This window comes from Pseudomonas reidholzensis (genome assembly GCF_900536025.1).
Taxonomy (GTDB): domain Bacteria; phylum Pseudomonadota; class Gammaproteobacteria; order Pseudomonadales; family Pseudomonadaceae; genus Aquipseudomonas; species Aquipseudomonas reidholzensis.
Map to the genome: position 1 here is coordinate 339688 of NZ_UNOZ01000030.1, position 55416 is coordinate 395103.

56 protein-coding genes (2 of these 56 cut by a window edge) are annotated in these 55416 nt (G+C 63.7%); 24 read left to right on the forward strand and 32 right to left on the reverse strand.

What is annotated here, in order from left to right:
- The 10 genes from ku to CCOS865_RS21170 form a co-directional block, all read right to left on the reverse strand.
- Positions 1-749: the 5' portion of a non-homologous end joining protein Ku gene (gene ku, locus CCOS865_RS21130; protein ID WP_119144453.1), read on the reverse strand. 121 nt of this gene lie to the left of the window's left edge; 749 of the gene's 870 nt are visible here — the first part of the coding sequence; the start codon lies at positions 747-749; its stop codon lies beyond the left edge, outside the window.
- 6 nt (positions 750-755) lie between these two features.
- The gene (locus CCOS865_RS28235; RefSeq protein WP_167469087.1) at positions 756-896 is read right to left on the reverse strand and encodes a PSPA7_2676 family Cys-rich small protein; all 141 of its coding nucleotides are present in this window, start codon (positions 894-896) and stop codon (positions 756-758) included.
- Positions 897-1007: 111 nt separating this feature from the next.
- Positions 1008-2129: a carboxylate-amine ligase gene (locus CCOS865_RS21135; protein WP_119144455.1), complete on the reverse strand. Its 1122-nt coding sequence runs from the start codon at positions 2127-2129 to the stop codon at positions 1008-1010.
- Between the two features lie 6 nt (positions 2130-2135).
- Positions 2136-3089 (reverse strand): methyltransferase, encoded by a 954-nt coding sequence (locus CCOS865_RS21140; RefSeq protein WP_119144457.1) that lies wholly within the window; start codon positions 3087-3089, stop codon positions 2136-2138.
- On the reverse strand, positions 3089-4426 hold the full coding sequence (locus CCOS865_RS21145; RefSeq protein WP_119144459.1) for an iron-containing redox enzyme family protein: 1338 nt from the start codon (positions 4424-4426) through the stop codon (positions 3089-3091). Before CCOS865_RS21145 ends, CCOS865_RS21140 begins: the two co-directional genes overlap by 1 nt.
- Before the next feature lie 18 nt (positions 4427-4444).
- Positions 4445-4630 carry a hypothetical protein gene (locus CCOS865_RS21150; protein WP_119144461.1) on the reverse strand — a complete coding sequence of 62 codons (186 nt, stop codon included), beginning with the start codon at positions 4628-4630 and terminating at the stop codon, positions 4445-4447.
- Between the two features lie 57 nt (positions 4631-4687).
- The gene (locus CCOS865_RS21155; RefSeq protein WP_119144463.1) at positions 4688-4855 is read right to left on the reverse strand and encodes a KGG domain-containing protein; all 168 of its coding nucleotides are present in this window, start codon (positions 4853-4855) and stop codon (positions 4688-4690) included.
- 151 nt (positions 4856-5006) lie between these two features.
- Entirely contained in the window at positions 5007-6287 is a 1281-nt protein-coding gene (locus CCOS865_RS21160) for an NTP/NDP exchange transporter (RefSeq protein WP_119144465.1), read from the reverse strand.
- Between the two features lie 4 nt (positions 6288-6291).
- Positions 6292-7200: an aldo/keto reductase gene (locus tag CCOS865_RS21165; protein ID WP_119144467.1), complete on the reverse strand. Its 909-nt coding sequence runs from the start codon at positions 7198-7200 to the stop codon at positions 6292-6294.
- An 88-nt stretch (positions 7201-7288) separates the two neighbouring features.
- Positions 7289-8167: a Dyp-type peroxidase gene (locus CCOS865_RS21170; RefSeq protein ID WP_119144469.1), complete on the reverse strand. Its 879-nt coding sequence runs from the start codon at positions 8165-8167 to the stop codon at positions 7289-7291.
- Between the two features lie 194 nt (positions 8168-8361).
- Here CCOS865_RS21170 and CCOS865_RS21175 point away from each other — a divergent pair, with 194 nt between their 5' ends.
- Entirely contained in the window at positions 8362-9270 is a 909-nt protein-coding gene (locus CCOS865_RS21175) for a bile acid:sodium symporter family protein (protein ID WP_119144471.1), read from the forward strand.
- Positions 9271-9357: 87 nt separating this feature from the next.
- Here the strand turns inward: CCOS865_RS21175 and CCOS865_RS21180 are convergent, their stop codons facing one another.
- Positions 9358-9822 (reverse strand): sterol desaturase family protein, encoded by a 465-nt coding sequence (locus CCOS865_RS21180; protein WP_119144473.1) that lies wholly within the window; start codon positions 9820-9822, stop codon positions 9358-9360.
- A gap of 432 nt (positions 9823-10254) precedes the next feature.
- Between CCOS865_RS21180 and CCOS865_RS21185 the strand changes: the two genes are divergently transcribed.
- On the forward strand, positions 10255-10962 hold the full coding sequence (locus CCOS865_RS21185; RefSeq protein WP_119144475.1) for an MgtC/SapB family protein: 708 nt from the start codon (positions 10255-10257) through the stop codon (positions 10960-10962).
- Between the two features lie 11 nt (positions 10963-10973).
- On the opposite strand, the gene CCOS865_RS21190 is transcribed toward CCOS865_RS21185, so the two are convergent.
- Genes CCOS865_RS21190 through CCOS865_RS21200 form a run of 3 tightly spaced genes read right to left on the reverse strand, consistent with a single transcriptional unit; the run spans position 10974 to position 13611 of the window.
- On the reverse strand, positions 10974-12536 hold the full coding sequence (locus CCOS865_RS21190) for a sensor domain-containing diguanylate cyclase (RefSeq protein WP_119144477.1): 1563 nt from the start codon (positions 12534-12536) through the stop codon (positions 10974-10976).
- A 41-nt stretch (positions 12537-12577) separates the two neighbouring features.
- Positions 12578-13372, reverse strand: a complete 795-nt coding sequence (gene xth, locus CCOS865_RS21195) for an exodeoxyribonuclease III (protein WP_119144479.1) — start codon at positions 13370-13372, stop codon at positions 12578-12580.
- Complete coding sequence (locus CCOS865_RS21200) at positions 13369-13611, reverse strand: hypothetical protein (protein ID WP_119144481.1); 243 nt, start codon at positions 13609-13611, stop codon at positions 13369-13371. Before CCOS865_RS21200 ends, xth begins: the two co-directional genes overlap by 4 nt.
- Positions 13612-13779: 168 nt before the next feature.
- On the opposite strand from CCOS865_RS21200, the gene CCOS865_RS21205 reads away from it, so the two are divergent.
- On the forward strand, positions 13780-14277 hold the full coding sequence (locus tag CCOS865_RS21205) for a DUF4142 domain-containing protein (protein ID WP_119144483.1): 498 nt from the start codon (positions 13780-13782) through the stop codon (positions 14275-14277).
- 24 nt (positions 14278-14301) lie between these two features.
- The gene (locus CCOS865_RS21210; protein WP_119144485.1) at positions 14302-14553 is read left to right on the forward strand and encodes a hypothetical protein; all 252 of its coding nucleotides are present in this window, start codon (positions 14302-14304) and stop codon (positions 14551-14553) included.
- Between the two features lie 63 nt (positions 14554-14616).
- On the opposite strand, the gene CCOS865_RS21215 is transcribed toward CCOS865_RS21210, so the two are convergent.
- The 3 genes from CCOS865_RS21215 to CCOS865_RS21225 all read right to left on the reverse strand — a co-directional run bounded on the left by CCOS865_RS21215 (position 14617) and on the right by CCOS865_RS21225 (position 17011).
- Positions 14617-14793, reverse strand: a complete 177-nt coding sequence (locus CCOS865_RS21215) for a DUF6021 family protein (RefSeq protein WP_244216165.1) — start codon at positions 14791-14793, stop codon at positions 14617-14619.
- A 56-nt stretch (positions 14794-14849) separates the two neighbouring features.
- Entirely contained in the window at positions 14850-15854 is a 1005-nt protein-coding gene (locus CCOS865_RS21220; RefSeq protein WP_119144489.1) for a DNA-binding protein, read from the reverse strand.
- A 260-nt stretch (positions 15855-16114) separates the two neighbouring features.
- On the reverse strand, positions 16115-17011 hold the full coding sequence (locus CCOS865_RS21225; RefSeq protein WP_119144491.1) for a LysR family transcriptional regulator: 897 nt from the start codon (positions 17009-17011) through the stop codon (positions 16115-16117).
- 105 nt (positions 17012-17116) lie between these two features.
- Between CCOS865_RS21225 and CCOS865_RS21230 the strand changes: the two genes are divergently transcribed.
- Positions 17117-17788: an RraA family protein gene (locus CCOS865_RS21230; protein WP_119144493.1), complete on the forward strand. Its 672-nt coding sequence runs from the start codon at positions 17117-17119 to the stop codon at positions 17786-17788.
- Positions 17785-18999, forward strand: a complete 1215-nt coding sequence (locus tag CCOS865_RS21235) for a pyridoxal phosphate-dependent aminotransferase (RefSeq protein WP_119144495.1) — start codon at positions 17785-17787, stop codon at positions 18997-18999. The genes CCOS865_RS21230 and CCOS865_RS21235 overlap by 4 nt, the downstream gene beginning before the upstream one ends.
- Before the next feature lie 39 nt (positions 19000-19038).
- Here CCOS865_RS21235 and CCOS865_RS21240 read toward each other — a convergent pair whose 3' ends face one another.
- Together CCOS865_RS21240 and CCOS865_RS21245 are read right to left on the reverse strand one after the other, a co-directional pair.
- Positions 19039-19962: a LysR family transcriptional regulator gene (locus CCOS865_RS21240; RefSeq protein WP_119144497.1), complete on the reverse strand. Its 924-nt coding sequence runs from the start codon at positions 19960-19962 to the stop codon at positions 19039-19041.
- Positions 19963-20134: 172 nt separating this feature from the next.
- A complete protein-coding gene (locus CCOS865_RS21245) occupies positions 20135-21424 on the reverse strand; it encodes a dicarboxylate/amino acid:cation symporter (RefSeq protein WP_119144499.1) in 1290 nt (429 codons plus the stop codon).
- A 419-nt stretch (positions 21425-21843) separates the two neighbouring features.
- Between CCOS865_RS21245 and CCOS865_RS21250 the strand changes: the two genes are divergently transcribed.
- The 9 genes from CCOS865_RS21250 to CCOS865_RS21290 all read left to right on the forward strand — a co-directional run bounded on the left by CCOS865_RS21250 (position 21844) and on the right by CCOS865_RS21290 (position 29658).
- The gene (locus CCOS865_RS21250) at positions 21844-22374 is read left to right on the forward strand and encodes a thiamine pyrophosphate-binding protein (protein ID WP_027593331.1); all 531 of its coding nucleotides are present in this window, start codon (positions 21844-21846) and stop codon (positions 22372-22374) included.
- Positions 22362-22958: a thiamine pyrophosphate-dependent enzyme gene (locus CCOS865_RS21255; protein ID WP_119144501.1), complete on the forward strand. Its 597-nt coding sequence runs from the start codon at positions 22362-22364 to the stop codon at positions 22956-22958. Before CCOS865_RS21250 ends, CCOS865_RS21255 begins: the two co-directional genes overlap by 13 nt.
- Positions 22959-23027: 69 nt before the next feature.
- Positions 23028-24191, forward strand: coding sequence for an acyl-CoA dehydrogenase family protein (locus CCOS865_RS21260; protein ID WP_415842653.1), 1164 nt, complete (start codon positions 23028-23030; stop codon positions 24189-24191).
- Between the two features lie 61 nt (positions 24192-24252).
- The gene (locus CCOS865_RS21265) at positions 24253-25455 is read left to right on the forward strand and encodes a CaiB/BaiF CoA transferase family protein (protein WP_167469088.1); all 1203 of its coding nucleotides are present in this window, start codon (positions 24253-24255) and stop codon (positions 25453-25455) included.
- A 50-nt stretch (positions 25456-25505) separates the two neighbouring features.
- A complete protein-coding gene (locus CCOS865_RS21270; protein ID WP_119144507.1) occupies positions 25506-26255 on the forward strand; it encodes an electron transfer flavoprotein subunit beta/FixA family protein in 750 nt (249 codons plus the stop codon).
- Positions 26256-27212, forward strand: coding sequence for an electron transfer flavoprotein subunit alpha/FixB family protein (locus CCOS865_RS21275; RefSeq protein ID WP_119144508.1), 957 nt, complete (start codon positions 26256-26258; stop codon positions 27210-27212). It begins immediately after the preceding gene.
- Between the two features lie 19 nt (positions 27213-27231).
- Positions 27232-28074, forward strand: a complete 843-nt coding sequence (locus tag CCOS865_RS21280; RefSeq protein ID WP_119144510.1) for an HTD2 family dehydratase — start codon at positions 27232-27234, stop codon at positions 28072-28074.
- Positions 28071-28895: an HpcH/HpaI aldolase/citrate lyase family protein gene (locus CCOS865_RS21285; RefSeq protein WP_119144512.1), complete on the forward strand. Its 825-nt coding sequence runs from the start codon at positions 28071-28073 to the stop codon at positions 28893-28895. Before CCOS865_RS21280 ends, CCOS865_RS21285 begins: the two co-directional genes overlap by 4 nt.
- A 169-nt stretch (positions 28896-29064) precedes the next feature.
- Positions 29065-29658, forward strand: coding sequence for a TetR/AcrR family transcriptional regulator (locus CCOS865_RS21290; RefSeq protein ID WP_119144514.1), 594 nt, complete (start codon positions 29065-29067; stop codon positions 29656-29658).
- Positions 29659-29731: 73 nt separating this feature from the next.
- Here the strand turns inward: CCOS865_RS21290 and CCOS865_RS21295 are convergent, their stop codons facing one another.
- The 5 genes from CCOS865_RS21295 to CCOS865_RS21315 form a co-directional block, all read right to left on the reverse strand.
- Complete coding sequence (locus CCOS865_RS21295; protein ID WP_167469089.1) at positions 29732-30775, reverse strand: hydroxyacid dehydrogenase; 1044 nt, start codon at positions 30773-30775, stop codon at positions 29732-29734.
- Positions 30775-32151, reverse strand: coding sequence for an MFS family transporter (locus CCOS865_RS21300; RefSeq protein ID WP_119144516.1), 1377 nt, complete (start codon positions 32149-32151; stop codon positions 30775-30777). Before CCOS865_RS21300 ends, CCOS865_RS21295 begins: the two co-directional genes overlap by 1 nt.
- Before the next feature lie 104 nt (positions 32152-32255).
- Positions 32256-33386: an MFS transporter gene (locus tag CCOS865_RS21305; protein WP_119144518.1), complete on the reverse strand. Its 1131-nt coding sequence runs from the start codon at positions 33384-33386 to the stop codon at positions 32256-32258.
- A 349-nt stretch (positions 33387-33735) separates the two neighbouring features.
- The gene (locus CCOS865_RS21310; RefSeq protein WP_119144520.1) at positions 33736-34398 is read right to left on the reverse strand and encodes an RraA family protein; all 663 of its coding nucleotides are present in this window, start codon (positions 34396-34398) and stop codon (positions 33736-33738) included.
- Positions 34399-34457: 59 nt separating this feature from the next.
- Positions 34458-35807, reverse strand: a complete 1350-nt coding sequence (locus CCOS865_RS21315; RefSeq protein ID WP_119144522.1) for an MFS transporter — start codon at positions 35805-35807, stop codon at positions 34458-34460.
- A 176-nt stretch (positions 35808-35983) separates the two neighbouring features.
- Between CCOS865_RS21315 and CCOS865_RS21320 the strand changes: the two genes are divergently transcribed.
- Together CCOS865_RS21320 and CCOS865_RS21325 are read left to right on the forward strand one after the other, a co-directional pair.
- Positions 35984-36883, forward strand: coding sequence for a LysR family transcriptional regulator (locus CCOS865_RS21320; protein WP_119144523.1), 900 nt, complete (start codon positions 35984-35986; stop codon positions 36881-36883).
- Between the two features lie 99 nt (positions 36884-36982).
- Complete coding sequence (locus CCOS865_RS21325; RefSeq protein ID WP_119144525.1) at positions 36983-37648, forward strand: RraA family protein; 666 nt, start codon at positions 36983-36985, stop codon at positions 37646-37648.
- A 32-nt stretch (positions 37649-37680) separates the two neighbouring features.
- Here CCOS865_RS21325 and CCOS865_RS21330 read toward each other — a convergent pair whose 3' ends face one another.
- The gene (locus CCOS865_RS21330; protein WP_119144527.1) at positions 37681-38676 is read right to left on the reverse strand and encodes a zinc-dependent alcohol dehydrogenase family protein; all 996 of its coding nucleotides are present in this window, start codon (positions 38674-38676) and stop codon (positions 37681-37683) included.
- A gap of 121 nt (positions 38677-38797) precedes the next feature.
- On the opposite strand from CCOS865_RS21330, the gene CCOS865_RS21335 reads away from it, so the two are divergent.
- Together CCOS865_RS21335 and CCOS865_RS21340 are read left to right on the forward strand one after the other, a co-directional pair.
- A complete protein-coding gene (locus tag CCOS865_RS21335; RefSeq protein ID WP_167469090.1) occupies positions 38798-39709 on the forward strand; it encodes a LysR family transcriptional regulator in 912 nt (303 codons plus the stop codon).
- Positions 39710-39877: 168 nt separating this feature from the next.
- Complete coding sequence (locus CCOS865_RS21340) at positions 39878-40576, forward strand: pentapeptide repeat-containing protein (RefSeq protein ID WP_119144531.1); 699 nt, start codon at positions 39878-39880, stop codon at positions 40574-40576.
- Here the strand turns inward: CCOS865_RS21340 and CCOS865_RS21345 are convergent, their stop codons facing one another.
- Positions 40577-41836, reverse strand: a complete 1260-nt coding sequence (locus CCOS865_RS21345) for a HAMP domain-containing sensor histidine kinase (RefSeq protein ID WP_119144533.1) — start codon at positions 41834-41836, stop codon at positions 40577-40579.
- Positions 41833-42525, reverse strand: coding sequence for a response regulator transcription factor (locus tag CCOS865_RS21350; RefSeq protein WP_119144535.1), 693 nt, complete (start codon positions 42523-42525; stop codon positions 41833-41835). The genes CCOS865_RS21345 and CCOS865_RS21350 overlap by 4 nt, the downstream gene beginning before the upstream one ends.
- A 215-nt stretch (positions 42526-42740) precedes the next feature.
- Here CCOS865_RS21350 and bamA point away from each other — a divergent pair, with 215 nt between their 5' ends.
- The 5 genes from bamA to CCOS865_RS21375 all read left to right on the forward strand — a co-directional run bounded on the left by bamA (position 42741) and on the right by CCOS865_RS21375 (position 51144).
- The gene (gene bamA, locus CCOS865_RS21355) at positions 42741-45104 is read left to right on the forward strand and encodes an outer membrane protein assembly factor BamA (protein WP_119144537.1); all 2364 of its coding nucleotides are present in this window, start codon (positions 42741-42743) and stop codon (positions 45102-45104) included.
- A gap of 93 nt (positions 45105-45197) precedes the next feature.
- The gene (locus tag CCOS865_RS21360) at positions 45198-45542 is read left to right on the forward strand and encodes a hypothetical protein (protein WP_119144539.1); all 345 of its coding nucleotides are present in this window, start codon (positions 45198-45200) and stop codon (positions 45540-45542) included.
- A 228-nt stretch (positions 45543-45770) separates the two neighbouring features.
- Positions 45771-49184, forward strand: coding sequence for an Ig-like domain-containing protein (locus tag CCOS865_RS21365; protein WP_119144542.1), 3414 nt, complete (start codon positions 45771-45773; stop codon positions 49182-49184).
- A 16-nt stretch (positions 49185-49200) separates the two neighbouring features.
- Positions 49201-50184 (forward strand): SCO family protein, encoded by a 984-nt coding sequence (locus tag CCOS865_RS21370; RefSeq protein ID WP_119144544.1) that lies wholly within the window; start codon positions 49201-49203, stop codon positions 50182-50184.
- A 129-nt stretch (positions 50185-50313) separates the two neighbouring features.
- Positions 50314-51144, forward strand: a complete 831-nt coding sequence (locus CCOS865_RS21375) for an alpha/beta fold hydrolase (protein ID WP_119144546.1) — start codon at positions 50314-50316, stop codon at positions 51142-51144.
- 47 nt (positions 51145-51191) lie between these two features.
- Here the strand turns inward: CCOS865_RS21375 and CCOS865_RS21380 are convergent, their stop codons facing one another.
- The 5 genes in view from CCOS865_RS21380 to tssF are tightly spaced (at most 21 nt apart) and all read right to left on the reverse strand, a layout consistent with a single transcriptional unit that may run on beyond the window.
- Complete coding sequence (locus CCOS865_RS21380) at positions 51192-52316, reverse strand: type VI secretion system ImpA family N-terminal domain-containing protein (protein WP_119144547.1); 1125 nt, start codon at positions 52314-52316, stop codon at positions 51192-51194.
- Positions 52317-52337: 21 nt separating this feature from the next.
- On the reverse strand, positions 52338-52778 hold the full coding sequence (gene tssE, locus CCOS865_RS21385; RefSeq protein ID WP_119144858.1) for a type VI secretion system baseplate subunit TssE: 441 nt from the start codon (positions 52776-52778) through the stop codon (positions 52338-52340).
- A gap of 6 nt (positions 52779-52784) precedes the next feature.
- A complete protein-coding gene (tssJ, locus tag CCOS865_RS21390) occupies positions 52785-53321 on the reverse strand; it encodes a type VI secretion system lipoprotein TssJ (RefSeq protein WP_119144549.1) in 537 nt (178 codons plus the stop codon).
- Positions 53302-54399: a type VI secretion system baseplate subunit TssG gene (gene tssG, locus CCOS865_RS21395; protein ID WP_119144551.1), complete on the reverse strand. Its 1098-nt coding sequence runs from the start codon at positions 54397-54399 to the stop codon at positions 53302-53304. The genes tssJ and tssG overlap by 20 nt, the downstream gene beginning before the upstream one ends.
- Positions 54363-55416, reverse strand: partial view of a type VI secretion system baseplate subunit TssF gene (tssF, locus tag CCOS865_RS21400; protein WP_119144553.1) — the 3' portion only. 716 nt of this gene lie beyond the right edge of the window; 1054 of the gene's 1770 nt are visible here — the last part of the coding sequence; its start codon lies off the right edge, out of view; the stop codon is at positions 54363-54365. Before tssF ends, tssG begins: the two co-directional genes overlap by 37 nt.

A 55416-nucleotide genomic window follows, 5' to 3' on the forward strand; every position in this document is an offset into this window, starting at 1 on the left:
ATAATGTCTGCGCCCTTCTTCCCGCCCTCGCCTGCAGCCTTGTCGACCACGCTGATCTTGCCCTTGCTGGCCTTCTCTTCGACCAGGTCCATGATCGTCTGGCGAAACGCGTCATGGTACTCGTCAGGGTTCCACGGCCCGCTCATGTCCTGCACCAGCCGCTTGGCCATGTCCAGTTCACGCTTGTCGACCTTGGTGTCGGTCACGCTCTTGTCCAGCTCGAGCGTCTCGATACCCCGCACCTCCTCAGGCCAGCGCAGGGTGATCATCACCAGCGCGTCGTCCAGCGGCCGCAACAGGGCCAGGTGCTGGCGGGTATGCAGCACCACGGTGGCCAGGGCCACCTTGCCGGTGCTTTCCAGGGTCTCGCGCAGCAGCGCATAGACCTTGCCACCGCGCCGATCAGGGCTCAGGTAGTAAGGCGTATCGAAGTGCTGCAGCGGAATGTCGGTCGCCTCGACGAACGAAAAGATGTCGATCGTCTGAGTCGCCTCGGGGCGCGCGGTGCGGATCTCCTCTTCGCTGATGATCACGTAGCGGCCTTTCTCATACTCGACGCCCTTGACGACGTTGTCCTTGTCGATGTCCTTGCCGGTGACCTTGTTCACCCGCTTGTAGCCCACCGGGTCCATGCTGCGCTTGTCCAGCCAGTCGAAGTCGACCCGCTCGGTGCGCACCGCGGTGTTGAGGGAGACGGGGATGTGCACGAGGCCGAAGCTGATCGCGCCTTTCCAGATTGCTCGGGCCATGGTCGCTCAGCTCCTCACGTTGGCAGGGTGGCTGTAGCGCAAGGCGCCACACCGTTCGCAGCACTGGCATTGCAGCCCGGTCACTTCCACTTCACGCATCAACATGGTCCGCCACAGGCAGCCACGCAGCAGGCAGACAATTGTCATCAGCCACCTCCTTCCCCGACGATTCGCGGGCTCTTACTTGAGCTGACTGCGCGGCGCCGGGAAGGTTTACTCGCGCTGCCCTGCGGCAACCGCCCAGCGCGGTCACGCCGATCAAGGCAGCCTGCATGCTTCGCCGAGCACCTGCTCGACCACCGCGCGCAGCGCTTGCTGCGCGCTCAGCCCCGCCGCGCTGGCCGCCGCGTGGCAGGCCAGTTGCCGATCGGCACTGGTACCCTCCAGCACAATGCGGCGCGCCTGGACGAACGCGTGCAGGGCATCGACACTGTCGGGTGGGTATCGATGGCTCAGTTGGGCCAGCCAGCCCTCGGCGGTGACTGGCTGTTGCTGGTGCACCCCGATGAACTCGGCGTGGCGACCGTGGCGCAAGGCGCGCCAATAATTCTCCTGGGTAATCCAGTGTATTTCACGGTTCACCGGCGTCGCCGGGTTAGACGCGGCCACGCAGGCCTCCACCAGGTGGCGGAACAATCCGGCGATACACAGGGCATCCTCCAACTGCGGGCAGCCGTCACAGATGCGCAGCTCCACCGTGGGGTAGCGGTGGGAGGGGCGCAACGCCCACCAGAACGCGCCGTCCGCGGCCAGCGACCCGCTGCGCTGCAACAGCGCCCGGTAGCGCTGGTACGCCGGCCAGTCGGGCAAAGGCTCCGGCAGGCCCATGTGCGGCCACTCGCCACACAGCACCCGCCGGTAGCTCATGTAGCCCGTGACCTGGCCGCCCCACAGCGGTGACGAGGTGCTCAGCACCAGCAGCAACGGTAGCCAATACACCAGGCTGTTGATCAACCGGATGCGGTCACAAGCGGCCGGCACGCCCACATGTACATGCAGCCCCGAGGCCACGCTGCGGCGGGCGACATACTGATAGTCGGTGAACAGCTGACGGTGATGCGGGGCGGCGCCGGGGCGCTGGCGCAGCCACTCGGCGTTGGGATGACTGCCTGCGCAGTAGAGGCCGACGCCGTGCTCGGCCAGTGCCTGCTCGAGGCAGTAGCGGCGCTCGCTGAAAAAACACTGTGCCTGCTGCAGGCTGTCGAACACCGGCGACGCCAGCTCGATCTGGCAGCGGAACAGTTCATCGGCGTAATACTCACCGAGCACTTCACGGCAGCACAGGCTCACCGCCGGCGAGGGTTTGGCCAGCAATCGTCCGCTGCCCAGGTCCACCAGCAGGTATTCCTCCTCGATGCCGAATGTACAAGGGCGGTACATGGCGGCTCAGCCAATACGGGTGACGGTCAATGCCACGGCAGCAATGCGCTCGACCTGCGCGTAACCGGGTTCGAGCAGCTGTTCGGCAAACACGTCCGGGTCCAGCTCGCGATAGCGCCAGCACCACGCGCTGCCGGCCAGTCGCGCGCGGGCCGCTTCAAGCAAGGCGTCGCGGCCTTCGACGATGGCCACGCCGGTGTACAGCAACAGCGTGCCGCCGATGTTCAGGCGCTGACAGGCCTGGTCGATGATGCGCACCGACAAGGCCGCCCCCAGCGTGCCGCCGCCGTGGCGATACTGACGTTGCTGGGTATCGAGCATGTAGGGCGGGTTGGCGACGATCAGGTCGAAGCTGGCGGTCAGCCCGGCGAGCAGGTCGCTGGCCTCGACCGAGACGTTGTCGAGCCCGGCCAGCGCGGCATTGATCTCGGTGAAGCGCAGCGCCTTGGGGTTGATGTCCACCGCGCTGACCTGGGCCTGCGGCGCGGCGCGGGCAATCAACAGCGCGCCGATGCCACTGCCGCTGCCGATGTCCACGGCGTGCTGCAGGGGCCTGGGGCAATGCTGCAGATGGTCGTCGATGACCTGAGCGAAGCGGTAGCTGTCGGGGCCGAAGAACACCGCGTCACTGGCCTCGGTAGGGTAGGCAGAGTGCACCACTAGCAGTTCGTCGAGGCTCGACCAACGGACCTTGCTGCGCAACAGGCCGCCCTGCTCCTCCAGCACCTGCGCGGCCCACCACTGTTGCAACTGCTCAGGGGGGATCAGGTCGGGCGAAAACGGCCGGCTCCAGCCAAACACATCGCGCAGGTTACGTGCGCGCGCGTTACCGGTGCGGGCATTGACCAATGCATGGGTGGCCGGTGTGACACAGGTGAATCGGTAGCCGTCGGCGTGCAGACGCCGGCCCAGCTGCAGCAGGGCCTGGTCGGCCTGGCGTTGCTCTGGGGTCGAGCGCATCAGTGCACGCCGGCCTGTAGCAAGCCGGTAGCCTGGGCATAGGCACGGGTTGCCAACAGCCCCTCGGGCAAGGCGTGACGGTTGCCGGCCATGCGCTCGATCAAGGCTTCGACAGCCGTCTGCGGGGCGACCTGGAGCGCTTGGGCAGCCTCGGCCAGATTCGCGTCCCAACTGCCGGGGAACACCCGGCGAGGTTTCGGCGCTTGCCACTCGCCGGCGATCCAGTCGTGCCACAGTTGTTTTTCATAGGCGCTGAACACCCCGAACATGGCGGCCGACGGGCCGTCGATCAAGGTCCAGAAGCGGCTCTTGGCGGGGTCCTCATGGCGGCGCAGCCAGCCCTGCGTTTGCAGCGCCTGGATAAACCCGGAGGCCCCCATCGGCTCGGCCAGCCATTGGTTGATCGTCCGCCCTTGCAGCTTGCAGTGGTCAGAATGCATGAACTGGCCGAAACCACGCTTGCGCTCCAGCGCAGCCAGCAGCTCTGCTTCCAGGCCGAAGCTGGCAATCAGCTGGGCGGCCGGTGTACCCAGGTCATTGAGCCGATAACCGCGACGCACCCGGGCATAAAAGGCCTCCTGTTCGCGCTCAGGGCATAACTGCACGATGGCCTGGATCGAGCGGTGGGCATGGCCGCTAGCCGCATTGTCGATCGTGACGTGGAGCTGGAAGTAATGACCGTCGATGCCCAGCTCGGCCAGCTCATACGTGGTGATCAGCAAATGCAACGGTGGCTGCTCGTAGCCGAGGTTGTAGCCCAGGACTTCGCCCAGGAAACTGTCGCTGTTCAGGCCCAGGGCCAGTTGCACGGAGCCCTGCAGGTAGCGCTCGGGGTCCAGCGGGATCGACTCCAGGCACCCCACGCGGCTCAACAACCGTTGGTAGATCAATACATGGTTGCAGCGCGCATCACCGTCGCCAAGCTCTTCCAGGTAGGTGCGGATGAGCCCGTGGTAACGGGGGTCACGCCACTGGCGCAGGGTGCCGTGCAACCAGACCCCGTCTACGGCCTTGGTTGGCGCGACCTGCTGCAGGTACCATAAGGCCTGGGCGCGGTTGGCGAAATACTGCCTTGGCCCGCCCTCGCGGCGTTGGCGCAGGTAATCGGCATAGGCTTGCGCCACCTCGCCGGCCCGCTGGGCGCTCCAGGCGAAGAGTTGCCCAGGATGATCAGGCAGGTCGTCAGGCAGACGCTCGGCCGCCTGCAGTTGCTCTGCCAACCAAGCGGCAGATTGGCCGTCGTCGCCGTCCAGCCACGTCCGGTAACGCTGCTCAAGGCTCGGGCTGTGCAGCGGGGGTCGCAACGCGTGAGCGCTGGCTTGAGTCATTACCATCATGCCGGACTCCTTACGCGATTACGGTCTTTGAGGCTCCTGCGGCACCGGCTCGGGACCAGGCGTAGGCTGCGGGGCAGGTTGCTGCATCTGTAGCGAAGGCTTGCTCGGGTCGGCGTCCTTGGCCGGGTGATCGCTGTCGCGGTCAAAACACCCACCCAGCAGGGTCAGGCTGCCAATCAGGCAAAGCAGGGGCGGCAAACGCATGGGCTTTCCTCCAGTTTGAAAAAACGCAGTGCCGCTGGACGGCACTGCGTACCTCATTTAGGAACGGCCACCTTTGCGGCCAGACTCGCTCTTGTCGGTCGTGGAGCCGGATTGCTGCCCGCCTTTGCGGCCTGCTTCCGAGGCTTTCGCCTTATCGTTGGCAAAATCGCCGGGATTCTTCGAGCCGCCCTGACTGCCAGTCTTGTTGCTTTCTTTGTTGGCCATGGTCGTGAACCTCAATGTGGCTTGGGATACGCACAGCTAGGTGCCGTACATAGTGTGGGAGTACGGCGATAAGCGTGGATTCGCTTTATTCCGATGGCATCGGACCGGTGGCGTTAAATATGCGCCTGGGGAGTATTTGGGGCGCAAAGGGTTACGTGTCGGGGGTTTCCATTGTGCGTTGGCGTCTGCCCAGCCAGGCCCCGGTCAGGCCCCAGCCCACCGCCAACACAGCGCCCAGCAGCATGGCCAGCTGCGGATGCTCAGCCATCACATCCAGCGCGCGCTTGACCCAACCGCTCAAGGCGTCACCGCCGCGGTAGACCACGGTGTCGATGAAGTTCTTGGCCTTGTACTTGTCTTCAGCGGGCAGCACGGTGAAGAGCATTTCGCGCCCAGGCCGCACCAGTGCGTATTCGCCCGCGCGGCGCACCACCATCACCAGCACGAACACGGCAAACACCGGCGCCAGCGCCAGCCACAGAAAACCCACCGCCATCAGCAACGGTACTGCCACCAACAGCACGCCAACGCCCAACCGCCGTGCCAGCCGGCCGGTGATGAACACCTGGGTGAGAATGGCCAGGGCCTGCACCACGGTGTCGATCAGGCCGAACACCTGGGTCTGCCGGGTGCGGTCGCTGAAGGTCTCGCTGACGATACGCGCCTGCTCGAAGTACAAAAAGGTGCTGACGCTGGCCAGCAACACCACGAACAACGCGATGCCGAGCAGGTAAGGCGAGCGCAGGACCGCCGTAGCCCCCGCGAACGGGTTGCCGCCCAGCGGTTTCGACGCGGGATGCTCGCTGGTCGCCGGCAGTGGGTGGCGCTCGCGCCAGCGCTGCAGGTAGAACGTGGCGCCCATGCTGCCGAGCAGGAACAGGCACGCCAGCACCAGCAACCCGGCGTGCCCCAGCGGCGCCACCAGCAGCGTGCCCAGCAGCGGCCCGCTGAGCCCGCCAAGGCTGGCACCGGCTGCGAGCAGGCCGAACAGGCGTTTGCCCTGCTCGCTGGAAAACAGGTCGGCGAGCACGCTCCAGGCCAGCGAAATCGCCAGCAGGTTGAACACCGACAACCAGATGTAAAACGCCCGGGCCTGCCAGATGTCGTCCGGGTCACGGGCAAACAGCACGGCGAACAGCAACAGGTTGCTGGCGAACACCCCATAGGTCCAGGGCAGGATGCGCCGGCGCTCGACCCGCGACGCCAGCCAGCCGAACAGCGGCAGGCACACCAGGGTGGCGATGAAGGTGCCGGTGAACAGCCATTGCAGGTTGTCGACCCCGCCGGCGATACCCATGGTCTCGCGCACCGGCCGCAGCATGAAGTAGCCGGTGAACAGCAGGTAGAACAACGCAAAACCCGCGAGCACCGCGGGGCCTTCGCCGGGCTGCAGGTTGACCCCGTGCGCCAGGCGTCGCCGCCAGTTGCTCATGGCCTCAGGCAAACTGTTTGATCAGCGCTTGCTGCTGCGCCTCGCTCAACAGCGGCGCCAGGCCCGCCTTGAGCTGATCGAGCTGGCGGTCGGGGCGGCCGGTGGCCGGGATCACCGTGGTGACAGCCGGGTGGCTGATGGCGAACTTGAGAAACAGCTGCGCCCAGCTGCTGATCCCGGCTTCACCGGCCCAGCCCGGCAGCGGCTGGTCCTTGACCCGGGCGAACAGGCGGCCGTCGTCGAACGCGCGGTTGATCAGCACGGCCACGCCTTTGTCGCGGCACAGCGGCAACAAGGTCTTGGCGGCCTCGGCTGAATTGACCGCATAGTTGATCTGGATGAAGTCGAGCGGCTCCTTGCGGACAATCTCGGCTACCTCGTCCTGGCCGCTGGCCAGGTAGTGGGTGATGCCGATGTAACGGGTCTTGCCCTGGGCCTTGAGCTCACGGGCGTAAGGCAGCTGGCGTTGCCAGTCGCGCAGGTTGTGGATCTGCAGCAGGTCGACCTTGTCGGTACGCAGGCTCTTCAGCGTGCCGGCCCACTGCGCCTGGGCGGCCGCTGCGCTGTCGGCGGCGATCTTGGTGGCAATGAAGCACTGCCGGTGCCAGCCACCCTCCTCCAGCAACTGGCCGAGGATGGCGTCGGCGCCGCCGTAGTTGGGCGAGGTGTCGATGACCCTGCCGCCGCCCTCGAAGAACACCTTGAGCACCTGCTTGAGCTGCTGGTACTGCGCCGAGCCTGGCTCGACCTCGAAGCTGCCCGAGGTGCCCGCGCCGATGACCGGCAAGGCCTCGCCGCTGGAAGGGATCTTGCGCGTCAGCAGGCCGCCAGCGGTTTCGGCGTGCAGCCAGGGGCTGGCGGCCAACAGGCCCAAGGCTGCACCGGTGCGTAGGACATCACGACGACCGTACATAGGAAAGCTCCCGTCATGAATCGGAAACTTTCAAGGCTAGCCGCCCTACCCTGCACCTGCCCGTGATTCTGTATCTGGATGTTTAGGCTTAGCCGAGCAGCAGGCTCAGGTCGAGGAAACCTTCGGTCTGTGGCGGGCACCAGTAGAAGCCACCGGTCAATGGCCGGCTGAACCGGTACAGGCCATCGATCACGCCATCTTCAAGGCCGCTCATGCGCCGCAGCTGCACTTCAAAGGCATCGAAACTGTGCCCCAGGGCAACAAACGCCAGGCCGGCGCCACGTTGATCGGCCCAGGCCACCGAGCGGCGCACCATGAAGGCCTCGGGATCGAAGCTTTCCTGTGCGGTGCGCTTGACGTGCGCCGACTCGGGCGCGTCTTCCAGCTCCTCGTTGTCGCTGAGGCGACGGCCAATGATGTTGTCCTGCTCGCCCTGCGGCAGCGATTTGAAGTACTGCAGGTCGTGCTTCCACAGCTGGAAGGCAGCAAAGCTCGAGCCGCTCAGGCCTGGCTGCTCACCGGCGACGATGGCCGCCTCGACGGCGTCGTCGTCCACCGGGTTCTCGGTGCCGTCCTCGTAACCGGTCAGGTCGTGACCACCGCGGTGCAGGAAGCCATCGACGCTGTCCACCAGGCTCAGTGCAGGCGCCAGCAACTGCTCCAGGGCCTGGCCGCGCAACAGCAACTCGCCGCGCTCTTCGCCGCGCAGCCACAGCCACAGCGCGTGTTGCGTGCTGGGGTTCTCGACTGCGGCGTCCAGCTGCGGGAACGCCCGCAGCCCAGGCACTTGCCGGCCCAGCGCCTTGACCAGCGGCGCGCCGACGCCAACGATCAGTTGCTGGCCAACCGCCTGCGACAGCAAGGCGTCGAGCACTGCGGGCAACGCTTCGGTGCAATGCAGGGAGAAGAACAGGTGACGGGCATGGGCCGGCACGGGGGTGGCAAGCAGACCTTGCTGGAACGGCATGGCAGGCGAATCCTCGGCAAAAGCGCGAATCCTACTGCGCTCGCCGCCCAACCGCAACGCGACTTGGCGCCGCTAACGCGCAGGTTTGCGCGCTACCTCGGTAACAAAACGTTACCAAGACATGGCCAAGTGCAATTAGCTATCGTTCGATCGCCACCTACACTGCTCGGAATCCTTCGTGCGAGACCGTGCCCATGACCGCTTCACCGTTGCTTACCGCTGTCTTGCCGATTGCCCTGGGCATCATCATGCTCGGGCTGGGCCTGTCGCTGACGCTGGCCGATTTCGCCCGGGTGGTGAAGTACCCCAAGCCGGTGGTGATCGGCCTGGCGTGCCAACTGCTGCTGTTGCCGCTGGTGTGCTTCCTGATTGCCAACGGCTTTGGCCTGGAGTCGGCGCTGGCGGTCGGCCTGATGCTACTGGCGGCCTCGCCGGGCGGCACCACGGCCAACCTGTTCAGTCACCTGGCGCATGGCGACGTGGCGCTGAACATCACATTGACTGCAGTCAACTCGTTGATCGCGATCCTCACCATGCCGCTGCTGGTGAACCTGTCGCTGAGCTATTTCATGGCGTCGGACCAGGTGATCCCGCTGCAGTTCGCCAAGGTCATGCAGGTGTTCGCCATCGTCCTGCTGCCGGTGGCGCTGGGCATGATGATTCGCCGCTGGGCGCCGCAGTTTGCCGGGCGCATGGAAAAACCGATGAAGCTGGTGGCGGCGTTGTTCCTGGCGTTCACCATTGTCCTGGCGCTGGCCAAGGACTGGGCGACGGTGGTCGAGTATGCGCCGCTGGTGGGCGGTGCCGCGCTGCTGTTCAACCTGCTCAGCCTGACGCTGGGCTATTGGGTACCGCGGCTGTTGAAGATCCCCAAGCGCCAGGCGATTGCGATCGGCATGGAGATCGGTATTCACAACGGCACCCTGGCGATCGCCCTGGCCTTGAGCCCGTCGCTGCTGAACAACCCGACCATGGCGGTGCCGGCAGCGATCTACAGCTTGATCATGTTCTTTACCGCGGCGGGGTTTGGCTGGTGGGTGAGCCGTGGGCACAAGGCTGAGGAAGCTACTGCGGCAGCTTCGGGGCAGGTTGCCGGGGATTGATGGCGTTGTTGCGCCTTCATCGCGGGCAAGCCCGCTCCTACAGGTCGCGCGGTGTCTGTAGGAGCGGGCTTGCCCGCGATGTGGGCCTCAGGGCCCGCGCCGCTTGCGCAACTGGCGCTTGAGCACGCGCAACGGCGGCGCATAGAAGAAGCCGAACGAGACACTGCCTTCGCGCCCTTTCACGGCATGGTGCAGCCGATGCGCCCGGTGCAGGCGCTTGAGGTAGCGGTTCAGTGGCCGCGGCTTGTTGGGCCAGTGCCGATGAAAAAAACCGTCATGCGCCAGCACATACAGCACCCCATACCCCGCAACCCCGCCGCCCACCCATTGCAACGGCGCATAACCGGCCTTGCCCACGGCCACCAACCCCGCCGCAATCAGCGCCAGCGCCAGCAGGTAGACGTCGTTGGTCTCCAGCACGCCAAGGTGCGGCTCATGGTGCGAGCGATGCAGCCACCAGCCCCAGCCATGCATGATGTACTTGTGAGCCAGCGTGCCGACGCCCTCCATGGCCACCAGGGTGCCGAGCAGGATGGCGAGATTGAACAACATGAGCAGGTCCGCGATGGTAACGAAAGGCGCAAGATTACCATTGCCGGCAGCTGGGATCAGCTCAGTTGGCTGTAGGACGCTTCTCTATTAACCCATTGTCATCTGTTTGCCATTGACCCGCTGCGCAGCGAGGCGTAACGTCCGCCCCGCAATTCTGCCCCCCATCACAGGAGTCCTGCATTGGACAGTAGCCCCAGTCGATTGCGACAGGTCCACACGGCGAGCTAGTCCGGCAGTCCTTCTGCCACTGTCTCGCCGCACCCGGTAGACGGTGGTACAGCACGGCCCTGCGGGTCGATGCGTTCCCTCCTTTGCTGCTGCACCTCGCCCTTCGGCGATCGGTGACGTGGTCCTGCGCACTCTGTTTTTCGCACGCGCCGTCAGCCAATGGCGCTTACGCGGGCAATCGTTGCCCGCGGCAAGAGGTTTGCTATGGATTGGAAAGTATTTCTGCTGCGCGTCAGCGTAGCCCTCGTGCTCGGTGCCCTGATCGGCGCCGAGCGTCAACTGCGCCAGCGCCTGACCGGCCTGCGCACCAACGCCCTGGTCAGCACCGGGGCCTGCCTGTTCGTGCTGATGACCCAGGCGGTACCGGGCATGGCCCCGACCGATGCCTCGCGGATCGCCGCCTACGTGGTCTCGGGCATCGGTTTTCTGGGTGGCGGGGTGATCATGCGCGACGGCTTCAACGTGCGCGGCCTGAACACCGCCGCGACGCTCTGGTGCACGGCCGCGGTTGGCGTGCTGTCGAGCATGGGCCTGCTGCTCGAGGCCACCCTTGGCAGCCTGGTGGTGCTCTGCGCCAATATCCTCCTGCGTGACCTCGCCCAGCGTCTGGACCACCAGGAGGTGGTGCCGGCCAGCGAAGTCGAGCAGCGCTACGAGGTGCGCATCGTTTGCCGTAGCGAAGACGAGATCCAGGTGCGCAGCCTGATGCTGCACACCCTCAGCGACCCCGGCCTGCGCTTGCAGTCATTGCACAGCGAAGACCTGCCCGACTCGCTGCGCCTGGAAGTGCGTGCCGAACTGCTCGGCAACCCCCAGGCCACCGCCCAGCTGGAGCGCCTGGTCGGCCGCGTGAGCCTGGAGAAAGGCGTCAGCGCCGTGCGCTGGCAAGTGCGCGAAGTGCCTGGAGATTGATTCCTGCCCGGCTACACCCGCTCTGTCGCGTTGGTTGCCAGGCAGCAGCGGTCTCGGCCCTGCCGCTTGGCGTCATACAATGCACCGTCGGCAGCGGCCATCAGGGCCTCGGGGGTGATCGGTTGTTCAGCCGGGTAGCCCACGGCGATCCCGGCACTGACCGAAACAAGACCCAGCGGGCTGCCCGCATGCTCGATGGCCAGCCGCCGCAACAGCTGCAATGCCTCTTGCACGATCAACCCGGCGCCTTGCGCATCGGTGTCGGGCAGCAGCAAGGTGAATTCTTCACCGCCATAACGCACGGCCAGGTCGCCGGGGCGCTTCACCGCCTGGCGTAGCACTTCGCCGAAGCGCCGCAGGCATTGGTCGCCCGCCAGGTGGCCGTAGCGATCGTTGTAAGCCTTGAAGTAGTCCAGGTCGAGCATCACCAAGGCCAACGGGTAGCCTTGCCGGCGTGCGCGACCGACCTCGGCTTCGAACAGCGCATCCAGCCGCCGGCGATTGCCCAGCCCGGTGAGGCTGTCGGTCAGGGCCAGGTCCTTGAGGGTCTGGTGCGCCTGGTGCAGCGCGCGTTCGATGGCGATGCGCTCGCGCAGCTGGCGCAACACCACCCAGCCGAACACGGCCAGGCCCAGCAGCAGGACCAGCAGCACCACCACCGACTTGATCATGTCGTGGCGCCACGGGGCGAGGATCGACTCGCGCGACAAACCCGCCTCCACCACCAGCGGATAGCGGGTGAGCGCCCTGTAGGCATACAGGCGCGGCGTGCCGTCAATCACCGCTACGGCTTCGGCGATGCCTTCACGGGCATACGGCAAGTGGTTGCGAAACACCTCGCTGTTGGCCAGGCTGCGCCCCACCACCTCCTCCACGAACGGCCGACGGACGAGGATGGTCCCGTCGCGCTTGGCCAGCACCAGCGCGCCGCGCTGGTCGATCTTGAAGTCGCCGTAGTAGCGCACGAACCAGTCGACCCTGATGGTGCCCAGCAACACACCCGCAAAGCTGCCATCGGCAAAGTTCAGGCGCCTGGAAATGGGGATGATCAGATCACCCGTGGAGCGGCTCTTGACCACCGAGCCGATGCGCACCTGGCGGTCGCTGTGGGTGCGGTGGTAAGTGAAGTAGTCGCGGTCGGCATTATTGGCGTTGGCCGGGATGGTGGCTTTGTCGGTGACGATCCAGTTGCCGTCCGGGCCGTACACGAACAACCCGTGCAACTGCGCCATGATGCTGGTCTGCTGGCGAAGCAGCGCATGCAGCCTGGGCCGGTCGAGTTTATCGAAGCCGTCACCCTCGAGGCGCTCGGCCAGCGCAGCGGTGATGGCATCGACCTGGCGGATCGAGTCTTCGGCATGTTGCGCGGAGGCGCGGGCCAGGTTGGTCACCGAGTCCTCGGCATTGACGAAAGCCTGCCGGTAGTCACGCCAGATGCGCCAGGCCTCGGTGAGCACGAACGCCAGCATGACCATGGCCATGAAACTCAGCACCAGGCGGAACAGCGCCAACGCACGACCCTCGCCGGTGACCGCGAAAAGCCCGTCATCGTCCTGGTTGCCGGGTGCGCGCATTGAAGTCCCTTCCCGTCGCTGTTGCCGCTGTTGACTATAGATCAGTGCCGCTTGCGTGTACTCAGGGTGATCCAGGTCGGCGCGTGGTCGCTGGCCTTGGTTTCGTTGCGCACCCAGGCATCCACGCCGGCGGCCTTGAGGTACGGCGCCAGGTCAGGGTTGAGCAACAGGTGATCGATGCGCAGCCCGGCATTGCGGGGCCAGTGGTTGCGAAAGTAGTCCCAGAACGTATAGACCCGCTCCTCCGGGTGCAGATGGCGCAGCGCATCGAGCCAGCCTTGCGCGAGCAGGCGCTGGTAGCAGGCACGCGTCTCGGGCTGGAGCAAGGCGTCCTTGCGCCAGGAGCGCGGGTCGTAGATGTCCAGGTCAGTCGGCACCACGTTGAAGTCGCCGGCCAGCACCGTGGGGTGGCCGTTGTCGCGCAGGCTCTGGGCATGGGCGATCAGGCATTCGAACCACTGCAACTTGTAGTCGAACTTGGGGCCGGGTTGCGGATTGCCGTTGGGCAGGTACAGGCAGCCCACCAGTATTCCGTGCACGGCTGCCTCCAGGTAACGGGCCTGACTGTCGTCCTGCATGCCAGGCAAACCACGGCGAACCTCCAGCGGCTCGCTGTCACGGGCAAGAATCGCCACGCCGTTCCAGGCGGGCTGGCCCTGGTACAGGCAGCCATAGCCAGCGGCTTCAAGCGTTGCGCGGGGGAAGTCCTTATCGGGCGCCTTGAGCTCTTGCAAGCAGGCGATATCGGGCTGCTCGCGCTCGAGCCAGGCCAGCAAGGCCGGCAAGCGGCTGCGGATACCGTTGATATTGAAGGTGGCGATCTTCAGCGCTTTCATGCGTCGGGATCGTTGACGTGGGCCTGTACCGCCTCTTTCAGGGCGCGTACGTGGGCGTCGTCGGCCAAGGCCTTGAGCGCCAGCCAGTCGTCCCAGTCGAGCGCGCCGTCATCACGCATGGCTTCGGCGGTGCGGATCAGTTCATGGTGGTAGGCATCGGGCGATGCACAGCGGTAGCTGACGTCGTCGTACTGGGCGTACCAGGCCTCTAGCTCGGGAATGCTGCGGTCGATGCTCATGTCCCCCTGCTCCTTCGTGCAACCTTTGAATCTCTGAGGCCTGCCCGCGTGCATCGTTCCCCCGCCGTGCCCGGCCGGCACGGCCCGCAGAAAAATTAAACCTTTGCCCAGCGCCAGGGCTCAACCGTAAGCGACACAGACGTCGCGCCACCGCAAAAGGAGTGAGCCATGAACAATCTGTTCCTCAAGCGAATCGGACTCTCCGTCGCCCTGGGCATGGCGTCGTTGCACGCCATGGCCGCCAGCGACGATTTCGTCGATGCCGCCACCGAAGCCGGTATCGCCGAAGTGGTCACCGGCAACCTGGCGCGGGAAAAGAGCAGCAGCGCGGATATCAAAGCCTTTGCCCAGCAGATGGTTACCGACCACACCAAAGCCAACCAGCAACTTGGCGATATCGCCCGCAAACACGACATCACCGTGCCCGATGAGGCGGCGCTGACCGACAAGGTCAAAAAGGTGATCCTCGAATGGCGCGATGAGTCGTTCGACAAGTCCTACATCAACAACCAGGTCGATGCCCACGAAAAGGCCGTGGAGCTGTTCATGAAAGAAGCCAGCTCCTCCGACAAGCCTGACCTCAAGGCGTATGCCAGCGACACGCTGCCAACCCTTCAAAAACACCTGGAGCATGCCAAACAGCTTCAGGCCAAGCACGGCAAGTAACCCCTATCACGAGGCTAGCTACCCATGAGTAATGATCCACTACGTTCGGAAGTGCTTACCCGTCTGTTGCACGCACACCCGCAAGGGCTGGGCAAGGAAGTGCTGGACAACTACCGCGGCGAGAAAGCCGTGGCCGGCATGCTCAAGACCTTGCAGGACGAAGGCCTGATTCATGATGGCAGCGTCGAGGTGGATGCCGGGCACCAGATCAGCGTGCAGTATCCGATCAAGCTGTCCAGTTCCGGTGTCGAGGCGGCGAAGCAGGCGGAGGGTTGAGCTGATTGCGCCAGTGACGACGGCTCGCGGGCTTGACCCGCGAGCCGTCGCTATTGGACTTCGCTAGGGCTTTTTCTCTACATCCAGAGGGGCCTTCGCCGGCCCCTGTGGGTCGACCTGCGGATCATCGAGATCCGGCGAGTCCGGGTCAAACCCCAGGTCATCCTTGTCGGTCGCATGTTCTGAGGAATGCGGCCCCTGGTCGTCCTGCCTGCCGGGTGCTTGCGGTTGTCTGGCCATGATCTCGTCTCCCATGAGTGTCTACTGAAGAAACCAGCCAGCCCTGAAAGTTTGATCTAGTTCGCATCACCCTTTTGTAACGTACCCGCAGCCAGCTGCGCCTGGCATGTCGTCAGCGCTGCGCCGCGGCTCTCCAGCTCTCCCTGGAGAAAGGCCAGCTGCCGTGTCTGCTCGCTGCAGAGCTCGCGCTTGTGCTCAAGCTGCTGCGCTTGCCCATCCAGCTGCCTGCGCATTTCCTCGCTGGCGCCCTGCGCCTGGGCCAGGATCGAGCGCAGCCCCTGCACCTGGGCGTCACGTTGCTCCAGCTGTTCATTGAGCAGTTTGCGCTCAGCGACACCCTGACGGCCCTCACCCAGCAGCCGCTCGTTATCGCGGTGCAGGCGGGTCAGCTCTTCCTGTTTGACGATCATGCCTTGCTGCAACTGACGCTGCTCGACCTGCAACTGCTGAACCTGCGCCTCGTGCCGGCGCTGCTCCTGTTCACGCTGCTCGCGGCTGGCGGCACGGTAGTGCTCCAGTGCGTCACGGGCATGACGATGTTTGTCTTCCAGCGAGCGGACCTGCTCGTCCTTGTCGTTGAGGCGCACCTGCAGCTCACCCAGCGACTGGTTGAGGCTGGCGCTGCGCAGTTGCTCGCTCTGCAAGGTGCTCAAGGTCGACGCCAGTTTCTCCGACTCGGCCTCCAGCGCGCTGGCCTGGATCTGGTGCTGCTGGTGAGCGGCCGCCAGCGCCTGCTGGGCCAGCGCCAGCTGCGCCTGGAGTTGCTCGCATTGCGCGTCGAACTGCACCTGCGCGGTGGCGACCCGCGCCTCCCCTTCTTCCTGCAATTGCGCGGCGAGCTGGGCAACCAGGCGCGCCAGCTGCTCACTGAGGCTGGACGCTGCCAGCGGGCCTGAAGGGTTTTGCGCGTCCAGCTCCTTTAGATAGCGATGAATGGTGGTTTTAGAGCCGGTATTGCCCATTTCGATACGTACTGCATCGATGCTGGGGTTTTCCCCACGGGCGATCAGGGCTTGGCGCGCCTGCTGCACTACTGCCTTGTTGATACCGCCCCGGGCCATGTTTGCTCCTACGATTTCGTAATGTGGTACGTACCATGTAATTACGTACTAATTCTGCCGATACTACGATGCGGTTTCAAGCGTTTGCTGACATTCAATAATCACGGCTTATCGCATGTGATAGGCGAAAAGGTGCGGGTTAGCCGTCGCAGAAGGCGGCTTCGGTACGAAACCCTGCTAAATGAGCGGTATGGGGAAATGAGCGCGGGAGGCTGGGAGTCCGCGGCGTCAGGGGTTCGGATGACTCCAGGACGCCAGACCTATAGCTCGCCCTGGCGCAGCTGCGCGACCAGCGTATCTACCCATGGATTCGCTCGGGCGACATTCCAGGCCACCGTGGTAGTCACCACGCTGACGGCTTGGGTCAATGGGCGCAGGACGACATTTGCCGGTGCCAGCTTGCTCATGGCAGCAGGTACCAACGCAATACCCTGACCACAACTCACGAAGGCAATCTGCGAGGCCACTGAACGGACCTCATGCAGTACCCGCGGCGAAAACCCATTGGCCCTGCAGGTGGCGATCAGGTTGTCGAAGTAAAGCGGGCTGACTTTGCGCGCAAACATGACCAGCGGCTCGCCAGCCAGGCTGGCCAGTGCAATATGACTGCGCTCGGCCAGGTCGTGATCGGCCGGCAAGGCGACCATCAAGCGCTCCTCGGTCAGCGGCAACCATTCAATGGACTTGCCCAGATCACCATCCAGACGTGCAAAAGCCAGATCGATATCGCCTGCCTCCAACGCCGGTATGGCTTCGACGCTGTCGATTTCTCGTACCGATACCGTGATGTGCGGGTGCTCCAGCTTGAAGCGCTCGATGATCCCCGGCAACACATCGAACATTGCTGAAGAGATGGCGCCAATGGTCAGCATGCCGCGGTACCCCGCCACCGCTTCCTCGACGGCTAATTCCAGGCGCTCGAGTTGATCGGCGAACTTGCGCACCGCCGGGAGTATCGCCGCTCCCACCGGGGTCAGCCGTGCGCCGCGCCTGGAGCGCTCGAAGAGCTTGACCTTGAGGGCCTGCTCAAGAATCTGAATTTGCTCGGTCAAGGGCGGTTGGGTCATTCCGAGCCGCTTGGCGGCGCGACCGAAATTCTGTTCCTCGGCCACGGCGAGAAACAGCCAGAGGTGTCGCACCAGGCGAAAATTGATCATGAGGTTTCCATAGGTTTGGCGTATGTAAACGATCCTTGATTAGGAATATACCTATCATGCGAGCTGTTCGACACTCATGACCTCACACCCCATAGAGGTCCGTTCATGAACCAAGACGTCATGCTTAAACGATTGGCGGCACTGGACAGCAACACCGTGTCCGATGCACTCGACTTCCTCGGCCTGCCCGGCGCCACCTTTGGCCTGCGCCCCTTGTGGGACTGCCCCAAGGTAGTCGGTCGCGCCAGCACCGTGCAGCTTGCCGCGAAGACTGATGCCGCCCCTACCGTGCACTTGATCACCCCGGTCATCCAAGCCATCGAAACCGATGATCGGGTGCTGGTGATCGCCGGCGGCATCGAAGGCGTTTCCTGCTGGGGCGATATCCTCGCCAACGCGGCCGTTGCCAAGCGGGTGCGCGGCAGCATCATCGACGGCTGCAGCCGTGATATCGATGGCAGCGCAGAGATCGACTATCCCGTCTACGGTCGCGCGGTGACGATGATCAGCGCCCGTAACCGCGTGGTCCAGGTCGACGCTGCCTGCCCTGTGCTGGTCGCAGGTGTGACGGTCAACCAGGATGACTACGTGATTGCCGACAACTGCGGCACGGTGTTCGTGCCCGCAGGGCAGATCGACCCGGTGCTGGCGCTCGGCGAGCGGATTGCCCGCCGGCAGCACGCCATGGTCGAAGCCGTGCGCGCCGGCCGCTCGGTGGCCGACGTGATGCATGACAGTCAATTCGAAGCGATCAACACAGAGCACCACCACCGATGACCACTCTGGCGCAACACCTCAATCGCAACCTGGCCGCTGCTCAGCCCTCCGCAACCTACGTCATTATCGATCGAGTGGCACAACGCCGCGCCCAAGGCGCGAAGATCATCTCGCTGTGTGCCGGCGAGCCGGATTTCGATACGCCTGCGCACATTCGTCAGGCTGCCAAGGATGCCATTGATCAAGGGCATACCCGCTATACCCAGGTCGCCGGCAGTCGCGCGTTGCGTGAGGCTGTGGCGGCCAAGTTCCGACGAGAAAACGGCCTGCGGGTCGACTGGCAGGACACCCTGGTCTGCAGCGGCGGCAAGCAGGTGATCTACAACGCGCTTGCGGCGACGCTCAACGAGGGTGACGAAGTCATCGTGCCGGCGCCGTACTGGGTCAGCTACCCGGAAATGGTGCAACTGAGCGGTGCCCACAGCGTGATCGTGACCTGCGAGGTCAGTAGCGGCTTCAAGTTGACGCCCGCTGCGCTGGCGGCGGCGATTACGCCCCGTACCCGCTGGCTGATCATCAACTCGCCCTCCAATCCCACCGGTGCGGTCTACAGCTATCACGAGCTGCGGGCCCTGGCGGATGTGCTGCTGCAGCACCCGCATGTGCTGGTGTTGGCAGATGATATCTACGAGCATCTGATCTTCGACGATCAACCTTTCTACACGCTGGCCCAGGTCGAACCGCGCCTCGCCGAACGCACCCTCACCATGAATGGTGTTTCCAAGGCCTACGCCATGACCGGCTGGCGGATCGGCTTCGCCACCGGCCCTCGCTGGTTGCTGGCTGCGATGGAAAAGCTTCAAGGCCAACAGACCTCAGGGGCGTGTTCGATTTCACAGCAGGCCGCGATCGCTGCTTTGCAAGGCTCGAAGGACTTCATCGTCCATAGCCGGGAAGTGTTCCAGCGCCGGCGTGATCTGATGGTTGATCTGCTCAATGCCATCCCGGGCCTGCACTGCGAAACACCGGCGGGGGCGTTCTACGCATTCGCCAACTGCCAGGGATTGATCGGCAAGACCTCCGCAACCGGGCGGCTGCTCGCCACGGATGAAGACGTGGCGCTGGCCTTGCTGGAGGAGAACGATGTCGCGGTGGTGCATGGCAGCGCCTTTGGGCTCGGCGGCCATGTCCGGATCGCTTACGCACTGGACGACGCTTCACTGATTCAGGCGTGCGAATCAATCAAGCAGTTCAGTCAGGGCACGCGCTGACCTGGGCGCTCAGGTGCCTTGCCGCCCAGGGCCGGCTCATCACAGCATGTGGCCGGCCCAGATCCCCTGTTCGACCAACTCCGAAGCCAACTCGACAAACGTCTCGCCGACGTAGCGGGTCGCAGGGCTCACCTTTCTGTCGGCGGGCGACACCATCACCAGTTTGCGCATCGGCGTCGGCTCTACCAAGGGCGCAGCGCAAAGCGTGCCGTTTTGCAGATGGCCGTAGATCGACGCCAGTGGCAAGGCGGTAAGGCCGAACCCATTGCGGACCAGGTCGATCATTGCGCCAAACGAATCTGCCTCGACGCTGGCAGCGATCTTGAAGCCAACATCTGCTGCGCAACGGTCCATGATCTTGCGCAAGCCATGCCGAGGACTGGGCAGTACCAACTGCTCCTGCGCCAGGGTGGCGAAATGGACTGGCTGGTCGAGCGTGAGTGCTGAACTGGGTGGGCCGACCAGCACCAGGTTCTCCATCATCACCGGGACGATGCGCAGGGTGTGCAACGGTTCCAGGTCGTAGGAAATCGCCAGCTCTAGCTCTCCGCGCTGAATCCAGTCCAGCAGGTAACCACTGAAAGCGGAGGAGAAACGGATCGACAAGTCCGGATGCTCATCGCGAATCCGTTTGACCAGGCGCACGGTCATGATTTCAGCAATGGTTGGCGTCGTGCCGATCGCAACCGCGCCTCGGAACGAACCATGCCCTGCCGAGACCGAACTGCGGATCGCCTCCAGCTCGTCCATGATTCGAGTGGCATGGTGCAACACCTCGGTGCCGGCCTCCGTGATGATCATGCCGCGGCCATGCCGTTCGAACAGATAAACGCCGAGCTCCTTTTCCAGCTGACGTATCTGCCGGCTCAGCGCCGGCTGAGCAATATGCAGCCGATCAGAGGCTTTGCTGAGACTCCCCAGCTCGGCAACATGAATAAGCGTTTTGAGCTGTACGACGTCCATCGGCTGACCCACGTAGGAGGGAAGGAGATGACTGGCAGTCTAAACAGCCAGCCCCTCACCAGCTATAGAATTTCGGCATATCAGTTAGTCGCCACCCCGGGGTAGACCGGCCGAGTATGCAGGCTAAGTAACCCCCGCCCTGTCGCGGACAGGGCGGGTAGCCAGCGCCATTTCATCCGGTAACAGCGTGATCCCGCTGGCGCTCCCGCGCTATGACTTCCGCTTCTGGCGCGCTCAACAGCTCCCCTTCCCACTTCGCCACCACTGCCGTGGCGATCGAGTTGCCGACCGCGTTGGTCGCCGAGCGGCCCATGTCGAGGAAGGTGTCGATACCCAGGATCAGCAGCAGCCCAGCTTCTGGAATATCGAACTGCACAAGGGTCGCCGCCATCACCACCAACGAGGCGCGCGGCACACCGGCCAGCCTCTTGGACGTCAACATCAAGGTCAGCAGTATGAGGATCTGCGTGCCCAGCGTCATCTCGATGCCGTAGGCCTGGGCGATGAACAATACGGCGAAGGTGCAGTACATCATCGAGCCGTCGAGGTTGAACGAGTAGCCCATGGGCATCACGAAGCTGGATATCTTGCGCGAAACGCCAAAACGGTCGAGCGCGGCCAACAGCTTCGGATAGGCCGACTCGGAACTCGCGGTCGCGAACGCCAGCAGGAACGCCTCCTTGATCAGCCGCAGCAGGCTGAACACCCGCCGCCCGAGGAACATCGCCCCCGCCAGGATCAGCAAGCCCCAGAGCAGCGACAAGCCAATGTAGAAGTCACGCATGAACACCGCAAAGGTCGCCAGAATCGACAACCCGTTGATTGCCACGGTGGACGCCATCGCCGCCATGACCGCCAAGGGCGCAAGCTTCATCACATAGCCGGTAATGGTCAGCATGGCCTGCGCGAGTTCATCGGTGAGGCGAACCAGGCCCTTGGCCTTTTCGCCCAGCGCGGCCAGGGCCACGCCGAAGAACAACGAAAACACCACGATCTGCAGGATTTCATTGGTGGCCAGCGCTTCCGCGAACGACCTGGGCACCAGGTGAGTCACGAAGCCTTTCAGCGTGAACGCCGACGTCTGCAATGACGTGGTTGCGTTGACATCCGGTAGCGGCAACGCCAGGTGCTGACCCGGCTGGAGGATGTTGGCCATCATCAAGCCGACTGCCAGCGACAGCAGCGAAGCCGTAAGGAACCACAGCATGGCCTTGCTGAACACCCGGCCAACGGCACCTGCATCGCCCATATGAGCGATACCGACCACCAGTGTGGAGAACACCAGCGGCCCGATCAGCATCTTGATCAGACGTAAGAACACATCCGAGATGATCGAGATATACCCGGCGATCTCGGTGGCGCTGGCCTTGTCAGCGGCATTGAGGAAGATGGTGTAGCCGATCAGCACACCGGTGAGCATGGCCAGCAGGATCCAGCCTGCCAGCGGGAGACGGTATTTCATGGACCACCTGTTATCGAGTAATGAACGTGTCGCCGCGGGTGCGGCGCATTACGGAATGAGGTAGGCAGTAGCAAGATGCCCCGTAGGGCATGCCGAGGAAGACTGCGAGAAAACGGACAATTGTGCAGGGGTGAGCCAGCGCAGGATGCGTTCGAACATGGTAGTGCCCTCGGATTTTATTGTTGTGTGTCAAGCACGGCGCCCGCAGGGGCTCCGACCTGGCACCCTACCCACGTTTTCCGACCCGAATAAGGCCATTTGCGGCCTAACAGCTATGCCGTCTGGCAATAGCACAATCCTTCGAGGGAACATGATCAAGCTATGCCTGTTTGGCATATCTCAAAGAGAAAAATGGTAATCGTCGGTGCCTTGCTTTCACTCCATGATGAGGCAAAACAAGAGCAGCACTGGAGACAACCATGTCATCGCAAGAAGCTGAACAAAGCTGGCAAGAAGACGTTTTCCGCGTCCTCAAGGCTCACGACGTCAAGCATGTCGTCTTCGTCCCGGACGCCGGCCACTCGGCCGCCATCCGCATGTCCTATCAGGACCCTGATATCAAGGCGGTCGTCCTCACCACCGAAGAAGAAGGCATTGGCTACCTGGCCGGCGCCTGGCTCGGCGGCGAGCGCGGCGCGCTGTTGATGCAGTCGAGTGGTGTGGGTAACTGCATCAACACCCTGGCCCTGCAGAACTGCGCCGGTTTCCCACTGTTGATGGTGGTCACCATGCGTGGCGACTGGGCCGAGTTCAACGCCTGGCAGAACCCGATGGGGCAAGCCACCGAGGCCTCCCTGCAACTGATGAAGGTGATGACCTGGCGCGCAGATGTGCCCGAGGACGTCGCGCCACTGCTGCACGGTGCCGCCACCATGGCCTTCAATGGTGATTCCGCCACTGCCCTGCTGCTCGGTCAGCGCCTGATCGGAGAAAAGAAATGGGTCAAGTAAGTGCTAATCACACCCTGTGCCGCCGCGAAGTGGTGCGCACCCTGCTCGCCGATCGCAAGGACGTGCTGGTGGTGACCGGCCTGGGCTCTGCGTCCTACGACGTGATGGCCGCCGGTGACCACGACGGCAACTACTACCTCTGGGCCGCGATGGGCAGCGCCATCACCGTGGGCCTGGGCCTGGCCAATGCCCAACCGGACAAATCGGTCGTGGTCATTACCGGTGACGGCGAGCTGCTGATGGGCTTTGGTGCGCTGGCCACTGTGTCGCTGCAAAAACCGGCCAACCTGACCATCGTCGTGCTGGACAACGGCCACTTCGGCGAGACCGGCATGCAGGTCAGCCATGCCGGCTTCGGCATCAAACTCGACCAGGTCGCGCAGACCTGCGGCTTCAGCTGGACCCATGAAATTCGCGAGATGGAAGGCGTGCACGACCTGCGCGAACGCTTCGCCAGTCGCGAAGGCGTGAAGCTAGCCACCGTCAAGATCAAGGCTGAGAACCCACCACGGGTGCTGCCGCCGCGTGACGGCCACTACGTCAAGAACCGTTTCCGCGCTGCCCTCGGCTTCCAGCCTCTCTGACCACGTTAGAGACAGGTTTGCAGCCGAACCACGATGACGCTGCAAGCCTGCCTCGCCTGGAGAACAATAGTGAGCGACTACGACAACGAAGCACTCAATGCCATCCGCGAAGGCGTGCGCGCCCTGTGTGGTGACTTCCCTGCCGAGTACTGGCGCAAGATCGATGAAGAAAAGGGCTTCCCGGAGGCCTTCGTCAAAGCCATGACCGACGCGGGCTGGCTTTCGGCGATGATCCCTGAGGAGTATGGCGGATCGGGCCTGGGCCTGGCCGAGGCCTCGGTGATCCTCGAGGAAGTCAACCGCTGCGGCGGCAACTCCGGCACCATCCACGGCCAGATGTACAACATGTTCACGCTGCTGCGTAACGGTAGCGAGGAGCAGAAAAGCTACTACCTGCCAAAGCTGGCCAGCGGCGAGCTGCGCCTGCAGTCGATGGGCGTCACCGAGCCCACCACCGGCACCGACACCACCAAGATCAAGACCACTGCCGTGCGCAAGGGCGACAAGTACGTGATCAACGGTCAGAAGGTGTGGATCTCGCGGGTTCAGCACTCCGACCTGATGATCCTCCTGGCCCGCACCACGCCGCTGGCCGAGGTGAAGAAAAAATCCGAAGGCATGTCGATCTTCCTCGTCGACCTGCGCGAAGCCATCGGCAACGGCCTGACCGTGCAGCCGATCGCCAACATGGTCAACCACGAGACCAATGAACTGTTCTTCGACAACCTGGAGATCCCTGCCAGCAGCTTGATCGGCGAAGAAGGCAAAGGCTTCCGTTACATCCTCGACGGCCTCAATGCCGAGCGCACCCTGATCGCCGCCGAATGCATCGGTGATGGTCGCTGGTTCGTCGAGAAGTCCAGCCAGTATGCCCGTGACCGCGTGGTGTTTGGCCGCCCGATCGGGCAAAACCAGGGGGTGCAGTTCCCGATCGCCGAGGCGCACATCGAGATTGAAGCCGCCGACCTGATGCGCTGGCGTGCCTGTGAAGAATACGACAGCGGCAAGCATGCCGGTGCCGCCGCCAACATGGCCAAGTACCTGGCCGCCAAAGCCAGCTGGGAAGCCGCCAACGCCTGCCTGCAAACCCACGGAGGCTTCGGCTTTGCCAACGAATACGACGTCGAACGCAAGTTCCGCGAGACCCGCCTGTACCAGGTGGCGCCGATCTCGACCAACCTGATCCTGTCGTATGTCGCCGAGCACCTGCTGGAGTTGCCACGCTCGTTCTGACCGAAGTCGCCCCTTGTCGCCCAGGCGGCAGGGGCCTGCCATGACAAGAGAGATATTAACCATGAGCCAGCCCCCGGGCATCCGCCCTCTCGACGGCATCACCGTCATCAGCCTCGAACATGCCATCGCCGCGCCCTTCTGCACCCGTCAACTGGCCGACCTCGGCGCCCGGGTGATCAAGGTCGAACGACCGGGTGTCGGCGACTTTGCGCGGGGTTACGACCAGCGAGTCAATGGCCTGGCTTCACACTTCGTCTGGACCAACCGCTCCAAGGAAAGCCTCTCGCTGGACCTCAAGCAGGAGGTCGCCGGCAACATCCTCGACCAGCTGCTGGAGCAGGCCGATGTGCTGGTGCAGAACCTCGCACCGGGCGCCGCCGAGCGCTTGGGTCTGTCGTTCGAAGCACTGCACGCACGCTTCCCGAAACTGATCGTCTGCGACATCTCGGGTTATGGCGCCGGTGGCCCCTACGAGCAGAAGAAAGCCTATGACCTGCTGATCCAGAGCGAAGGCGGGTTTCTTTCGGTAACCGGCGGCCCGGGCGACGATCAGATGGCCAAGGCGGGCAACTCGATTGCCGACATCGCCGCCGGCATGTACGCCTATACCGGCGTGCTCTCGGCCCTGCTGCTGCGTGGCAAGACCGGGGAAGGCAGCCATGTCGACGTGTCGATGCTGGAAAGCCTGGTCGAATGGATGAACTATCCGCTGTACTACGCCTATGAAGGTGCAACGCCGCCGCCACGTGCGGGCGCCGCGCACGCCACCATCTACCCTTACGGCCCCTTCCCCACTGGTGATGGCAACACCATCATGCTCGGGCTGCAGAACGAGCGTGAATGGCGGCTGTTCTGCGAGCAGGTTCTGCTGCAACCGGAGCTGGCAGACGATGAGCGGTTCGCGGCCAACTTCAAGCGCGTGGAGAACCGCGGCGTCTTGCGCGCACTGATCGTCGACGCATTCGCCGCGCTCGACTTCGACACCGTGATCGCCCGCCTCGACGGCGCGAGCATCGCCAACGCTCGGGTCAACGACATGCAGGGCGTCTGGCAGCATCCGCAACTCAAGGCGCGCGAGCGCTGGCGGCAGGTAGCAACGCCAAACGGCACGATTCCCAGCCTGCTCCCCCCCGCCAGCAGCAACGCCTTCAGCCCGCGTATGGATGCGGTGCCTGGCCTGGGTGAGCACAGTGCGAGCATTCTCGCCCAGCTCGGCCTGACTGCCGAACGTATTGAGGAACTGCGCATTTGTGGGGTCATCTGACCCCTCTTTTTTTGCAGTCTTAGAACAATAATCAGAGAGTCATACTGCCCATGAAAGTGCTGGTCGCAATCAAACGAGTGGTCGACTACAACGTCAAGGTTCGCGTCAAGGCGGACAACTCCGGCGTCGACCTTGCCAACGTCAAGATGTCCCTCAACCCCTTCTGCGAAATCGCCGTCGAAGAGGCCATCCGCCTGAAAGAGAAGGGCATTGCCACCGAGATCATCGCCGTGGCCGTTGGCCCGACTGCCGCCCAGGAGCAACTGCGCACTGCGCTGGCCCTCGGCGCCGACCGCGCGATCCTGGTCGAGACCAGCGACGAGCTGAACTCGCTGGCCGTGGCCAAGGCGCTCAAGGCCATTGTCGACAAGGAGCAGCCGCAGCTGGTGATCCTTGGCAAGCAAGCCATCGACAGTGACAACAATCAGACCGGGCAGATGCTCGCCGCGCTGACCGGCTTTGCCCAGGGCACCTTCGCCTCCAAGGTCGAAGTGGCTGGCGACACGCTGAACGTCACCCGCGAAATCGATGGCGGCCTGCAGACCGTCGCGCTCAACCTGCCGGCGATCGTCACCACCGACCTGCGCCTGAACGAGCCGCGCTACGCGTCGCTGCCGAACATCATGAAGGCCAAGAAGAAGCCGCTGGAGACCGTTACTCCAGACGCGCTGGGCGTTTCCACCGCCTCCACCACCAAGACCCTGAAAGTCGAAGCGCCGGCTGCTCGCAGTGCGGGCATCAAGGTCACCTCGGTGGCCGAACTGGTCGAGAAACTGAAGACTGAAGCGAAGGTGATTTGAATGACTGTCCTGGTTATCGCTGACTTTTTACAAGGGCAGGAAAACGCAGCCATTGCCCCGGCTACCCTGAACACCGTTGCCGCTGCCGCCGAGATCGGTGGTGACGTCCATGTGCTGGTCGCCGGCCAAGCTGTCGGTGGCGTTGCTGAAGCTGCTGCCAAGATCGCTGGCGTGGCCAAGGTGCTGGTTGCAGACAACGCGGCCTACGCCCACCTGCTGCCCGAGAACGTCGCGCCGCTGATCGTTGCTCTCGTTTTAGAAAGCGGGGCCAAGGGTTACAGCCACGTGCTGGCCCCAGCCACCACCAATGGCAAGAACATCCTGCCGCGCGTTGCCGCGCTGCTGGACGTCGACCAGATCTCCGAGATCATCTCGGTCGAGTCGGCCAACACCTTCAAACGCCCGATCTACGCCGGTAACGCCATCGCTACCGTGCAGTCCAGCGCTGCCATCAAGGTGATCACCGTGCGTACCACCGGTTTCGATCCGGTGGCGGCTGAAGGTGGCTCCGCTTCGGTTGAAGCCATCGCTGCTGCCCCCGACGCCGGCAAATCGAAGTTCGTCGGCGAAGAACTGGCCAAGTCCGATCGCCCTGAGCTGACCGCTGCCAAGGTCGTCGTTTCCGGCGGCCGTGGCATGGGCAACGGTGACAACTTCAACCACCTGTACGCCCTGGCCGACAAGCTCGGCGCCGCCGTCGGTGCCTCGCGCGCCGCGGTCGACGCAGGCTTCGTGCCGAACGACATGCAGGTTGGCCAGACCGGCAAGATCGTCGCGCCGCAGCTGTACATCGCGGTCGGCATCTCCGGTGCGATCCAGCACCTGGCTGGCATGAAGGATTCCAAAGTGATCGTCGCGATCAACAAGGACGAAGAGGCGCCGATCTTCCAGGTGGCCGATTATGGCCTGGTAGCCGACTTGTTCGACGCCGTCCCGGAACTTGCCAGCCAGCTTTGAACAGACGAGGACACGCACAATGACAACACAAGACCTCAGCGACTGGATTGGACGCACCGAAACCAGCCACGACCGCATCAGCCACAACCTGGTCAAACGCATCGCCGCGACCCTGAGCGAGCCCGCACCGGGTCCAGGGGACGCCCTGCCCTTGCTCTGGCACTGGGCGTTCTTCCAGGACACCGTCCACGCCGAGGGACTCGGGAGTGACGGCCACCCTGCCCGCGGCGGCTTCCTGCCCCCCGCGGACAACCGCAACCGCATGTGGGCGGGCAGCCGCCTGGAGTTCCTTTCGCCGTTGCGCGTGGACGCCGAAGTGTCACGCCGCTCGACCATCCTCAACGTACAAGAGAAACACGGCCGGACCGGCTCGTTGCTGTTCGTCACCGTCAAGCACGAGTTCGTTCAGGCAGGCCGTAACGTGCTGATCGAGGAGCAGGATATCGTCTACCGCGAACCCACCCCGCCCAAACTCGGCGGCACCGAAGCAGCTCCTGAAGGTGCCTGGCAGGAGACCGTCGAGCCCAATGCGACGCTGCTGTTCCGCTATTCGGCGGTCACCTTCAATGGCCACCGCATCCACTACGACTGGCCTTATGCCACCGAGACCGAAGGCTATCCGGGCTTGGTGGTGCACGGCCCGCTGATCGCAACCCTGAGCCTGCGGGCGTTCCAGCAGGCCAACCCGGCTGCGCGTGTACTTCGCTTCAACTTCCGCGGCTTGCGCCCGCTGATTTCACCCGACGTCTTCGAGGTCGGGGGCCGGCTGCTGGAAAGCGGCAAGGCCCAGGTCTGGGCGACCGCTGCGGCGGGCATGGCGCAATCCGGCGAAGTAGAGTTCAGTACAGGAGCCGCACAATGAGCCAGGCCGTCGTACGCAGTGCCCTGTTCGTTCCGGCCAGCCGGCCGGAGCGCATCCCCAAGGCGTTGGCCAGTGGTGCCGACCGGGTGATTGTCGACCTCGAGGACGCCGTCGAGGAAGCCGCCAAGGAGCAGGCCCGGGACAACCTCGAAGCGTTTTTGCTGGAGCATCCTCAGGCCCAGGTGCTGGTCCGGGTCAACGCCCCGGATCACTGGTCACATGAAGCCGACTTGGCCCTGTGCCAACGTCATGAGGGCGTGCGCGGGATTCTGTTGCCCAAGGCCGAGACCGCCGAGCAGGTCCGTCTGGCGCACGCGACCGGCAAGCCCGTCTGGCCGATCATCGAGAGCGCACGTGGGCTGGTCGCATTGCCGCTACTGGCGGCCAGCGTCGGCGTCGAACGGCTGTCCTTCGGCAGCCTTGATCTGGGCCTGGACCTGAACCTGCGCACCGGCAGCGAGGCCGCCGAGCAGGTCCTGGCGCACGCCCGTTACGCTGTCTTGCTGCATACCCGCGTGGCGAACCTTGCTGCACCGTTGGACGGCGTGTACCCGTCCATCCAGGACACCGACGGCCTGCGCTGGCACACCGAGTTCGTGCGTGACATGGGCTTTGGCGGCGCGTTGTGTATCCACCCCAGCCAGGTCAAGGTCATTCACCAGGCGTTGCAGCCTTCGGCCGCTGAGCTGGACTGGGCGCGCCGAGTGGTGGCAGGCGCCGAAAGCGGCGCTGGGGTGTTTACTCTCGACGGGCAGATGGTCGATGCGCCAGTGATACTGCGTGCACGTGCGACGCTCGAGCGCTTAACGCAAGACAACTGAGCAAAGCGGTTTACCCCAGGCAGGCTACTTGCGCGGTTCTGACGGACCCTGGGCAGCCTGCCTGGTTTTTTTTGCCTGGAGGTACAACACATGAACAAGCGCCCTTCACGTAACCGCTGCCGGCGCGCTGTCTGCCGGCTCCTGCGTGCCCTTTCCAGATTGCCAGCCTATGCCTGAAGCCGCGCACACGCACGACTGCCCGGGTTTCCTGCTGGAAGCGGCCCGTGAACTGATGGCCGAGCACGGCTATGGCGCCATGAGCATGCGCCAGCTGGCCGCCCGCGTTGGCCTGCAACCGGGTAGCCTCTACCACCATACCGCGAGTAAACAGGACTTGCTCCTGGATGTCCTGCTGAGCATCCTCGCGCAGCGGCTGGAGGCTTGGCAACGTGGCCCGTATACCCGCGATTTGCAGGGGTACCTGGGCTTCCTGCTGGCCCGTCAGCGCTCGCACCCCTGCGAAGAGTTGCTGCTGCGTCACGAGTCGCGACATGTGAAAGCGAGCCAGCGCGTCTGGCTTGCGCAGGCGCTCGACCGGCTGCAGGCGCCGTTGCGCCAGGCGATAGAACACGGGCAGCGCTGCGGGCAGTTCATCGTGCAGGACATCCCCAGCGCAATCGCGGCAATCTTTGCTTTGATTGAAACTGCCGAGGGGATGCGCAATCGGCCGATCCCAGTCGATGAGGCCTGGATAGAGGCCTGGATTGCGCGGATGAGCATCGCACTGCTGTCGTGTCCTGCTGCTGACAAGCACGCGCTGTAAAAAAACCTCGAGCCGACGCCCGATTGCCTGATGGCAGTAGAGCGTCGGCTCGAGGCCGTTCAGCGACCTGCTATCAGAGGGCGCTGTGATCCCCAGTCTGCAGCCGTTCAAGGAAGCGTGGGAACACCTGCGGATTGACCATCCGTGGTCCCGGCCGACCGGCCATGACCTCGATGATCTGCTGCGCAGCCCACTGCCCCATGCGCTGCCTGGCTTCACGGGTGACGCCCGCGGTGTGGTAGAGCGCAACCACCGTGTCCAACGCCAGCAACGGATGGTCGAGCGGTGGCGGTTCCTGGTCCCAGACATCGATACCCGCCCCGCCCAGATGCCCGCTGGCCAACGCCTGGTGCAAGGCCACCTCATCGTGCAAGCCACCGCGTGCGGTGTTGATGAAGATCGCGCCTTGGCGCATCTGCGCAAAGGTGGCGGTGTTCATCAGGTTCACCGTTTCGGCCAAGCGCGGGCAGTGCAGGGAAACCACATCACTCTCGGCCAGCAGTGTCGCCAGATCGACCGCCACAGCGCCGTTGTCGCGTACCTGCTCGACCGTAAGCCCCGGGTCGTATGCCACGACCCGCATGCCCAGTGCCCGGGCGATGCCCGCCACCCGGGTACCGATCTCGCCAATACCCACCAGCCCCAGGGTCTTTTCGTAGAGCTCCGAGCCCATCAGGTGTTCGCGCGAATAACCGCGCGACTGGCGCAGACGGCGGTCGGACTCACTGATCCGCCGTGAACAGTCGATCATCAGGCCGATCGCCGCTTCCGCCACAGATTGAGCATTGGCGCCTGACTGGTTGAGCACCAGCAGCCCTGCCCGGGTGCAGGCTTCAAGGTCGACCGTGTCATAGCCGGCGCCGTTGGTGGAGACGCACAACAGTTGCGGCAGTTGTGCCAGCAGCTCGGCGTCGGCCCGCCAGCCGGCGGGCAGCTCGTCCCGGGCTGACGGGATCTGGTAGACATGGCTGGCCCGCAGTGCCTGGAGGATGTCTTGCCTGGGCGCGCTGCGGGCGACCGTGTTCAGCTCGAACCCGGGCGTGTCGGCAAAGACCTGGGCCATGATCGGGTGGTACCACACGTCGAAGCGAAAGACCCGTTTGGTTTCTGCTGACATCATTGATCCCCCACCTTCAGGCCTTCGGGCTGCGCTCTGCGGTTGAGCAACTTGCGGATGCCGGTGTTTTCCTCGACCTTGCCGTCACCGTCCAGGTAGCCATGCTTGCCCAGGTCAGGCATCAGCACGGCAGAAATCAAGGTGATCGCGCCGATCGCCGAGACATACACGTAGAAGTAGGACTCGATGCCCGACGCGCGGAACGTCAAGGCGACATACTCGGCAGACCCGCCAAACATGGCCGCGCCTACCGCATAAGGCAGCCCTACCCCCAGTGCGCGCACCGTACCTGGATACAGGTCGGCCTTGAGCACGCCCGTCACCGGTGTGTAGAACGCAGCGATCAGCAACCCGGCGACCACCAGCGAGAACGCCACGTAAGGGTCCTGTGTCGATTTGATGGCCGTGAGCAAAGGAATGACCAGGAACGTCGCCAGCGTGCCGAAAATGATCATGTTGGTGCGCACGCCGATGCGGTCGGCAAGCAACCCGAACAGCGGCTGAGCGATCATGAAGATCACCAGCGCAGCGGCCATCAGCAGGCTCACGGTTGGCGCGGGGATGCCGACACTGACCACCAGGAACTTCTGCATGTAGGCGGTGAAGGTGTAGAAATACAGCGAGCAGCCGATGGTCAGGGTGAAGGTCAGCAACACTGCGCGCTTGTGCTGCATCAGGGCCTTGATCGACCCGGATTCCTTGCGCTTCATGTCTTGCTCGGTGGCGGTTTCACGCATGGTGCGGCGCAGGTACACCACCACCACCGATGCCAGCGCACCGATGAAGAACGGGATTCTCCAGCCCCAGGCCTTCAAGTCCTGTTCGGAGAGCACCTGCTGCAGCACGGCAACGGTGAGTAGCGCCAGCAATTGCCCGGCGATGATCGTCAGGTACTGGAACGAGCCGTAGAAAGCGCGCCGCCCAGCGCGTGAGACTTCACTGATGTAGGTGGCACCGGTGCCGTACTCGGCGCCTACCGACAAGCCCTGCATCAAGCGTGCGATCACCAGCAGGATCGGTGCCGCGACGCCGACCATTTCATAGGTCGGCATGACGGCGATCATCAGCGAGCCGCCGCACATCATGAACACCGAGATGATCATGGAGATCTTGCGCCCGCGCGTGTCGGCAATGTAGCCAAAGATCCAGCCGCCCAACGGGCGCATGAAGAAGCCGACGGCAAAGATACCGGCGGTGGCCAGCAGCTGGCTGGTCTGATCGCCCTTGGGGAAGAACAGCGATGCGAAGTAGATGGAGGTGTAGGCGTAGATGAAGAAGTCGAACCATTCCACCAGGTTGCCTGAACAGACACCGACGATGGCGGTAGTGCGCTCTTTGCGAGTCAACGGCTGAGCCGTAGGGCTTTGTGCATGCATGTCAGTACCTTTTGTTGTTATTTTTCAACAGTCGCGGTACTAGCGTTGCATAACATCAAAGGCTGCGGCAGACGGCCTTACGGCCTAACAGATATGCTCAGGCGCTATGGCTCATGCGCGGGAGAACGTTGCAAGGACCTCAACACCAGCCCCACTAGAACTACGTTGATCACCGCCAGGCTGCACAGCGTGACGAGCACGCCCATTGCGCCAAAGTGCTGCATCAGGTAACCACCGACCAGGGGTGTCAGCGCCTGGCCGATCAGCGATGGGCGCGACATCCTGCCCATCAGCGCTACGTACTGCGAGGCCGGCATCAACACCAGCGGCAGCAATCCACGGACGATCGCCCGCAAGCCGTTACCAAGGCCGTACAGCAGCAAGCCGACTGCCGTGGCGCCCGGCGCGAAGGCCACCAGCAGCATTCCGATGGCCACCAGCACCGCCGAAACCAGCGCCGTCCAGATCGGATGACGCTTGCCTGCGATCATTTGCAGAACCCGTGAGGCCACCTGGCTCGGGCCGAGCAGTGACGCCAGGGCAATCGCCGCCGCCAGCGAGTAGCCCAGCCCCTGGAGCACGGCCACCAATTGCACCGAGATCGCCGTCATGGTGATCGCGCCCAGCGCGAAGATCCAGATCAACAGCGCGTACAGCCGCCTGTCCACTGGCGGGCTGCTTTGCTCGGTGCTGCCTTTGACCTGGCGTAGCCTGCCACCGCCTGGCAACACCTTCAGATAGAGCGGGGTCGCCAGCATCAGCAGCAGCGCATAACCCACGCAGGTCGCGCGCCAGCCCACGTGCTCGATGGCCCATGCAACCAGCGGCCAGGCCAGGGTCGTGGCGAAGCCTGAGATCAAGGTAATGCCGGTGATGGCCCTGCCCGCCCGCTCCGCGTAAAGCGCGCCAAGTGTGGAGAACAGGGCTTCATAGAGCCCCGCCGCCATGCCGATACCGATCACTGCCCAGGCCAGCAGGAACACTGGCAGGGTTTCGCTGGCAGCGACGATCAACAGCCCAAGCGCGACGATCAGGCCACTGCAGGCCAATTGCACGCGGCCGCCATGACGTGCCACCAGACGGCTCGAGATGGGCGCCAGCAACGCCGAGATCATCAGGCTCAACGACAACGCACCGTACACCCACTGGCTGCCCCAGCCGGTGTCGCGCATGATCGGCTCACCCATGACCGCGAGGAGAAAGAACGAACCGCCCCAGACAAAGATCTGCAGCATGCCCAGGCAAAAAATACCCGAGGCTCCGGGAAGACGAGCTTCAGCGTGCACGGTAAACCTTCAAGAATTCGATCGATTCGCAAGCACTGCTCGCGAGTGGAAACCTGCAAGCGCCACGTTGTCACCTGGCAGGGTATGCAGGGGAAAGGCGCAGAGAACGCGCGCGCCAATATTAAAGAGGCTTACCCGCAGCTGCTAAACAATGTGGGCATAACAGATAGACCTGCCAGCGCAGGTCTTTTCGACGCAGTGGCGCTGACGCACCACGCAAAAAGCGGCAAGTGAGGCGTTCAACTCGATGAACGCCTCACTTGCCGCCTGGGCCTGCCGGGGATCAGCAGCAGAACACTTACGACTTGCGTTGCAAGGTGTGATAACCCAACTCTTCACGCGCTTGCTTGAGGGTGCGACCTTGGCTGATCAATGCGCGGATATCCGCTTCGATGGCTTCGATCTGGCGGGCCACCTGGGCAACTTCCTGCGCCCTTTCCCGCGGCACTACAACCACCCCGTTGGCATCCGCAACGATGATGTCGCGAGGGCAGACACGGGCCTGGCCGATGGACACGGGCTGGTTGACCGACTCGACTTGAACACGGTCTTTGCCGGTGCGCATGAAACGCCCTTTGGTAAACAGTGGGTACGCGTCACCCAAGGCCTTGTTGACATCGCGGCAGACGCCGTCGATCACCGTGCCGGCGATGTTTCGAGTGCCCGCGTACTGGGTCATGATGTCGCCCCACACGGTGCAATCGGTGCGGCCATCGTTATCGATGACCACGATATCGCCTTCAGCGACCTCTTCGATGAAGTCGCCAACGGTGCCTGGCGGCACGCTCGCCGATACGTACTTCACCGTGAAAGCAGGCCCCACGACGACCTGTTTGTAATTGTCCAGCGGCATGACGCCAAAGCAGTGGCCAGGCAGGCCGAGCTTGTCCAGGGCATCCGAAACGCCGGGGGTGTCCAGGCCTTCGAACAGTGCGACCAGCGCTTTATCTTCTGCGTGCATCGTTAACTCCTTTCAAACAGACTGATTGATCACAACGGGTGACGCCATACACCGTGCGGTCACGCCTTGTTGGCCTTTGGCACCGGCTCCAGGATCGTCAGCAACAGCACGAAGCTGGCGAACGAACCAATTGCAAGGTAGGTGAACACGTAGTTCCAGCCGTAGCTGTCAAGCAACAGACCGGTCAGGAACGGCGTCGCTGCGGCCCCTAGCTGTCCGACCATGTTGACGATCGCGTTGGCGACCGGGAAGGTTTTCTTGGTCGCCAGTGCCATGGGATAAACCATGTACGACGAGAAGCCGAAGCTCAGCACGACGCCGGTCGCCATCAGCAACAGACCGTACGAGAGCGGGTCGGCAGGCGAGTGGATCAACAGGTACATCATCACCGACGTACCCAGCGCCGACAGCAGCATCCCGGGCTTGCGGCGTCCACCCAACCAACGGTCCGAACAGTACCCGCCCAACAGGTTGCCGAGCACCGCCCCTACCCAAGGCGCTGCCGAGACCAGGCCCATGTTCATCAGCGAGAAGCCTTTGACGGTAATCAGGTACGTAGGGATCCAGGACAACAACACGCTCGAGACGCCCAACTGGAAGCAGTACGCAAGCGCGCTTCCCCAGATCAGCCAAGAGCCGAATACCTGGCGCTTGGTCTCCAGCGCAGACACTTCGCGGCGACGGATGAAGAAGTCCAGGCGCTTGAGGCCCAGTCCTGCGGCTTTGTGCTCGGCGGGTTTAGTGCTGACGACGGAGCCGGATGGCGTCTCGTCGGTGATGTAGTCCAGCTCCGCTTGATTGACGAAGCGGCTTTTCGACGGGTGATCGGCAATCATGAAATACCAGGCGATCGACAGCAGGATGCCGGGTATTGCAAAGAAGTAGAACACCTCGCGCCAGCCCCAGACCGCGATGATCACCGCACACAGGGGTGGCACAATGACCGGGCCGAACTTGACCGCGGACAGGAAGATGCCTGAAGCAATGCCCTTTTCCCTCGGTGGGAACCAGTTGTTGATGGTGGTGGTCATGCTGATCGGCAGCGGCCCTTCAGCCAGGCCCAGGCCGAATCGATAGACCTTCAACGCAAGCAGTGAGCCTGCAGTGCCCACCAAGCCGGTCAGTACCGAGGTCATGACCATGGCGGTCGGCAGTATCCGGCTCACGCCCAGGCGGCTGAAGGCCAAGCCCGCCGGGATTTGCGCCAACGCATAGGCCAGCAGGAACAGGCTCATCAGCCCACCCGCTTCGGCGTTGCTCATCTCGAACTCTTGGCGAATGAACGGCAATGCAACGCCCAGGTTCGCCCTGTCGGCAGCGGCGATGGTGTAGATCGAAAAGATCATCCCAGCCACGATCCACCGGTAACTGCTGCGCCCTTTGGCTTGGGCAATCTCAGCGGTCGACATAGTTTCACACCTTTGTTTTTGTAATTCGGCGGTAATCTAGGCGCGACGAAGGTAGAAAAAAAGCGACAAATACTCACGACGTATCATCACTTTTAGTGGACAATCATTTTCTCTTCCCAGCCCTGCAAACCCGGCACAGCCGTTCTGACGCAGCGCTTTCGAGCTTGGAGCGAACGATGATCACGTTGAAGCAAATCGAGGCCATCTACTGGATTGTCGAGCTGGGTAGCTTCGAAGCGGCTGCGGCCAAGCTGAACATGTCTCAATCGGCGATCTCCAAACGCGTGCAGGAACTCGAGGATGCCTTTGGTGTGTCCATCTTCGATCGCTCCAAACGCAGTGCCCGGCTTACCCAGAAAGGCCTCGAGCTACATGGCTGCGCGGTTGACATGTTGCGACAGCGGGATAACTTGCTGGATCGCATCAGTTCCAAGGAGACCCTGGTCCGACGCTTCAGGCTGGGGGTTACCGAGCTCACCGCGCTCACCTGGCTACCGACCTTGGTCGAACAGATCCACCAGACCTATCCAAAGGTCGATCTGGAGCCGTCTATCGAGTTGAGCACCGACCTCTTGCGCCGGCTTGAAGCGGACGAGCTTGACCTGATCATCGTGCCTGACATTTTCCGCGATGCCCGCTTCATCAGCACCCCGCTGGCGTCTGTCGAAAACGCCTGGATGTGCGCACCGTCGCTCTACCCCAGTGACGAGCCCATGGACTTGCAGTTGCTGTCGTCGTTTACCGTGCTCACCCAGGGTGGCAGTTCAGGGACTGGGCAAACCTATGAGCGTTGGCTGGCGGAGCACGATGTACGGCTGACCAGGACCCTCACCAGCAATTACCTGGTTGCCCAGGTGGGGCTGGCGATAGCCGGCGTCGGGCTCAGCTACCTGCCTAGGCAATGCATGAGCGCATTGATCGAGCAGGGGCGTTTGAAGGTCATTCACACCGACTTGCCGCTGCCACCGATCAGCTATGTTTGCGTGCATCGGGCTGATCGCTATCAAGGGCTCAGCAGCGAAGTCGCCCGGCTGGCGCAACGCGCATGCGACTTCACCCGGCTTATTATCACCTGAAGCGATCATTTTGATTCAATAAATATCGCTAAAAGTAACAGCACTTCTCTCCTACCATCGACACCTACCCCGTTGGTTCAAGTCATTCAGGAGATTGTCATGCTGTTACCCGGGTCTCGTATCCTGCCGTCGCCAACCCTCGCCCCTGCGCATGTGATCGAATCATTCCAATCAGTCGTGACCCCGCACATCAGCGACAACCTTGGTCGACATATCGGTGCGCGTGGGCTTACCCGCTACAACACCTCAGGCAAGATCGTGGGGACTGCGTTGACGGTGAAGACCCGTCCTGGCGACAACCTGTTCATCTACAAGGCGCTGACCCTGATCGAGCCGGGTCACGTACTGGTCATCGACGCTCAGGGTGACACCAACAATGCGGTCATCGGCGAATTGATCAAGCTCTACGCAGAGCAGCGGGGCTGCGTAGGCTTCATCGTCGACGGGGCGATTCGCGATGTCGAAAGCTTCAAGTCCACCCCTTGCTATGCCCGGGCGGTGGTTCACTGTGGGCCGTACAAGAGCGGCCCAGGCGAAATCAATGTACCGGTTTCGGTTGGCGGCATGATCGTCTCGCCGGGTGACATCATCGTGGCGGACGAAGACGGCGTCGTGGCGTTTCCTCAAGAACTTGCCGAGCAGGTGCTCGGCAAGGCGCGTGAGCACGAGGCCCACGAAGACGCGGTCAAGGCGGAGATTGCCACAGGTGCGCTGGACCAGTCATGGCTCGACAAGGTTCTGGAAAAAGCAGGCTTGGCGAACTGAGGGTACACACTGGTTAGGCCGCGACTCCCTGATCACGCGTTCGGGGTAATCAGAATCTTGCCGCTGCGCTCGCCCTGCGCAGCCGCAGCCACAGCCTCCTTGATCCGCGACAGGTCATACGTCGCCGCCACCGGCGCGCCAAGCTTGCCCTCGGCGATCAAGCCAGCCAGCTCGGCAAACAGCTCGACCTGCTGCGCGGGGGCGGTCGTGCGGAACCAGCGAGCCAGCCAGAAGCCCTTCAGCGTTATGTCGTTGAAGATCAGATCCCTTGGCGAAAGCTCTGCAGGCTGGCCGCTCAACGCACCGTAAGCCACAACCGGTGCCCCTTGCGCCAAGGTCGACGCCAGACGCCGCGTTGCAGCGCCGCCCACCGCATCCACAGCCAGCTTGATGGCGGCACCCTCGGTGGCGGCGCTTACCCGCGCGGCCAGGTCATCACCGTCCACCAGCACCACATCTGCTCCCAGCGCTGCAACGCCGGCGACTGCCGACTCACGGCGCACCACGTTGACCGTGCGGACCCCGCGCAATGCGGCCAGCTGGATCAGATAGCCCGCCACGGCCGAGTTCGCAGCATTCTGGATGATCCAGTCACCGGGCTGCAGGTCGACAAAATCCCTTAACAGCAATGCCGCAGTCGGTGGGTTGACCGCCAACATGCTGAGCTGCTGGTGATCAGCCCCGTCCGGGAGTGCGATCAACCGCGCAGCGTCGACGACCAGGTGGGTCGTCCAGGTGCCTGAGCCCACGGGAAGCAGCACCACACGGCCCACTGCAACGCCGGCCGTGTCTGGGCCCAGCGCCACGACGCGGCCAACCCCTTCGTTGCCGCCGATGGCGGGCAGCGGCGGCAAGGCGCCGTATTGGCCTGTCAGGATGAGGACATCGCTGGGGTTGATCGGCGCCGCCAGCACTTCAATCAGCGCCTGGCCCGGTTTGAGTGCTGGCAACTCGAAGGGCACCGCTTCGATGACCGCCTCAGGGATGGCGCCACGCTCGGTGTAACGGGCCTGCAGGTTGGCTTTCATGTGAAATCGTCCTCTTAGGTTAGATGCTGACAAAACTAAGCAACAATCCCTCGCGACGAAATATGCATAATCAGTAAAATGTTTTGTCTTTAAAGCAACAGTGAGCGTTGAGGGATCATCCGTGGATAAATTGCGTGCGCTGAATTACTTCACCAAGGTGGCGCAGACCCTCAGCTTCACCGAGGCTGCTGCAGCCTTTGACGTGCCGGCGTCATCTATTTCCCGGCGTATCGCCGAACTCGAGAAGGCCCTTGGCGCACAGCTGCTGCACAGGACCACCCGTACGGTCAGACTCACCGAGGCCGGTGAGGTCTACCTGCAGCAGATCAGCCTCGGCATGGCCCAGCTGGAGGCTGCGGAAGAGCTGGTCAGGGAGCGCGGCAACACCCCGAGCGGTATGCTGCGGATCAGTTGCATGGCGGGTTACGGCCGGCTGATGCTGATGCCCGTGCTGGAGGACTTCAGTGAGCGCTACCCGGACATCCTGCTGGACGTGCATTTGAGTGACGAGCTGGTGGATCTGGGCGGTGATCAGGTCGATATTGCCATCCGTGGCGGTGTACAGCCGGAGCACCGGGTGGTCGCCCGACGGCTTGACCCGAGCCGCTTCGTCCTTGCCGCCTCACCGACCTACCTGGCCCAGCGCGGTACACCGAAAACCCTGGATGACCTGTCCAGCCACGCGGCGCTGCTGTATCGCGGCCCGAAGAGCGTGTTCAAGTGGCTGGGCTTCGACGGCCAGGAGTGGGTCTACCCGGCCATTGACCCGGTCTTCATCAGCAATGATGGCGCGAGCCTGCTGGCCATGGCGTGCCGGCATCGCGGCATGGTGCTGCTGCCTGAATGGAGCCTGCGCGCTCACTTGGAGCGCAACGCGCTGGTGGTCGTCGAGCTGGAGCAGCCTGTGGCGGTAAGCCGAAGCGCACAGACAGGGATCTACTTGCTTTATGCCCAGTCGCGCTACCCGATTCCGAAGATTCGGGCGGCGGTGGAGTTCATTTATGAACGGCTGGCGCACCCGGAGGTCAAGTAGCGACCGGCTCTTGGCGCTTTGTTCACACAAGCCGGTGCCGGGTCAATATTGACTAGCGGGAGCCCCGCTACCACCATGACCGCCTCTCTGGCGAAGCGACCCGATCGCTCACTGAGATCGCAGACGACGCCGTCGTTTTTTCGAGAAGTCCAACGTTGGGAACCAACCATGCCCCCTGAGCATGACTACTGCAAGATCGGGCCAGAAGAGCTGGCCGACGCCCCGCTTGCGGCATGGCTATCGAGCCAGACAAAAACGCTGTGGGTGACCGCTGCCGACTTCAGCGAACAGGATCTTTCGCGGCTGGCGCTGACCCACGTGCGCTTCGAACGGTGCATGTTCTACGGTACTGACTTCACGGCGGCGGACCTGTCGCACAGCCACTGGCAAAGCTGCCGTGCCTCGCAGGCCGTATTCCGTTCGGCGACCCTGGAAGAAGCCAGCTTCATCAACTCGGACTTGAACAACACGGTCTGGCAGCGCAGCAAACTGGCGCATGCCGCGTTCGACGGCTGCAAACTGACCGGCGCCAGCTTCGCCGACAGCGCGACGCTGGGCCTCACGTTCAAGGATTGCGTGCTGCGCAGCGCGTGCCTGTCGGGCATGTCCTTCTACAAGTCGGAGCTGTACAACCTGGACTTCGCCGAGGCCGACTTGAGTTACTGCGACTTCCGCCATGCGGTGTTCACCGAGGGCGGCAGCCTGTCGATGGCCCGCGTCAACAATGCGCGTTTCGACGGCGCCGACTTGCGCGAGGCCAGCCTGCACGGGTTGCGCCTGGTGGATGCCAAGCTGTTCAAGGGCGCGACCATCTCCCGGGCGCAGGCCAGCATGCTGTTGGCGGGGCTGGGGCTGCAGGTGATGTAATCAGCCCAGCCTTGGCAACTCGATTCGCACCAGCAGCCCGCCGCCGTCAGCGGGCTGGGCAGCGATAACACCTTTATGCAGGTTGATCGCGCGGCTGGCGATGGCCAGGCCGAGGCCAAAGCCGTCGCCGCCACTGTCGCCACCGCGATCGAACGTGTTGAAGATCGCCTGCAAGCGCTCAGGCGCAACGCCAGGCCCCTGGTCGCTGATGGTCACCCGCAAACGCTCACCGGCCTGCTCCAGCATCGCCTCGACCCGCACTTCACTGCCCGGCGCGGTATAGCGTACGGCGTTACGGATAACGTTCTCGAAGGCGCGGTACAGCAACTCTTCGTGGCCCCGCGTGATAAATGGCTGGGGCGCCACCAGCAGCACCTGGCATTGGCGCATGCCTGCCTCGAAGCGGGCATCCTCGACGATCTGCGCCAGCAACTCGACCACATCGAGCGCCTCGCAATCGGCGTGGTCCTGGTCCGACTGGGCGCGGGCGAGGGTCAGCAGCTGCTCGATCAGGTCATCCATGCGCCGTGACTCACGCTCGATGCGCTCGAGCATCTCACGCCGTTCCGGCTGTTGGCGCAACAGGCCGATGGCGGCGTGCAGGCGGGTGAGCGGCGAGCGCAGCTCGTGCGAGATGTCGTGGAGCAGATGCTGCTGGGCCTCGACCAGCGCCTTGAGCTGGCCGGCCATGCGGTCGCAGTCTTCGGCGAGGTCGACGATCTCGTCACGGCGGCGGCCCAGCCGGGGCTTGACCCGCACGTCGAAGCGGCCCTGGGCCACCTGCCCCATGGCTTCGCGCAGCCAGGCCAAGGGGCGGGTCAGGTACAGGCTGCAGAGCAAGGCGAACAATGCGCTCATCAGCGTGCCGGTCAGCAACGGGCCCATGCCGCGCGGCCGCGGCTGTTCGTCAAGGTCGCTCGCCGCCGAGGCGCGCAGGATCAACAAGCGGCCATCGGTGCCGGTGACGCTGCGTTCGAACAGGGGGCGTGGCACTGCCCGCCCGGCGAGCAGTTCGCCCTGGTCATCATAAAGGCCGACCTGGACACCCGGCGGCTGCGGCGAAACCTGCAGCAACTGGCGGCCGGCCTGCTCGTCGAAGCGCTGGAGCATGTTCAACTCGGTGACCAGCAGCGAGCGCAGCCCAGGGGTGTCGCCGCGCAGCTCATCGAGCATGAAGGCACCGGCGCCCACCAGAAAGGTCAGGCAGTTGGCCAGCCAGAACGCCAGGAACAGCTTCCAGAACAGCCGCCGGCGCATCATTCGACGATCAGCATGTAGCCCATGCCCCGCACACTTTGAATCCAGCTGCTGCCGTCCAGGCGCGGGCCGAGCTTCTGGCGAATGCTGCTGATGTGCACATCGATGCGCCGGTCATAGCGGGTCAACGGCCGGCCCAGGGCGTTGAGCGACAGGTCCTGCTTGCTCACCAGCTGGCCAGCCTGGCGCGCCAGGGCCTCGAGCAGGCAGAACTCCGAGCCGGTCAGCTCCAGGCTGGCGCCCGCCCACGCCGCCTGGCGGCGCCCCGGCCACAGGGTCAGGGCACCACTGCTGACCGCCTCGGGGGCGATGCTTTCAGCGATCAGTTGCGGCTGCACCCGGCGCAGAATGGCCCGCAGCCGGGCTACCAGCTCGCCGGGCGAACTGGGCTTGGGCACGTAGTCATCCGCGCCCAGCTCGAGCCCGGCAATGCGGTCGATGTTGTCACCCCGCGCGGTGAGCAGCAGCACCGGGACCTGGCTCTTCGCGCGAATGCGCCGCAGCACTTCGATACCAGAGATGCCCGGCATCATCACGTCGAGCACGACCAGTTGATAGGCACCACTGAGCGCCTGCGCCTCGCCCTCCTCGCCGGTGGCCACGGTGGTCGCGCAAAAACCTTCGCGGGCCAGGTACTGGGCGAGCATTTCGGTGAGTTCACGGTCGTCGTCGACCAGCAGCACGGGGATCATGGGCAATACGCTTTGGCGGGCTTTTCAGGGGCCAATGATCGCCCACTGCCCTCGTCGGCTGAGCAAACTTTACACATCTTTACCCATGCCTAACCGCGCCGTACACACCCCACCCTTATCCTCATCGCCCGCTGGCCTGGCGGGGGCCGCGCCTGTCCGGCGCGTGTTCCCCGAGCCTGCCATGCCCACCGAATACGCCTGCCTGGAAGTGCCCGATGAACTACCCGCGACTGCTGTTATCGATCCTCCTGCTCAAGGCTTCACTGGCCCAGGCAGCGCCGTTCAGGATAGATGACATTCGTATCAACGGTCTGCAGCGGGTATCCGCCGGCAGCGTGTTCGGCGCGTTGCCCCTCAACGTCGGTGATCAGGCCGACGACCGTCGCCTGGTGGACTCCACCCGCTCGCTGTTCAAGACCGGCTTCTTCCAGGACATCCAGCTGAGCCGCGACGGCAATGTCCTGATCATCAACGTGGTCGAGCGCCCGTCGGTGTCGAGCATCGAGATCGAAGGCAACAAGGCGATCAGCACCGAAGACCTGATGAAGGGCCTGAAGCAATCGGGCCTGGCCGAAGGCGAGATCTTCCAGCGTGCGACCCTCGAAGGCGTGCGTAACGAACTGCAGCGCCAGTACGTGGCCCAGGGCCGCTACTCGGCCGAAGTCGATGCCGAAGTCGTGCCGCAGCCGCGTAACCGCGTCGGCCTGAAGATCAAGATCAACGAAGGCACGGTGGCCGCGATCCAGCACATCAACGTGGTGGGCAACACCGTGTTCGATGATGACGAAATCGGTCAGCTGTTCGAGCTGAAGACCACCAACTGGCTGTCGTTCTTCAAGAACGACGACAAGTACGCCCGCGAAAAACTCTCCGGTGACCTCGAGCGCCTGCGCTCGTACTACCTGGACCGCGGCTACATCAACATGGACATCGCCTCCACCCAGGTGTCGATCACCCCGGACAAGAAGCACGTCTACATCACCGCCAACATCACCGAAGGCGAGAAGTACACCGTCCGTGACGTCAAGCTCTCCGGTGACCTCAAGGTGCCCGAAGACCAGGTCCAGTCGCTGCTGCTGGTACAGCCAGGCCAGGTCTTCTCGCGCAAGGTGATGACCACCACGTCCGACCTGATCACCCGTCGTCTGGGCAACGAAGGCTACACCTTCGCCAACGTCAACGGCGTGCCGCAACCGCACGATGAAAACCACACCGTCGACATCATGTTCGTGGTCGACCCGGGCAAGCGTGCCTACGTCAACCGCATCAACTACCGCGGCAACACCAAGACCGAAGACCAAGTGCTGCGTCGCGAGATGCGCCAGATGGAAGGCGGCTGGGCTTCGACCTACCTGATCGACCAGTCCAAGACTCGCCTCGAGCGCCTGGGCTTCTTCAAGGAAGTCAACGTCGAGACGCCAGCGGTGGCCGGCGTCGACGACCAGGTCGACGTCAACTACAGCGTCGAAGAGCAAGCCTCCGGCTCGATCACCGCCAGCGTCGGTTTTGCCCAGAGCGCCGGTCTGATCCTCGGTGGCTCGATCAGCCAGAACAACTTCCTCGGCACCGGCAACAAGGTCTCGCTCGGCCTGACCCGCTCCGAGTACCAGACCAAGTACAACTTCGGCTACACCAACCCGTACTTCACCGCCGACGGCGTCAGCCTGGGCTACAACGCCTTCTACAGCAGCACCGACTACAGCGATTACTACGATGACGGGGTGTCCTACTACGCCATCAACAGCTACGGCGCCGGGGCCAGCATCGGCTACCCGATCAGCGAGACCTCGCGCCTGACCTATGGCCTGACCCTGCAGCACGACGACCTCAGCCCCGGCACCTACAGCGCCGACGAGATCTACGACTTCGTCGCGCGCGAAGGCAAGAGCTTCAACAACCTCAAGGCGTCCATCGGCTGGTCCGAGTCGACCCTCAACAAGGGTGTGCTGGCGACCCGCGGCCACTCGCAGAGCCTGACGTTCATGGCCACCACGCCCGGCAGCGACCTGTCGTTCTACAAGCTCGATTACAGTGGCCAGACCTTCGTGCCGCTGACCAGCAGCACCTCGTTGCGCCTGCACACCAACCTCGGTTATGGCAACGGCTATGGCTCCACAGAGGGTTTGCCGTTCTACGAGAACTACACCGCCGGCGGTATCAGCTCGGTGCGGGGCTTCAAGGACGGCACCCTCGGGCCGCGCAATACCCCTGCGACCGGCACTTACTCCAGTGCCGGCCAGGCCTATTACTCCGACCGCGACACGGATGCGCTGGGCGGCAACATCCTTGTCACCGGCGGTGCCGAAGTGCTGTTCCCGCTGCCCTTCGTCAAGGACCAGCGGCAACTGCGCAGCTCCGTGTTCCTCGACGCGGGCAACGTCTTCGCCGACACCTGCTACCTGGCCACCACACAGGGCTGCGGCGGCGTCAGCCTGGATCAGCTGGCGGTCTCGCTGGGCGTCGGCTTCACTTGGTACAGCCCCATGGGGCCGCTGAGCTTCAGCCTTGCCGCGCCGCTGAAAAAACCTGACGGGGCCGAGACCGAGATCTTCCAGTTCTCGCTCGGGCAGACCTTCTGATTACCTGCTTTTACCCTTGCTTAACCCAAGTTGACAGTCGCCTTGCCTATGCTGGCGACCCCCAACAGCCCGCACGCCACGCAGGTAACGCACATGCCCACCGTCACCCTAAACACTCCGCCGACGCCCTTGCCCGGCGAGGCTTCCCTGCCCTTGCTGGAGCTGGTGCAGCAGCGCCTGCGGACGATTCTCGGCAAGGGCTACAGCGTGGTCCTGGCCGGCAGCGGCGGCCTCAACGCTGCTGAGCAGTACCACTTGTCCATCGTCCATGAGCGCAGCGGCAACATCCTCGAAACCAGCGGCAGCACAGCGCCGGGTTTCATCGAGCACGTGCTTGGCCTGGGACGGCGGATGAAGGCCATGCTCGAGGCGCCTGTGTTGAACCAGCCCGAGACAGGCACGGCGCGCTTGCTGACCTGGATCAGCGACAGCGCTTGACTGCGCCGCGGCCCCACCGCTATTGGGTGAGCCCACCCGAAACTGGGCGAAAATCCCCTTCCAGAGACTGAGCTGCTCGCGCTGTTCTGCCCTTTGGATCCCATGAAATCAATTGAAATACATGTGTTACATCACCTGGCGCAGTTGTTGCTGATCACCTGAAAAACAAGGCAATAGGCCATCGACCGGTGGACCTCTGGCCGATCTGCGCAACATGAGGCATAGGTGATGAAAAAACACGCTGCGATGTGTGCGCCGCTTCAGGCGTTCAGGTTGTCTTCGATCACGGCGCTGCTGCTCAGCCTCGGGCTGGGCGCGGCAGGCGCCTCGCAACTGGACGATGTTTCCCAGCCGCCACCGACCGATCCCTCGGCCTTCTACGATCCCCCGGCTAACCCGGCGCAGGCCCTGGAAGACCTCAAGGCCCTGCCGGAAGCCAACGAAGGCGCGCTGGAGCTCAGCGACGGCGTGTTCGGCGACCGCTCGACGGTGCGCATCGACAACGTGCTGCCGCCCGCCCAGCAGACGTCCAACCAATACCCCACCAACGGCAAGCCGAGCCCGCTGTTCGGCGCCGAGGCGTTTACCCAGCAACTGTTGCTATTCGAAGAATTCGGCCCAGAGAAACTCGACCCGACCCTGCCGCCGCCGGACCTGAGCTTCCCGCTCCCGGTCACCGGCCCGGCACCGGCGCAAGACCCGAACAACGTCGCCCGCAGCAGCCCGAACGGCAATGCCCTGGAGGCCTTCCTCAAGCAACCGGGGCTGTACCCGTTCCCCTCGCAGTTCTCCAACGTGCTCGACCGCAACCCGTGGAAGGCGCAGATCGAGGTGTTTCTCAACCGCCACTCGGTCGGCTCACCCGCCGAAGGCCGGCCGCCAGGCAAGGGCTGGTCGCACCAGCGCTGGAACGAGTTCTACCCGCAGGTGGCGTTCAAGACGGCGCAGGCCGGGGCGCGGATCAACCAGGGGCTGCGTGACCGCAAGCAGTTGCACGGTTATGCCAAAGGCGAATTCGGCCCTGGCGGGCTGTACTACCAGACCTCGGATATCCCCACCACGCTGGGCACCACCAAGGGCATCGACACGCGCTTCCACCCCAACATGCCGCTACAGAATCACAAGGCACTGTGGACCTTCGACGGCACCTTCCCGGCGAAGCTGCTGATGGTGCGCTACGGCCAACCCATACTGATGCGCCACTACAACGCCTTGCCGATCGACCCCTCGGCCAACGGCGGCTTTGGCCTGCACACCATCTCCACCCACGAACACAACGGCCACTCGCCGGCCGAAAGCGATGGCTTTGCCAATGCCTATTTCTTCCCGGGCCAGTACTACGACTATCGCTGGCCGGTGCAGCTGGCCGGCTACGACACGATCAACACCCGCGCCCAGGACCCGCGGGCGGCCTTCCCCTGCTCGCCCGGCGAAACGCTGTTCGTCAACGACGCCACGCCCGGCCTGAAAACCTGCGAGAACGGCAGCATCAAGATCCGCGGCGACTGGCGCGAAACCATGAGCACCCACTGGTTCCACGACCACATGCTCGATTTCACCGCGCAGAACGTCTACAAGGGCAACGCGGTGATGATGAACTATTACAGCGCGTTGGACCGCGGCAACGAGGCGCTGCAGGACGGGGTCAACCTGCGCCTGCCCAGCGGTGCGGCGATGCCCTGGGGCAACCGTGACTACGACGTCAACCTGGTGATCGCCGACAAGGCCTGGGATGCCAACGGCCAGCTGTGGTTCAACCCGTTCAACACCGACGGCTTCCTCGGTGACCAGATCCTGGTCAACTGGCAATACGAGCCACGCCTCAAGGTGCGCGCGCGCAGTTACCGCTTCCGCCTTCTCAACGGCTCGGTGTCGCGTTACTTCAAGTTCGCAGTGGTACGCGAGGTAGCCGGCAACGGTGGTGAATTCAAAGGCCCGTCGGGCTCCAACCTGTCGTATGCGCGGGTGCCCTTCCACATGATCGCCAACGACGGCAACCTCCTCGAGCATGCCGTGCCGTTCGACGGCACCCTGGACCTCAATGGCGACGGCGACCGCCAGGACAACAACGCCATCCTGCCGACCCAGGCGATCGCCGAACGCTACGACATCGTCATCAACTTCGCGAAGAACGGGATCAAGGCCGGCGACAAGCTGTACTTCGTCAACCTCATGGAGCACGCCACCGGCAAAGGCCCGAACAAGGCCATCGCGCTGGCCGACGTGCTCTCGGAAAAATACAAGGCGGTCATCAAGCAGGCCAGCAAGGGCCCGGAATGGGACAAGGGCGACCCGGTGGTGGGCAAGTTCCTGCAGCTGCTGGTGCAGCCCTACAGCGGCCAGGACCTGAGCATGGACCCGGTGGCCTATGAACCGGCCAAACCGGGCAAACCCGCCGGCCTGAAGATGATCCCGCTGACCATCAACCGCGACGATGCCGGCGACAAGGCCAGGATCAGCGCGGCGCGCCACCGCGAGTTCACCTTCGGCCGCTCCGACGGCACCGACACCGCGCCCTGGACGGTCAAGTCCGACGGCGGTTTCGGCTACAGCATGGACCCACGGCGGATCAGCGCCGCACCTCAGCTGGCCAGCGAAGCCACCGATGGCGGTTTCAGCGGGGACGGCACGCTGGAAGTGTGGAAGATCAAGAACGGCGGCAATGGCTGGAGCCACCCGGTGCACGTGCACTTCGAGGAGGGGGTGATCCTCAGTCGCGATGGCAAGGCGCCGCCGGAATGGGAGAAGTGGGCGCGCAAGGACGTCTACCGCATCGGCCAGGAAGTCGACTCTTCGGTCGACGTCGAAATGGCCATCCGCTTCCGTGAGTTCGCCGGGACCTACATGGAGCACTGCCACAACACCCAGCACGAGGACTCGTCGATGTTGCTGCGCTGGGACCTGGAACACCCAGGGCAGTTCCAGGTGATGCCTACCCCGCTGCCAGGCTGGGACGGCGTCGAGTACATCAGCTCTGCGGCACTGCCCAGCTTCCGCACCGTCAGTGATGACAATGGCGGCAACGACGACGGCGATGACCACAGCGCCAACAAGCCCCCCGTGGCCATGGCCGACAGCGGCGCAGCGGTCGCCGGCAGCCCGCTCACCCTCAACGTGCTGGCCAACGACAGCGACCCCGACCGCAACCTGCCGTTGACCGTTGCCGGCCTGGCCCAGCCCGACTCAGGGCAGGGTTCGGTGGTCAGCACCGGTACACAGGTGATCTACACACCGCCTGCGACAGTGACTGCACCGTTTACCGCGGTCTTCACCTATGAGGCGCGCGACGCCCTGGGCGCAGTCTCGGTAGCACCGGCGACCGTCAGCATCGCGGTCACCCCGGCGCCCGTGGCCGACCAGCTGCAGGTCAGCAGTGCCACGGTCCAGGTGCGCAGCAACAACCGCTACACCTGGGAGCTGGCCGGCACCACTTCGCAAGCCACCGGCAACAGCATTCGGGTGACGGCCGCCACCACCAGTGGTGCGCTCGACCTGGGCCTGGCCACCTTGAGCCCGGCCACCACGGGCGCGCGCTGGCGGCTGTCGGTCTCGACCACGGGCAGCGGCCCGGCGTCGCCGGCCACCGTAACCGTCCGCTCGGCCCTGGGCCAGAGCATCACCGTGCCGATCAGCCTGCGCTGAGCAGAGGAGCGAAATCATGAGTGGGTTCCGGCGTATGGCGGTCATCTACCTGCTGTTGTTGCTGGTAGTGCTGATCCTGTTCTGGCTGCAACAGGTGCCCCAGGACGCGCAAGCCGCCACGCCCTGGGGCCAGGATTACTTCCCCAACACCCGGCTGGTCACCCAGGAGGGCCAGCCGGTGCGGTTTTTCGACGACCTGATCAAGGACAAGGTGGTCGCGATCAACTTCATCTTCACCGGCTGCAGCGACTCCTGCCCCGTGGAGACGGCCCGCTTGCGTCAGGTGCAGAAGCTGCTGGGCGACCGGGTTGGCAAGGACGTGTTCCTCTACTCCATCAGCATCGACCCGTACAACGACACCCCGTCAACTCTCAAGGCCTATGCGCAGAAGTTTGCCATCGGCCCTGGCTGGACCCTGTTGACCGGCGAGCCTGACGACATCGAGCAGTTGCGCCGGCGCCTGGGGCTGTTTATCGAGGGGCTGGACAATGGCCGTTCGAAGGACCACAACCTGTCGTTGATCATCGGCAACCAGGCCTCCGGCCGCTGGATGAAGGCCTCGCCGTTCGAGAGCCCCTACATCCTCGCCGACCGCCTGGGCAACAGCCTGCATAACTGGAAGAACCCCAGCAACCTGGCCAATGACTACGGCCACGCCCCCGAGGTGCGTCCGCCCAGTGTAGGCGAGCAGATCTACCGCACGCGTTGCTCGTCCTGCCATTCGCTGGGCGATGGCGCCTTGGCGCCGCAGCGCGGGATTGGCCCGGACCTGCTCGGTGTGACCCGCCAGCGTGATGTGCAGTGGTTGACGCGCTGGCTCAAGGCGCCGGACCAGATGCTGGCCGAGAAAGACCCGCTGGCGATGCTTCTATATGAACAGTACAACCGCCTGGCGATGCCCAACCTGCGCCTGGGTGATACCGAGGTGGCCGCGTTATTGACCTATCTGGAGGAAGAGACCCAGCGCATTCAGACGCCGCTGCCACCACTCATCAGATAGCCACACCTCGCCCGCCCAAGCCAACTTTACTCCTACGCTGGAAAACCGCCCGAGCGATCCGCCGCCTGCCACTGAGCGGTCGATCTCGCCCAGGTCATCAGGCAACCCGCTGATACAGGAGACGCGAGCATGGGATACGTCACCACCAAGGATGCTGTCGAGATTTTCTACAAGGATTGGGGCCCGCGCGACGCCCCGGTCATTCACTTCCACCACGGCTGGCCGCTGAGTGCCGACGACTGGGATGCCCAGTTGCTGTACTTCCTTGGCAAAGGCTTCCGGGTAGTCGCCCACGACCGCCGCGGTCACGGGCGCTCCAGCCAGGTGTGGGACGGTCACGACATGGACCACTACGCCGACGACGTCGCCGCCGTGGTCAAGCACCTCGGCACCCAAGGCGCCGTGCACGTCGGCCACTCCACCGGTGGCGGCGAAGTGGTGCGCTATATCACCCGCCATCCTGAAGATCCGGTCACCAAGGCCGTGCTGATCGCGGCAGTGCCGCCATTGATGGTCAAGACCGAACGCAACCCGGGCGGTTTGCCCAAGTCGGTGTTCGATGACTTTCAGGCCCAGGTCGCGAGTAACCGCGCGCAGTTCTACCACGATGTGCCGGCCGGCCCGTTCTATGGCTACAACCGGCCTGGGGCCACGCCTTCCGAAGGCGTCGTGCTCAACTGGTGGCGCCAGGGCATGATGGGCTCGGCCAAGGCCCATTACGACGGGATCGTCGCCTTCTCGCAGACTGACTTCACTGAAGACCTGAGGCGCATCAAGATTCCGGTATTGGTGATGCACGGCGATGACGACCAGATCGTCCCGTATGAAAACTCAGGGCCGCGCTCGGCAGAGCTGCTCGCCCATGGCACCCTGAAGACGTACAAGGGTTACCCGCATGGCATGCCGACCACCCATGCGGACGTGATCAATGCTGATTTGCTGGCGTTTGTGCAGGATTGAGTAACGCGGAGCCAGGGATCGGCTCCCATCACCTTCACCAGGCCAGCCTAAGGCCGCTGCGCACAGTTGTCCGGTTGCGCTAGCAAGCGGATATCGACCCGGCGATTGGCTGCTCGGCCCGCCTGATGCTCATTGCTGGCAAGCGGCTGGGTGCCGGCAAACCCCTGGACTGCAAAGCAGCTGTCGGGAATGTCACCCACGGTCTTTATCCAGTCACGAACTGCAGATGCCCGCGCCCTTGAGAGTTCAAGGTTCTGCCCCGGGTCGCCGCGTGCATCCGTGTGGCCCGCTATTAGGATCAGCCAACCGGGTCGCGCCTTGATGTCGACCAACGTCTTGAGCAACAACGGGGTCGAGCCCGGTACGAACTCGGCGCTCCCCACTTCAAACAGGTTCAGGCTGTCCAGCCGCAGCGGTTGCAACGCAGCGGGTTCCACACGCTGCTCGGTGATGTTGTGGCGCCAACCGAACCCACCGGCCAACACCAGCGTCAGCACACTGGCCACTATCGCCACACCGAGGCCACGGCGCTTGTTGCGGGGCTCGATGGCAAACCTGTAGCGGGTCGGCAGTGCCGGCACGCTCGCCAACGGCATCAGCACCTCGGGGGCAGGCAGGCTTGGCCAGTGCTGCATCGGCATACCGGGCGCACGCCCTGCCTGCATGCGCTGCAGCAGGTGGCTGGCCTGGTGCCGTAAGGCCTGCAAGGTCACCGTCGGCGCCTGGCCGGCGCGCGTCAGCTGATGTTCCAGCCGCTCCAGCTCAAGCTCCAGGCTGCTCAGCAATGGCACACTGGCGCGGCTGCAGTCGAATGTGCGCAACAACCCCTGCAACTGCGCGAACAACCAGCTGAGCAGTTCCAGGCGGTCGGATGACTGGGTGGGCCACAGGCATCGCCAATGCTCGGTCAGGGTGCTGAGCAATGCCACGCCTTCGGTCATGCCTGCAATACCCGTGCGGTAGCTGCGCGCCAGGATGAAGGCCGCGACGGTTTGCAGCTCGGCGCCATTACCCTCGAACAACCGCGTGCACAGGGCCTCGACCTTCGCCCAATCCACATCAGGGCACGCCACGTGCTGCAGCTTGGCCAGCTCATGCTGCAACGCCTTGAAGTCCTCGAACGCGCGCGGGTCGCTGCCCAGGCGCAGATGCATTTCAAATACTACTGTCATGTGCCCGTATTCCTTGCAGATTCACCACTGCGACAGGTATCCCTGCTGCTTCAAATGACGCACCACCACCCTGCCCCCAGGCGTCAGCGTTGTGCCGAGGGTCATGCGCTCGCCATCCTTGAGCCGGACGTCCAGGCTGTACTCGAGGTGCCCGGGGCGGGACTGGGGCAACAATTGCACCTCCAGCCCAGCCAGGCGCGGCTCATACTTGAGCAAGGTGCCCACCATGCGCGTCATCAGCGAATGCGCGGTGCCAGGCAGGCCCTGAAGCACCGTGCCCATGTCCGGCAGGCCGTAGTCCGCCAAGTGCGACAGGCTCCCTGCGCGGCTGTTGAGGATGCGCTGAAGGTTGTCCAGCACCGACAGGGTCTGTCGGTCGGCTTCGGCGACCCGATGCAGCTCCAGCTCGCCCTCAAAGTTCTGCAGCAGTATTTCGTACAGTGACGGGTTCGACGCTGACATCGGCATCTACTCCTCGGGCCGCGGGCGCAGGCTCAGGCGGTTATCACCCAGGGCTACGACGCGCGCGTTATCGGCATCCAGCTCATCGCGGGCGAGGATCAGGCGCCACGAATTCAGCTCGGTATCGGGCGTGCGCAACAGCGCCACGATCGCCACGAACTCGGCTTCGCGGTCCAGGGGCATGCTCAACTGAGCGGTCTCGCCTGGCTTGATGACCACTGTCCGCTCACTCAGCAGATCGTTGCGCAGCAGGCGATCGCCGTGACTGAGCAGGTTGTCGTAGCTCATCTGTTCAAGGGCTTTGCTCGTACGCAACTGATAGACGCGCAGCAACGTAGGTACCGCAAAGCCGCCCTTGTCCTCGGGGTCGGTATTGATCGCCGCACGCCCGCTGAAATCGAGGTGCAGCGTCTTCACCTGCTTGTAGAAAATCGCCCTGGTGCTAGCGGCGGTACCCTCGGTGACGGTCTGGGCAAGCCCGCAACCCACTGCCGAGGTTGCCAGCACCGCCAGCGTGAAGACGTTAAAAACGGTACGCCACATGCTGTACCTCCCGGTCGTAGGGGTTCAGGTGCAGGCCTTGATAACGGCCCAGGTTGAGGGTGATTCCGGTGTTGTTCGCCGCTGCCTGGCGCGCCTCGCTGTGCCCCAGCACCGCCGTCAGGCCGAGCAGCGTCTGCGCACCGCCCAGCAGCGCAATCGGCACGATGCGCAGGGGCAATGACAACTGCAGCGTTGCCGTGCAGCGCCACCCCAGGTACACCTGCAACAGCACCAGCAGGTCGACGTGTAGCTGACCGCCTGGCAACCAACCACTCGCCTCGCGCGGATCATCGGTGCACAGCGCCAAGTGCAATTGGCTGTTGGCGTCTTGGCCGACGGCGCCCAGCGGCGTGCCTTGGGCCAAGCTGACGGGGCAGCGGCTGGACAGGCTGGCCGGCTGATCGAGGACGACCTTGGTCGGCCGATGCCCGCTGACGCTGGCCTGCGTGTTGGGCGCCAACAGCCTGACCAGTGCAACGATGCCTTCAGCATTACGGGTCGGCAGGCGCATCACGCTGAGCAGTGCGAGAAACCGCGACATCGGCGTCGCGATGCGCTGCGCCGTGCCGGGGATGCCCAGCCCGATCAACCCCAGCAGGCACTGGGAGGTCGCGTCGCTGCCGCCGGCCTCGAAGGTCGCGGGGTACGAGTACTTGCGCCAGATCCGGTAGAACTGGGTGAAGATGCGGTGATTGAAGATGTCGAGAAACGCCTCGATCGCTTCATGCCCTTCGCGGCGCTGGGCGATGTCGTCCAGGTAGGCCGTGGGCAGTGGTGAATCGACTCCGTACAGGCCCAGCAAGCGGGTCCGCACCGTCGCCGCGCGGTCGGCGCACGCCGGGTCCATCTCGATGGCCTTCAGCTCACCGGCTGGAAAGCTCATGCCCGGGTCCGGGCGAAAGCGCACCGGGTCATCAGCCGGATCCGCGGTGCTGCCCAGCGCCGGTTGCCCGGGCAAGGCACGCTCGATCAGCTGGCACAACCGGTACAGGTTGGCCGTGGCCACCCGCCCTTGCAGCGCCTGCAGCAGGCCCGCGGCGTTCAGCCTGGAATGCGCTGACTGTGATTCTCGTTCCATCGCAGGCACCTCCCGGTCGGTTGCAGGATCAGCGTGAGCTGGGTACACAGGTGAATATCGGCATACAGGGCAAAGAAGCGGTTGAGCATCTCGCCGAACAGGCTGATGTCGCCTTCGCCGCAGAAGCCGTTGGCATCGAGGGTCACTTCGATCTCCACGCCGCGCAGCAAAAAGCCCTTTTCAAAGCGCTGGATCAGGTGGTGCCTGACGTCGCTGATCGCTTCCAGGCGCCGCCGATTGGTCTCGCTGGCGGTCCAGTCGTACAAGGCCAGGGTCCCGCGCAGGACCTCGGCGCTGGCCAGCATCGGCAGGAAGTTCGAGCCCAGGTGGCTGAGCACCCGCCAGTGGAAACGGTCGCGATTGGGCGGGTAGCATGGCATGCTCGGTGCGCACAGGTTGCGCACGCGCAGCGGCGTCTGGGTCGATTGCCCCACGCAGTCGAGCAAGGTGCTCTGCAGCGCCTTGCGCGCCAGTTGGCCGTTGGTGCCGGTGAGCTTCAGCGACAGGCTCTCGCGTGCGAGCAGGTCTTCGTTGTCGAAACGCTCGCCCCCCAGTATCAGCCAGGTGTCATGCAGGCCATTGGCGCCGCGCCGCAGCCGCGTGTGGAAGTACCGCTCAGGCGTCTCGTCACGCAGCATCCCGCCTTTGTGACGAAAGCTGGTGAAGGGCACGTAGTCTTGCCGGCCCGCGGTTTTCGAGGCGCTGACGCGGTCGACCGAATAGATCTCGGTGTGGCCGTCCTGCAGGCGCATCGGCCGTAGCAGGTAGTCGCTCTGCAAGGGATCGAGGATCAACGGGTCGGCTTCCAGCGCGAACAGGTTGATCACCGGCACGGCGTGCAGACGCAGGTGTTCGGCCGTGGGCGAGTAGGCATGCGGCCAGGGCTCCTTGAGCACCACCTCGAGCTCGAACCAGGGGGTGCCCGCCGCCAGCTCGAGCTGCTCAAGGCCCTGCAGGGTCACGAACATGAACTTCTCGCGAAAGGTGAAGTACTCCAGCAGCAACTGATAGCCACTG

Excerpts from the sequence above, each read along its gene's own strand:
- CCOS865_RS21180 (WP_119144473.1), bottom strand. The coding sequence starts at position 9,822 with ATGTTGTTCAATCTCGCCATCCTGCTCGGCACCCTGGTGGCCATGGAG.
- CCOS865_RS21230 (WP_119144493.1), top strand. The coding sequence starts at position 17,117 with ATGAACCAAGACGTCATGCTTAAACGATTGGCGGCACTGGACAGCAAC.
- tssG (WP_119144551.1), bottom strand. The coding sequence starts at position 54,399 with ATGGAACGAGAATCACAGTCAGCGCATTCCAGGCTGAACGCCGCGGGC.
- CCOS865_RS28235 (WP_167469087.1), bottom strand. The coding sequence starts at position 896 with ATGACAATTGTCTGCCTGCTGCGTGGCTGCCTGTGGCGGACCATGTTG.
- CCOS865_RS21295 (WP_167469089.1), bottom strand. The coding sequence starts at position 30,775 with ATGTCAGCAGAAACCAAACGGGTCTTTCGCTTCGACGTGTGGTACCAC.
- CCOS865_RS21360 (WP_119144539.1), top strand. The coding sequence starts at position 45,198 with ATGCCCACCGTCACCCTAAACACTCCGCCGACGCCCTTGCCCGGCGAG.
- CCOS865_RS21270 (WP_119144507.1), top strand. The coding sequence starts at position 25,506 with ATGAAAGTGCTGGTCGCAATCAAACGAGTGGTCGACTACAACGTCAAG.
- tssJ (WP_119144549.1), bottom strand. The coding sequence starts at position 53,321 with ATGTGGCGTACCGTTTTTAACGTCTTCACGCTGGCGGTGCTGGCAACC.
- CCOS865_RS21300 (WP_119144516.1), bottom strand. The coding sequence starts at position 32,151 with ATGCATGCACAAAGCCCTACGGCTCAGCCGTTGACTCGCAAAGAGCGC.
- CCOS865_RS21160 (WP_119144465.1), bottom strand. The coding sequence starts at position 6,287 with ATGAGCAACTGGCGGCGACGCCTGGCGCACGGGGTCAACCTGCAGCCC.
- CCOS865_RS21285 (WP_119144512.1), top strand. The coding sequence starts at position 28,071 with ATGAGCCAGGCCGTCGTACGCAGTGCCCTGTTCGTTCCGGCCAGCCGG.
- CCOS865_RS21305 (WP_119144518.1), bottom strand. The coding sequence starts at position 33,386 with ATGCTGCAGATCTTTGTCTGGGGCGGTTCGTTCTTTCTCCTCGCGGTC.
- CCOS865_RS21315 (WP_119144522.1), bottom strand. The coding sequence starts at position 35,807 with ATGTCGACCGCTGAGATTGCCCAAGCCAAAGGGCGCAGCAGTTACCGG.
- CCOS865_RS21275 (WP_119144508.1), top strand. The coding sequence starts at position 26,256 with ATGACTGTCCTGGTTATCGCTGACTTTTTACAAGGGCAGGAAAACGCA.
- tssE (WP_119144858.1), bottom strand. The coding sequence starts at position 52,778 with ATGTCAGCGTCGAACCCGTCACTGTACGAAATACTGCTGCAGAACTTT.
- CCOS865_RS21290 (WP_119144514.1), top strand. The coding sequence starts at position 29,065 with ATGCCTGAAGCCGCGCACACGCACGACTGCCCGGGTTTCCTGCTGGAA.
- CCOS865_RS21245 (WP_119144499.1), bottom strand. The coding sequence starts at position 21,424 with ATGAAATACCGTCTCCCGCTGGCAGGCTGGATCCTGCTGGCCATGCTC.
- CCOS865_RS21330 (WP_119144527.1), bottom strand. The coding sequence starts at position 38,676 with ATGAAAGCCAACCTGCAGGCCCGTTACACCGAGCGTGGCGCCATCCCT.
- CCOS865_RS21370 (WP_119144544.1), top strand. The coding sequence starts at position 49,201 with ATGAGTGGGTTCCGGCGTATGGCGGTCATCTACCTGCTGTTGTTGCTG.
- CCOS865_RS21320 (WP_119144523.1), top strand. The coding sequence starts at position 35,984 with ATGATCACGTTGAAGCAAATCGAGGCCATCTACTGGATTGTCGAGCTG.
- CCOS865_RS21155 (WP_119144463.1), bottom strand. The coding sequence starts at position 4,855 with ATGGCCAACAAAGAAAGCAACAAGACTGGCAGTCAGGGCGGCTCGAAG.
- CCOS865_RS21190 (WP_119144477.1), bottom strand. The coding sequence starts at position 12,536 with ATGCGCGCACCCGGCAACCAGGACGATGACGGGCTTTTCGCGGTCACC.
- CCOS865_RS21145 (WP_119144459.1), bottom strand. The coding sequence starts at position 4,426 with ATGATGGTAATGACTCAAGCCAGCGCTCACGCGTTGCGACCCCCGCTG.
- CCOS865_RS21365 (WP_119144542.1), top strand. The coding sequence starts at position 45,771 with ATGAAAAAACACGCTGCGATGTGTGCGCCGCTTCAGGCGTTCAGGTTG.
- CCOS865_RS21210 (WP_119144485.1), top strand. The coding sequence starts at position 14,302 with ATGAGTAATGATCCACTACGTTCGGAAGTGCTTACCCGTCTGTTGCAC.
- CCOS865_RS21380 (WP_119144547.1), bottom strand. The coding sequence starts at position 52,316 with ATGACAGTAGTATTTGAAATGCATCTGCGCCTGGGCAGCGACCCGCGC.
- CCOS865_RS21185 (WP_119144475.1), top strand. The coding sequence starts at position 10,255 with ATGGATTGGAAAGTATTTCTGCTGCGCGTCAGCGTAGCCCTCGTGCTC.
- CCOS865_RS21150 (WP_119144461.1), bottom strand. The coding sequence starts at position 4,630 with ATGCGTTTGCCGCCCCTGCTTTGCCTGATTGGCAGCCTGACCCTGCTG.
- CCOS865_RS21200 (WP_119144481.1), bottom strand. The coding sequence starts at position 13,611 with ATGAGCATCGACCGCAGCATTCCCGAGCTAGAGGCCTGGTACGCCCAG.
- CCOS865_RS21350 (WP_119144535.1), bottom strand. The coding sequence starts at position 42,525 with ATGATCCCCGTGCTGCTGGTCGACGACGACCGTGAACTCACCGAAATG.
- CCOS865_RS21340 (WP_119144531.1), top strand. The coding sequence starts at position 39,878 with ATGCCCCCTGAGCATGACTACTGCAAGATCGGGCCAGAAGAGCTGGCC.
- CCOS865_RS21225 (WP_119144491.1), bottom strand. The coding sequence starts at position 17,011 with ATGATCAATTTTCGCCTGGTGCGACACCTCTGGCTGTTTCTCGCCGTG.
- CCOS865_RS21250 (WP_027593331.1), top strand. The coding sequence starts at position 21,844 with ATGTCATCGCAAGAAGCTGAACAAAGCTGGCAAGAAGACGTTTTCCGC.
- xth (WP_119144479.1), bottom strand. The coding sequence starts at position 13,372 with ATGAAAGCGCTGAAGATCGCCACCTTCAATATCAACGGTATCCGCAGC.
- CCOS865_RS21310 (WP_119144520.1), bottom strand. The coding sequence starts at position 34,398 with ATGCACGCAGAAGATAAAGCGCTGGTCGCACTGTTCGAAGGCCTGGAC.
- CCOS865_RS21220 (WP_119144489.1), bottom strand. The coding sequence starts at position 15,854 with ATGGCCCGGGGCGGTATCAACAAGGCAGTAGTGCAGCAGGCGCGCCAA.
- CCOS865_RS21170 (WP_119144469.1), bottom strand. The coding sequence starts at position 8,167 with ATGCCGTTCCAGCAAGGTCTGCTTGCCACCCCCGTGCCGGCCCATGCC.
- CCOS865_RS21140 (WP_119144457.1), bottom strand. The coding sequence starts at position 3,089 with ATGCGCTCGACCCCAGAGCAACGCCAGGCCGACCAGGCCCTGCTGCAG.
- CCOS865_RS21240 (WP_119144497.1), bottom strand. The coding sequence starts at position 19,962 with ATGGACGTCGTACAGCTCAAAACGCTTATTCATGTTGCCGAGCTGGGG.
- CCOS865_RS21325 (WP_119144525.1), top strand. The coding sequence starts at position 36,983 with ATGCTGTTACCCGGGTCTCGTATCCTGCCGTCGCCAACCCTCGCCCCT.
- CCOS865_RS21165 (WP_119144467.1), bottom strand. The coding sequence starts at position 7,200 with ATGTACGGTCGTCGTGATGTCCTACGCACCGGTGCAGCCTTGGGCCTG.
- CCOS865_RS21135 (WP_119144455.1), bottom strand. The coding sequence starts at position 2,129 with ATGTACCGCCCTTGTACATTCGGCATCGAGGAGGAATACCTGCTGGTG.
- CCOS865_RS21280 (WP_119144510.1), top strand. The coding sequence starts at position 27,232 with ATGACAACACAAGACCTCAGCGACTGGATTGGACGCACCGAAACCAGC.
- CCOS865_RS21375 (WP_119144546.1), top strand. The coding sequence starts at position 50,314 with ATGGGATACGTCACCACCAAGGATGCTGTCGAGATTTTCTACAAGGAT.
- CCOS865_RS21205 (WP_119144483.1), top strand. The coding sequence starts at position 13,780 with ATGAACAATCTGTTCCTCAAGCGAATCGGACTCTCCGTCGCCCTGGGC.
- CCOS865_RS21235 (WP_119144495.1), top strand. The coding sequence starts at position 17,785 with ATGACCACTCTGGCGCAACACCTCAATCGCAACCTGGCCGCTGCTCAG.
- bamA (WP_119144537.1), top strand. The coding sequence starts at position 42,741 with ATGAACTACCCGCGACTGCTGTTATCGATCCTCCTGCTCAAGGCTTCA.
- CCOS865_RS21175 (WP_119144471.1), top strand. The coding sequence starts at position 8,362 with ATGACCGCTTCACCGTTGCTTACCGCTGTCTTGCCGATTGCCCTGGGC.
- CCOS865_RS21255 (WP_119144501.1), top strand. The coding sequence starts at position 22,362 with ATGGGTCAAGTAAGTGCTAATCACACCCTGTGCCGCCGCGAAGTGGTG.
- CCOS865_RS21345 (WP_119144533.1), bottom strand. The coding sequence starts at position 41,836 with ATGATGCGCCGGCGGCTGTTCTGGAAGCTGTTCCTGGCGTTCTGGCTG.
- CCOS865_RS21265 (WP_167469088.1), top strand. The coding sequence starts at position 24,253 with ATGAGCCAGCCCCCGGGCATCCGCCCTCTCGACGGCATCACCGTCATC.
- CCOS865_RS21215 (WP_244216165.1), bottom strand. The coding sequence starts at position 14,793 with ATGGCCAGACAACCGCAAGCACCCGGCAGGCAGGACGACCAGGGGCCG.